The following is a 57,219-nucleotide window of genomic DNA, read 5'->3' as shown; positions in this document are numbered from 1 at the left end:
TAACCAATTGGAAAGCGCTGGGTGGGCCCGACCAAGCCATTAGTGTATTTGCCCGCGACGATCAGTCGGGTACCTGGGACACCTTTAAAAATTTGGTACTGGCTAAAACCTACGCGCTCACGGCGAGCGCCGAACGCTTTGAGTCTAACGATCAGTTATCGCGCCGCGTGGCGAACCTGCCTGGCGCCATCGGGTTCGTTGGCCTAGCCTCGGTCAATACCGCTAAGGCGCTGGCCATCTACGACGAAGGCACCGAGCCGCTTGCGCCCACAGCCGGCACGGTGGCCACCGAAGACTATGTTCTATCGCGCCGGCTGTTTATGTACCTGAGCCCTCGCCACAGCAACCCGGTTGTGCAGGAGTTTATCGCATTCGCACAAAGCGCCGCCGGCCAGCAGCGTGTGCAGCAAGTGGGCTACATATCGCAAAACCCCACCATAGTAGAACCCGATCTCACCGATCTAGATCACCCGGAATACCTGGCACTGGTGGCCGACGCCAAACGACTGACCGTCAACATCCGCTTCAAAGAGGGCAGTGCCGAACTGGACAACAAAGCCCAACAGGATATCCAGCGCTTGGCGGCGCTAATGCAAATGCCTGAATACAACGATTCTACGCTCCTGTTGGTCGGCTTTGGCGATGCCAAAAGCAGCAGCAGCCGCGCAAAAGTGCTGTCAAAGTTGCGCGCCACGCGGGTGAAAGCGGCACTTTACGAGCGGGGTATCGGCAGCGCGCCGGTGCAAGGGTTTGGCGCCATTATGCCGGTGGCCAGCGGCGACAAGGTACGCAATCAACGAGTGGAAATCTGGCTGCGGAAATAAATCGCCTGCCCGCCTAACCCCGGGGTTAGCGGCAAGCGAGCCCCGAATGCGCGCAACCCTAAGAGCTGGTGCCCGCGCGCGGGAGGTCATGTGAAGGTAATCAAGAATTACTAAGCCAAGCGCCGCTGAGTAGGTACGCAAGCCTGCGCCGAAGCGTTCTAAACCATTGCGCTAATAGGCGCTGGCCTGTAATTGGCGCGCCTGATTAAGCCGCGCTATGGTGTCGCGGGCCTCTTTCTCCGGTAGCACTTCACAACTTGTAGTCCAATAGCTTTCACCATCGCGCTGCGACGCTTCAAGCGAAATGAGGTAGTGCTCGCCGGGGCGCATTAACGCCAGACAGCCACCGGGGGTCAAAACCTGTAACGGTGATTCGGGCAACTTTGCCAAGTGCCACGCATCCTGTACGGCTAATTGGTAACGCACATTGCCGACCCCCAGGGCACCTGGCTCAGAGAGGCCGACACTGTACAAGAATTCGCGCTTGACGATCGTCGCCAGCACTTGAGGGTGATCTTCCGCCACTGGCGCGCCAGCCTCGCGGGCCTGCGCCGGCAAAGTCGCACTGAGCAGTAACAACGCTAAAACATTCACCCTCATCCGATCACCCCCCGTGACCAAGTTGAACGCGCGGGGCTACCCGCGCGACATTTATTTAAGTGGTACCAGTTCGAGCTCAACCCGGCGATTTTGCTCGCGACCCGCCGCAGTATCATTGCTGGCAATGGGGTAGCGCTCGCCATAACCCACCGCCTGAATGCGTCCTGCCAAAATTTGCTGACCCTGCAAGTACTGGGCAACGCTGTTGGCACGCTGTTCGCTCAAGGTTTGATTGCTGCTGTCGCTGCCCACTGAGTCTGTGTGACCCGCTACTTTTATCGCAGTTTCATTAAATTTCATTAACACTTTTGCGACACTGTTCAGCGTGGGATAGAAATCGCCACGAATTTCATAGCGACCGGTGGCAAAGGTAATATTGCCGGGCATAATCAAATACAGCTTGTCGCCCTCGCGACGTACCTGGACACCCGTACCCTGCAGCTCGGCGCGCAACTCGGCCTCCTGCTTGTCCATGTAGGCACCCACGCCAACGCCGGCGATACCGCCAATTGCCGCACCCTTAGCCGCTGCACTGCCGCGGTCTTTACCCTTGGCAGTTGCCGCGCCCAGTACCGCGCCGGCCACGGCGCCAATCGCTGCACCTTTAGTGGCATTACTGGTCTTTTGCTCGCCAGTGTACGGGTCGACGGTTTGACAGGCCGCCAGGGCCAAGGCCGCTACAATCACAACGAAAATACGCATGACAACTCCTTCAGATTGATTAATACGGCCCCGCAACGAAGGTGCGGGCGCCTGCGAAAACGTGCAGCAGTATACTCCGCTTATCGGCGTGTTATAAGGGTCACAATGTCAGGCCCTTCGCAAAAAAGCGTAAAGCTTCGCTGGCAGATAAAAATACCAGCCTTTATGCTGGTTTGTAGGAATACTTACAGGGTAGAAGACTATGCGATTGATACGCCCCGGCAACGCCACCCCCCTCGCTCTCACCTGCTGCGGCTTACTGCTCGGGGCCTGCGCGGGATATGAAGTTACGGTAAACGAGCGCACGGTTTATACGCCGGCACCGCTATTTACGCAATTTTCCGTGGCTGACGCCAATTTGCAGGGGTGTTTAGATCAGACGATCGTAGACGGTAAGATCACAGCCGCCAGTCAACTGGAAAGCCTGAACTGCAGTAGCGCGGGTATTCAATCTCTGGTGGGACTCGCTCAGTTCAGCGAAATAAAGCATTTGCATCTGGCCGACAACCAGATTAGCGAAGCGGCCGACCTGGCCATGCTTAGCAAACTGCAACGGGTGAGCTTACGAAATAACAGGCTGCAGCAATTGCCAGAGGCCTTGGCCTGGCTGGCACTCGAATCCCTGGATGTAAGCGGCAACCCAGACCTGGCTTGCGCGGACTTGGCGCAGCTGCAACAAAGTCAACCGGTGACCTTAACGCCACCGGCACACTGTCAACCCGCCGGAAAACCCGGGCGCTAATCTCTCGGGCAGAACATGAGCCCCAGAGTGCTTTTTTGTTGGTGCATTACTTTCATGGGCACAGGCTCCTGATTTACCTGGCCGGCAATCTTTCTGAACACCACGTGCACCAAGGTGCCCGCCGGCGGCACCAGCTCTGTCTCAAGCTGCACCGAGGCGCCGCCGTCTGAAATATCGCGGGTGTAGCCCACCAGTGTGCCAAACGCAGGATGCGTCATTTCTACTCGGATCGACGTTGCCTGGCGTGCGTATCTGCGGCGGTCTGCCTCCACGAATGTCTCCTTAAACCCACAAAGGTTACTGCAATAAAAAGTGAGAATTGCCGTTCCGTTCGGCACCTGTTGACACAGTATAGGCAGTCCCCTCCCCGGCCTCTGTGTTTTTTTCATGCCGCTCAACCTCAAAACCATACAAAGGTACCACCTTCTGCGAAAGCGGCCCCCGCCAACCTGTGCACAAGTCGAATAATCCACAATTTCTGTGGATAAGTCTGTGCATGGGATCTGAGAAACTGCCGCAATTGCCCATCCCACGGGGCACCCCTACAGATTGTTCAAAAAATAAACACAGATAAAAATAGCTATATTTTTCAACAAGTTAGATATGTCAATACAATGTGTTGGCATATTTTCCGACACCTGTCTGACGGCTGCTCGCACGGGCACTGCAGGGTGTGGAAATTTATGACAGGTTAGACAGGTTTAAAATTCAAGAGGCGTTTAGGAACTACTAACTTGAATGAATATTTGGCTATTTTTACTACTTCAGCGCATATTAAAAGCCGATTTGCATGAAAAACTGATCTTATGTGCTTGCAGAAGTGTCATACAGCCCGCCTATACTCCGCCCGCTTTAGCGAGCGCCCATAAAAAAACCGCGCAGTGCGCGGTTTTTCGTGGACCGAGTTTAAGCTTACAGCTTGTCGGCATTCTCTTTCAGGTAAGCGGCAACACCTTCAGGCGATGCGGTCATACCCTTGTCACCATCCTTCCATCCAGCTGGACACACTTCGCCGTGCTCCTGGTGGAAGGCCAGCGCGTCGACCATGCGCAGCATTTCATCGACATTGCGACCCAGCGGTAAATCGTTAACTACCTGGTGGCGCACCAGGCCATCTTCGTCGATCAGGAAAGAACCGCGGAAGGCAACGCCACCCTCTGACTCAACATCGTAATCTTTACAGATGCTGTGCGTAATGTCCGCCACCAAGGTGTAGCCAACAGGGCCAATGCCGCCTTGATCCACGGGGGTGTTACGCCAGGCGTTGTGGCTGAAGTGTGAGTCGATAGATACGCCGATCACTTCTACATTGCGCTTTTTGAATTCGGCAATGCGGTGATCAAATGCCAGCAACTCGGAGGGGCACACAAAGGTGAAGTCCAGTGGGTAGAAAAATACCACGGCTTTCTTGCCTTTGATGGCGGCAGACAGCGTGTAGTCTTCGACGATCTCGCCTGACGCCAACACTGCAGCTGCTTTAAAGTCTGGGGCCTGCTTACCTACTAATACGCCCATGTCGTTCTCCTTTATTCCGTTGAATGTACGAGGTTTATGAAGTCTGGTGTCCACCTGAGTGCGAAACACCCCGGCGGCAATAGTGCAACGACCGTCGCGCACGGCGGCCGCGTAAATTCGGAGCACAATAATACCGACACCATTGGCGGACTGTCATTGAATCTGTATATGGCACCAATAGCAGCGGTTTCAATGGGCGCCTTCAAAATAGTTATAAATAAGAACTATTCCCAATAGGTATTGACAACAATTCTCATTAGCGTAAACTTCTTACCTATCAACAAGTATTGACAGGTTTACCATGTACGTCTGCATCTGCAAGGGCATCACCGATTCGCAAATTACCGACGCCGTGGCCGATGGCGCCACCAATCTGCGCCAGGTGCGCAAGGCGCTGGGCGTTGCCAGCCAGTGTGGTAAATGCGGCGTTTTGGCCCAGGAAATCATTGATGAAACCCTGCAAATGCACAGCGCCGGCGCTAGCGCTCTGTTTTATACGGCCGCTTAAAGTAACTGTAAATCGCTTCCATTAACTTTTAGCTTGTTGTTTCAAATCCTTATAACCTCTTAAAATTCAGTCACTTAGCTCACTTTTTCTTGACAGCACTGGCCGTCGGGCACACACTTATGCGCATAATTCACTGCGCGTAAATGGAGCCCTCATGAAAGGCGACCCCAAGGTACTTACCCACCTTAATAAAGCTCTCGGCAACGAACTGGTTGCCATCAATCAATACTTTCTGCACGCCAGAATGTACAAGGATTGGGGCCTTAAGGAGCTGGCCGACAAGGAATATCACGAATCCATCGATGAGATGAAACACGCCGATCAGCTGATTGAGCGTATTTTGTTTTTAGAGGGCATCCCAAACTTGCAGGACTTGGGCAAGCTGTTGATCGGCGAAAACGTGGAAGAAATGCTGAAATGCGATCTGAAACTGGAACTGAAGGCCATTCCCGATTTAAAAGAAGGCATCAAGTATTGCGAATCAGTCCAGGACTATATCAGCAGAGACCTGTTGAAAAATATCCTGGAGTCTGAAGAAGAGCATGTCGACTGGCTAGAAACGCAGCTCGGGCTCATCGATCGCGTGGGTCTGCAGAACTACCAGCAATCCCAAATGGAATCCTGATTCAGCGCTCACTGGCGGGCGTAAAGCCTTCGCCCACCAGTGCACTCAACAATTTGGCCCTGCGCTTTTGCAGGGCTTCCTCCCCATAGGCAACCGCCGCAACCGCTCCCCAAACTGGGCCGGGCCAGGCCGGATCACTTTCAAAGCGCGCCACGTGATGAATATGCAATTGCGGCACCCGATTGCCGAGCGCTCCTATGTTGATTTTTTTGGGGTCAAATAAACTCACCATTACCTCCGCCAGCCGGCAGGACTCGTCCATCAACTGGTGCCGATCCTGCTCTGACAGGTGGTGAATTTCGCTAACTGCTTCGCGCTCTGGCACTAGCAAGCACCAGGGGTAATTGGCATCCAGGCTCAGGCGCACCTGGCACAAGGGCATGTGCCCCAAGAGCACGGAATCCTGCGCCAGCTGAGGATGTAGGGAAAACATAGGCAACCTCATTGTACCCATCAGCATATGCCCCTTAGAATAGCCGGTTTGAACTCACCGAGCTAATTAAAGAGAGCAACATGCGCGCAAGCCGTTTTCTAATTGCCACACTCAAAGAAACACCCAATGATGCCGAAGTCATCAGCCACAAGCTGATGTTGCGGGCGGGCATGATCCGCAAGCTGGCATCCGGCCTCTACACCTGGCTGCCCATGGGCTTGCGCGTCTTGCGCAAGGTTGAGGCCATCGTGCGCGAAGAGATGAATAATGCCGGCGCCCAGGAGCTGCTCATGCCCGTGGTGCAGCCCGCCGAACTGTGGCAGGAGTCGGGCCGCTGGCAACAGTACGGCCCCGAGCTGTTGCGCATTGCCGATCGCCACGAGCGCGCATTTTGCTTGGGCCCGACCCACGAGGAGGTCATCACCGATATGGTGCGCAACGAGGTGAGCTCCTACAAGCAGCTGCCCGCCAGTTACTACCAGATCCAGACCAAATTTCGCGATGAAATTCGGCCGCGCTTTGGCGTGATGCGCTCGCGTGAGTTCATTATGAAAGATGCCTCCTCCTTTCACGCCAGCGACGCCTGCCTGCAGGCCACCTACCAGGTCATGCACCAAGCCTATTGCAATATTTTTGACCGCATCGGCCTCGAGTACCGCCCGGTACTGGCCGATACCGGCTCTATAGGCGGCGCCTTCTCGCACGAATTTCACGTACTGGCCGCCAGTGGCGAAGACGCTATCGTCTTCAGCGATGGCTCCGATTACGCCGCCAACATGGAAAAAGCTGAAGCGCTGGCGCCCGCCGGTGAGCGCCCTGCCCCGGCCCAACCACTCAACAAGGTCGCCACACCTGGCATGGGCACCATTGAAGAAGTGGCCGCCCACCTCCAGGTGCCCGCCAATGCCACCGTAAAAACCCTCATTGTGCTGGGCCAAGCACCGGAGGAAGGCGCCCCTCAGCCCTTGGTCGCTCTGGTGTTACGCGGCGATCACGCGCTCAATGAAATCAAGGCCGAAAAACTTGAAGGCGTCGCGGCACCGCTAACCTTCGCGCCCGAGGAGCGCATAAAAGCCGACCTGGGCGCGAGTGTAGGCTCGCTGGGGCCAATTGGTTTGAACATTGAAGTGATCGTGGATCGCAGCGCCGCCCTGCTCGCCGATTTCGCCTGCGGCGCCAATGAAGATGGCTTCCACTTCACCGGCGCCAACTGGAATCGCGATGCCAAGCTCGGCCGCGTAGAGGACATCCGCAATGTGGTGGCCGGCGACCCAAGTCCAGACGGCAAGGGCAAGCTCGATATTAAGCGCGGCATTGAAGTGGGCCATATTTTCCAACTGGGCACCAAGTACTCCAAGGCTCTAAATGCCACGGTGTTGAACGAAAACGGCAAGGCCGAAGTCATGACCATGGGCTGCTATGGCATTGGCATCACCCGCGTGGTGGCCGCCGCCATCGAACAAAATAACGACGACAACGGCATTATCTGGCCCAACGCCATCGCACCTTTCCAGGTGGCCTTGATTCCCATCAATATCAATAAGTCAGACGCCGTGCGCCTGGCTTGCGAACAGCTCTATGCCGATCTGCTCAACGCCGGTATCGATGTGCTGTTCATGGATGAAGACAAGGCGCGCCTGGGCGTAATGCTGGCAAATACAGAGCTAATGGGCATTCCACACCGTTTGGTGGTGGGCGACCGCGGCCTGGAAAATGGCGAAGTGGAGTACAAAGGCCGACGCGATCCAGAGAGCCGCCAGTTGCCGCTCGCCGGTGCCATTACCTATCTGCAAAGCGTGCTGGCACACTAGCTACCGTGCGCGTACTTAGCTGCCTGATCCTGCTGTGTCTGAGCCTACCAAGCTGGGCTCAGGCACACGCAGAAGTCGACGACGAACTGCGCCAGCTATTGCTTAACGCCGTGCAGTCGGCCGATAGCTTCACCGATCGCTTTGACGCAGAGGCCTGGTTGATGCTGCAATCGGGCAAGCTCAAACGCTTTGTCAAAGAGCCGGAAAAGCGCCTGAATATTCTGCGCGCGGTGCACAGCGAAGCCAAGCGTGCAGGCTTGCAACCCGAGTTGGTGCTGGCCGTCATCGAAGTGGAAAGCGCCTTTGATCGCTACGCCGTATCGCGCGTCGGCGCGCAGGGCATGATGCAGGTTATGCCCTTCTGGAAATTGGAAATCGGACGGCCAGAAGACAATTTAATCGACATGCACACTAACCTGCGCTACGGCTGCACCATTCTTAAACACTACCTAAAACGCTCGGACGGCCACTGGGCCGATGCTCTGGCCCGCTATAACGGTTCCTATGGGCGTTACTGGTATCCCGAACGGGTCATGAATGCCTGGGATCGCTGGCGTTAACTGGCCAGCTAGCCGCGCGTCATTGGCTTGGGCTACTGCCGGAAAATCGAATTTCGGGATGAGCAATTAAGCGCTTCACCCAGCGCGCCACTTCCTGGCCATTGGGTCTTTCATTGGTTAAATAGGCATCCCGAAAGTGGTATAAGTCTTCACTTCTCAGCTCGGGCTTGGCATCCAACATAAAAATGTCCATGTTCCAGTCGTCAAATGAGCGCGCCGCAATGGGCTCTTCGATAATGATGGTGACATTGCTATGCCGGGTATCTTGTTGAATAGCCGTCATCAGCTCGCGGAGGTTTTCGTCAGTACCTTCGAGAACCTGGACAAAATGCCCCTGATCAACCAGTAGCACGCCAGTGACATTCAAGATTCGGTTGCGTTGCTTAGCTGTGCGCTCGATATCCAGCAACCCCTCAATCATTAAGCGCGTGTCGCGCACCATAAGCGGGCAGGTATCGCTGACATACATCAAAAGCTTTAGCACAGATCAGATCCTCAAGGGGGGGCAGACTTCACCAAGAATAGCAAAGCCTGCCCAGCGCCGATGAAATCAGTGCAATTTCAATTTGGGTCGCACCACCCGACCAATTTTCTCACTTACCGATAACAACCCCGTCCTCAGCCAACCGTGCAGAGCCACCTGGTGCATGCGGTACAAGGAGATATACATCATGCGCGCCAAGCGCCCTTCGATCATCATGCTGCCCTTTGACAAATTGCCCATTAAACTGCCCACCGTCGAAAAACGGCTCAAAGACACCAGCGAGCCGTGATCTTTATACTCAAAAGCCTTGAGTGGGCGACTGGCAATAATGGCCATGAGATTCCGGTAAATGCTGTCGGCCATCTGATGGGCCGATTGTGCCCTGGGCGGCACATTGCGGCCATCGGCCATGGCGCAGGCGGCGCAATCACCCAGCGCGAAAATTCGGTAGTCCTCGGTCGTCTGCAATGTGGGTTTGACCACCAGTTGGTTAATGCGGTTAGTTTCCAGCCCAGCTAGGTTGCTCAAAAAATCTGGCGCTTTAATGCCTGCGGCCCAGACCATCAAATCGGCCGCCAACAACTCGCCTTCGCTGGTGCGAAGACCGCCGACCTCGGCCGCGGCCACGCGGGTGTTTAAGCGCACATTGACTCCAAGCTTGGCCAGTTCAGCGTGGGCCTTACCCGACAGCCTTTCCGGCAGCGCTGGCAATATACGTGGACCGGCCTCCACCAGCGTCACCTGTAGCCGCTCGCGGCTAATGTTGGGCAGGCCATACACCGACAGCCATTGGGCAGCATTGTGCAATTCTGCCGATAATTCCACCCCAGTGGCGCCTGCCCCCACAATAGCAATGCGCAAACAGGCAGCGTCACCACGACTGGCATCCATCCGGATAAACCCATTTAACATGCGCTGGTGAAATCGCTCTGCCTGCGCAGGAGCATCTAAAAAGATGCAGTGTTCACTGACGCCCGGCGTGCCAAAATCATTGGTCGACGAGCCCAGTGCCAACACCAAGTAGTCGTAGTCAATACTGCGCTCGCCCACGACTTCGCAGCCGCGATCATCGGTGATGGGCGCAAGCCGAATGCTACGCGCCTGCCGATCGATGCCCGCCAAAGAACCCTGTTGGAATTGAAAGCCGTGGCGCCTTGCGTGGGCGCGATAACTCACGGCATCGATGCCAGCATCCAATACCCCAGTGGCCACTTCGTGCAGCAGGGGCTTCCAGATGTGGGTGGCGTTTTTATCCACCAGGGTGATTTTCGCGCGCTCAGGGCGGCCCAATTTGCGGCCAAGGCGTGTGGCGAGTTCCAGCCCGCCCGCGCCACCGCCAACGATGACAAAATGCATAGGATAATGCTCCAAAGGTTAAAAAATCGGTACAGCGCCCGGATATCCCCAGCGCTTGAAATAAGTGACTGCCGTACTTAACCATGCTGGTAGGCGCGCTTAACTTCTTCGCCGATAATGGCAAAGCCGCGACGTACAGTGTCGGCGTCTTGGGCGTAGTTCACGCGAAGGCACTCTTGCTGATGGCGCCATTCGCCGCTCAAACCCGGGAAGAAATGGTGCCCGGAAACCACCAGTACTCCGCGCGCCTTCAGACGGCGGTAGAGCGTATCGCTGCTGATGGGCAGGTCGGGAAACCACAGCCATAAAAATAGCGCGCCTTCAGGTTTGTGAATTCTGAAAGGCGTACCCGCTAACGCGGCGCGGCAGCAGGCGAGCGCATCCGACATTTGCTGCCGGTAATGCGGCGCTACATGCTGATTGCACAGCCGAATTAATTCGCCGTTGTCGAGCAGCGGCTGCACGATGGCCGGCCCCATATTGCCGGAAGCAAGATTTAGCACGGCATTGGCATTGCTAAACGCTTTGATCACCGCTTCACTGGCCACCACTATGCCGGTGCGGGTGCCGGGCAAGCCGAGCTTGGAAAGGCTCAGCAGTAAAATTGTATTGTCATTCCACAGGGGCTTGGCATCGGTAAATAGAATATTGGGAAATGGGGTGCCGTAGGCGTTGTCGATGATCAACGGCACACCTTGCGCCCGCGCCAAACTGTCCAGGCGCGCCAATTCGTCGTCGCTCACTACGTTGCCAGTGGGATTGGTGGGGCGGGAAACACACACAGCTGCCGTAGCCTCCGATAGCTCCAGCGCAGCAAAATCCACATGGTATTTAAACTGGTTGCCGTCCAGCATTTCGATAGTAGGTTTAGTCGCGCGAAAAAAATCGTCGCTTAAACCGCTGTCGGTATATCCCAAATACTCCGGTGCCAGCGGCAATTGGATGTGGCGCTGGGAACCGTCTGGCATGCGCCCGGCAAACAAATTAAACAGCACAAAAAACGCCGACTGACTGCCATTGGAGATCGCCAAGTTGCGCTCGGTTAACGGCCAGCCACAGGCCTTGGCCAGCATGGCGGCCATGGCTTTGAGAAACCCGCGATCGCCCTGGGGCGATTTATACACGCCCAGTGCGCCAAACAATTGCCCAGTATCCTCTGCCAACGCCGCCAAACGGGCGGCAAAAATAGCCTCCATCGCGGGAATTCGGCTGGGATTGCCGCCGCCCATAAACAACATGTCGGGATTATCGTTAAGCGCGCTACCCAAGTCGTCCATGAGCGAAGACGCGCCGCTTTCACCGGCAAATTTTTGGCCAAAGGCTGATAACTTCATGGTATTCCTTTTCGGGTTACTAGGCGCCTTGCGTCAAAGCGATACACCATGGCGCACTTTCTAACGAGAGCAGCCAACCGCTAGCTAAGCGCCCGGCCCCGGGTATTTAGTGCAGATTGGAACAGTAGCTCGCGCAGCCACTGACTACTGGCACTGTCCTGACTGCGACGGTGCCAAATTAAATGCAATTGCAGTGGCGATAACTCAAACGGCAGCGGCCGCAGCGCCAGCCCAAATCGCTCGCCCAGCGCCGCGGGCAATGTCCACACCAGATCGGTGTCGCGCACGATATCGGGCGCCACCAGATAGTGCTGCACCCGCAACTGAATATTGCGCACCTGCCCCATAAGATTCAACGTGTGGTCTACATGGCCAAATCCAGTGCGACGACTAGAAACATGAATATGCCGCAGTGCCAGGTATTGCGGCAAGCCCCACTCGGCGGCAAGTGCGGGGTGGTCGGGGCGCATGGCACACACGTAGGGCTCGTCCATCAACGCCTGGTGGCACAGGTCGGCCATGGGCAGCGCTGGCACATCCACGGCAAAATCGAGCCGACCACTGGCGAGTTCAATCGCCACTTCCCGCCGGGCCAGGTTAAAACTGGTGATAGTCATCTTGGGCGCCAGGCGACTGACCTGCTGCAGTAAAGGTCCCAGCACCAGCGATTCGGCCAGGTCGTTCATGGCAAAAGCGACAGTTTTGGCGCTCTCGGCGGGGTTGAACAACGCCGGGCTTTCAATACTGGCCAGTAACTGGCCCAAGCCTTCGCGCACACCGGCAATCATACTCTCCGCCACCGGCGTGGGCACCATGCGTTGGTGCGCCCGTTCAAATAAGGGATCGTTTAGGCGGTCGCGCAAACGATTCAGTGCATTACTGACCGCAGGCTGTGTAATATTGAGCTGCTCGGCCACGCGCGTTAGGTTTCGCTCGCGGTAAATGGCCTCAAACACCACCAGTAAATTGAGATCCAGCTGCTGCAGCCGCACGGCCAGTCCTTTTTGCTACGGGAAAGCGGGCATTATAGCGGCCAGGCCCGCCATCAAACAAAAGAATTGGCTCACACAGGGCAAGCAGGACATGACTGAAATTCTACTGATACGGCACGGCCAGGCCAGCTTGGGCGGCGATAATTACGATCAGCTATCCGAACTGGGCTACCAACAAGCCAGCTGGCTGGCAGAGCACCTGGTAGCCTCCGGCTTGAGGGACCGCCAACCACTGGCGCTGCGTGTGGGCGCCATGGCGCGTCAACACCAAACCGCGGCTGCGCTGCTGGACGCACTGGCGCTACCGCCCGCCGTGGAAGATCCGGGCTTTAACGAATTTGACTTTGAGTCGGTCGTGCTGGCGTTTCTCGGCCAAAACCCACAGTACCCGCTGCCGGATAAACCCAGCTCCGATGAACTCTACGCGCTACTAAAAATTGCCATGCAACACTGGGCAGAAAACAAACTACCGCTGGCAGACAACCAGGAAAGTTGGCAGGCATTTCACCTGCGCGTGGAGGCGGCCTGGGCGCGGCTGATCACAGGGCTCGAGCAGTCGGCACAGCAAACCGCCAGCACTTTAGTGGTCACCTCGGGCGGGGTTATCGCGTCCATTGTGCGACTAATCGAACAACTGGACGATGCCGCCACCATCGACTTGAACCTAAAGATACGCAATGCCAGCGTCACTCGCATAGCCAAAGAGGGCGAACGCTTTAAAATTAGCGGGTTTAATTTAGTGCCGCATCTGGAGCGCCAAGATCGCGCCCACGCTGTCACTTTTGCGTGAGAATCCGCACTGGCACTGGTTCGCAACTTGAGAATTGAAACGGATTACTGCGCCAGTATCTGGTCCAGCAACTCCAGTAACGGCTGGTTTAAGGTTTCTGGAAACAACAGCAATAAATCGCACTTGAAGGGGCTGTCTTCCAGGCAATAACTGATTTCAACACTGGTGACAAAGTCGAGCGATACCAGATCGTCCAGGTGTAACTGCGCCAGCGGTTGGTGCATCCCAGCCACAAACAAGGGCTCGTAGCTGAAGGCCCGCCCGCTCAAGTCCGTCAGCATGGACAGACAGGTTTCCGTAATGGTGGCGGTTAGGGATTTCACCAAATCGCGCTCTGCCTCTTCGTCCGCCAAGATCAACCCACGTCGCGCGGCCAGATCTTGCAGGCTGGCATCGTCCACCACCACCATGGCATAGGCCGCCCCGTGCTCGCCGGCAAAGGATTGCACCGCCGCCGACACCTGACACTCGCCGCGCTGTGCCACCAGGCCTTCGTAAATAAGACTGGGCTCCACATAGTGAATCACCGGAATCGGCAACTCGACGAAGCCACCGGTGTAGGCAGCCAACTCTTCCGCCGCCGCGCCCATGGCAATGTTGACGACTTCCTGCAGGCAGTCGCGGTGGGTTTCGGAAAATGGCAATGGGTGGCTCATAGTAATCCGTACCGGTGCAACACTTCGGCGAGCTTGTCTTTATTAATTGGCTTTTTAATAAAGTCCAGTGCGCCCAGCGCCATCACCCGATCGCGAGCCTGTGGTTGAATGTCGCCAGAAATGACAATGACAATGGCTTTGTGCCGCTCGCTCTTCACCAGTTCGAGCACTTCATAGCCATCCATTTCCGGCATGGTCAAATCCAGAAATACCATTTCAGCCTTGCCCGCGCGAATGGCCTCGATGCCCTCAACTCCATTGGTCGCGTAGGTGATGTCTACGTCCCACCCCTCAGGCAGAGCGCGTGTCACCTGCTTGCGGGCCATATTGGAGTCATCACAAATTAGCAGTGGAATTGGCATGGGCGGACATTTCTCGGCTCTAAAACAGTTCCCACTTATTATAGACAGGCATACGAAGCCTGCCGGTCAGAATCCCACTTCTATTAGCAACGCAGTAATAGTGTCCGCGGTCTGCGGACCCCGCAGGGTTTCTACCAGCCTCCCACTGGGGTCTAGCAGGTAGCTGGTGGGCAAGAGGTTTGGCGTCTGCAATCCGAGCGCGGCGGGATCACTCAACAACAGCGGAAAGCCAATAGCGAGCTTTTCGGCTTGCTGCTGCAGCAGCGGCAAGGGCGGGCGATCAAAATTAACACCCACAATATGAAGTTCAGGGTATGCCGCCTGCAGCGCGTTGAGTTCCGGAATTTCTTTAATGCAGGGTGTGCACCAAATCGCCCAATAGTTCACCAATAGCCAGCGCCCCTGTACAGGCAGCTGCTGTTGCTGCCCTTGGTACAGCAACGTCAGCGTCGACGCACGCTCGGCCTCAGGTGCTTGTTCACAACCCCACACTAGCCACAGCAACAGTGGCGCCAGCAGCCGGGGCAGCGTCACGGCTTGACCTCGGCACCCGCTTGCCAGCTCTCTGAACCCGCTGCACTGGGCAGGGCTGTGTCGGTGTCTGACAATTCACTGCGCAACATTTCTAAGCCCTCGCCTTCGTCTGGGTAGGCTTCGCGGGCCACCTGGGTGTTAAACACCTCGCTCAAGGGAATATCTAACTGCTGCTCTGTGTGCTGATCAATACTGAGCAGGCGCGGCGCGACGGCGCTGAACCAATCAAACTGCTGCAGGTAGTCGGAGACGCCCGGTAGGTAGGCCTCAACGGCCACGATATCGGCCAAATGGCGAAGGGTCAGTCCACTGAGATCTCGACACAACACATAGTCCCCCTGAGCGGTGACGGCAATCACTTGGTGCTCCAATAACGCATCGCGCAAGCGTTGCCATTGCTCAGAGCCCACGCCCACGGCAAGCAGGTCGCCATCTGCCAGACTGGCACCGGTGTTTAACCGCAGCCGAAATTCCCACAGCACTATCAATGCCGCCACTAAGTCGGGGTATTTCACGCTCAACGTCACGCGATTGTCAGTGCTCAAAACCCGAACCAGAATCGCGCCACCCAGTACCAGCATCCAGGTTATGTTGACCCAAATTAAAAACAGAGGCAGAAACGCAAAGGCACCGTAGATAACCGCAAAAGAGGATTTCGCCATGATGGCGCCAAAGGCGCGCTTTAGCAGCTCAAACAGTATTGCCACGATCACACCACCCACCGCCGCCTTGCGCAGGGGCACGCGGCAATTGGGTACGGCGGCAAACAATAGGGTAAAGGCCAAGGCCGTGAGCAATAGTGGCAAATAGCTATAGAGCGGCACCAAAAAGCCCAGCGTCGTCGTGCCATCGGTAAAAAAGCGCAGCGACAAAAGATAGGTGCTCATGACCAACCCAGCCCCCAATAGCAGTGGACCAAGGCTTAAAATCGCCCAGTACAGCAAAAAATTGGACAATCCGCGCCGGCCGCGCTTGACCCCCCAGATTCGGTTAAAGGTTTTTTCAATATTTTTGAGCATTAGGTAGGCGGTCACAATCAGCAGCGGAACACTGGCTAAATTGAGCTTGCGCGCCTGCTTAGAAAAATCGGCGAGGTATTGCGACACCTCCGAGCCAGTTTCCGGCAACATATTCGAAAATATCAGCGCATTGAGCTGCTCATCCAAGCCCTGAAAGGCGGGAAACAGCGAGAACATGGAATAGGCAACAGTCATCATCGGCACCAGCGCGAACAACGTCATAAACGTCAATGCGCCCGCGCTCATTTGGCAGTGCTTATCCTGAAACTGATGGTAGAGTTCCGGCAACAGGCGCCGAAAGGTCGTCAAAAGGTTTCCTAGCATGTGATTTCCCCAAGCTTTGCGGCCTTTAGTTTATCGTGATTCTTGGGCCAGCGTTGCGATGGGTTTACAATAGCGCCTTTTTAATGCGAATCCTAACGGACCGGTCGCCGGGCCGTTTACTATCACAGAGCTGAGTTCTCCTATGACCACGATTTACCACAATCCGCGCTGCTCCAAGTCGCGCCAGACCCTGGCGCTGCTCGAAGAAAAAGGCATCGCACCGAACATTGTTCTCTACCTGGAAACTCCGCCCACCGCCGACGAGCTCGCCGTCCTGCTAAAAAAGCTGAAGCTGTCGGCCCGTCAACTCCTGCGCAAAGGTGAAGAAGCCTACAAGACCCTCAACCTGGCCGACGACTCGCACGCCGAGCAAGCACTGATCGAGGCCATGGTCAGCCACCCAAAACTGATTGAACGGCCCATCGTGGTACACGGCCGCAAAGCGGCACTTGGGCGACCACCAGAAGCCGTATTGGAGCTGTTTTAATGGCCTCAGATTACGTTCTGGTGCTGTATTACTCTCGCTCTGGAAGTACCTACGCTATGGCGCAACAGATTGCCCGGGGTGTCGAAGCCGGGGGACTGGAAGCACGCCTGCGCACGGTACCGCCGGTCTCGCCCGACACCGAAGCCAGCCTGCCCGCTGTGCCGGAACAAGGCGCCGTGTATTGCAGCCCCGAAGATTTGGCCAACTGCGCCGGCTTAGCCCTCGGCAGCCCAACGCGGTTTGGCAATATGGCCGCCCCTCTTAAATACTTTTTGGATGGCACCTCAGACCTTTGGCTAAGTGGTGCACTGATCGACAAGCCAGCGGCCGCATTTACCTCCACCAGCAGCCTGCACGGTGGCCAGGAAAGCACCCTGCTAACAATGATGTTGCCGCTGTTGCACCACGGCATGGTCTTTGCCGGGCTGCCTTACAGCGAAAGCCTGCTACATACGACACACGCCGGCGGCACCCCCTATGGCGCCAGCCACTGGGCCGGCGCCCAACACAACCCCCTGTCTGACGATGAAGCAGCCCTGTGCCGGGCGCTCGGTAAACGTTTGGCGTATTTGGCGAAAAAACTGCTATGACACACTCTCCCGACGTCGCGGCTATTGCCCGCAAGGCCAAATGGGGCCAGGCCTGCGCGGCTATTGCCATCGCCAGCTTGATACTGAGCGCCCTAGTGCAACAATTAGAACCACAGGCGCGCCTGGCCAGCTTGCTCGTGCAAGTATTGCCACTCGCCTTATTTATCCCTGGAATGGTCGCCAAACACTACCGCACCTACAGCTGGCTCTGTTTTGTGGTGTTGTTTTACTTTATCGTGGGGGTTACCAATGTTATGTCGCCGCTGGCAGACATTTATAGCTGGATCATGCTAGTGGCCAGCGTATTACTATTTAATGCCGCCATGATGACCAGCCGCTGGCTCCAATACCTGTCGGCCAACCCCACTCAGGAACAATGACCTAAGGAAGCGTTTCATGTCTCACGATCGACCCGGTTTACTACGCCGCATCTTTGGCGGCTTTTGGCGCGCGGTTACCTGGCTGCGGGTGTCGCTGGCAAACCTGATTTTTATTGTCTTGGTGCTGGTGATTATCAGTGTCATTACCAGTCACGAACCCTTTGTGGTACCCAATAAAACTGCTGTGCTAGTGGCCCCACAGGGTTTTTTGGTCGACCAACTGACCTATGTGGACCCGATGTCCAAAATTCTCAGCGACGACAAGGGTCCCACTGAAACCCGCGTAAAAGTGCTGGTAGACGCCATCAACCGCGCCGCCAAAGACGACCGAGTGACCAGTTTAGTAATGGATTTAAACTACCTCTTGGGTGGCGGTATTAGCAAAATGGAAGAAGTGGGCGAGGCGTTGGAAAATTTTCGCGCCCATGAAAAACCCATCATCGCCTTTGCCGACAGCTACAGCCAAGACAACTACTACTTGGCCAGCTACGCCGATGAAATATATATCAATCCCTTGGGCGCCGTATTTCTCACAGGCTATGGCAGCTACCGCAACTACTTCAAAGAAGCGCTCGACAAATTAGAAATAGATTTTCACGTATTTCGCGTGGGCGAGTACAAAGATTTTGTGGAGCCCTACACGCGCAACAGCATGTCTGCCGCCTCGCGCGAGCACAACAGCCAATGGCTGCACGAGCTGTGGAGCACTTACACCAGCCACGTCGAAGAGCGCCGCAAATTGCCCATTGGCGCCATCAATAACTATATCAACAACGCCGATGAGCTGATGACCGATGCCGGCGGCAACAGTGCAGACCTAGCCGTGTCCAGCGGGCTGGTCGACAAGAAGATGACCCGTATTGCGCTGAAAACCATGCTCATTGAACGCTTTGGCTACGATGAAGAGCTCAAAGATTACAGCGCAATCGAAGCCAGCCACTACCTGGCGGTCACTGAAAAAGAGCACCTGCCCTTTAACGATCAAGTGGGCCTGGTAGTCGCCAGCGGCACCATCATGGACGGCGACCAACCCGCCGGTAATATTGGCGGTGACTCCACCGCCAGCCTGCTGGAAATGGCGCGCCACGACGATGCCATTAAAGCGGTGGTACTGCGCGTAGACAGCGGCGGCGGCAGCGCCTTCGCCTCTGAGGTTATTCGCCAGCAGGTGGTAGCACTGCGCGACGCGGGCAAGCCCGTGGTGATTTCTATGGGCTCGGTGGCAGCCTCGGGCGGCTACTGGATTACCGCCGGTGCCGACCAAGTGTGGGCCACCCCCACCACCATTACCGGTTCCATCGGTGTGTTTGGCGCTTTCCCTACGCTGCAGAAATCGCTGGCTAAACTAGGCGTGCACACCGACGGTGTGGGCACCACGGAGCTTGCCGGCGCTATTCGCTTAGACCGTGCACTGCCTGAGAAGGCTTCGCAAATTATTCAAATGAGCGTCGACCATATCTATCAGGAGTTTCTGGCACTGGTGGCCAAAGCCCGCGGCACCACGCCCGAGGCCATCCACCAAATTGCGCAGGGACGGGTCTGGACCGGTGCCACCGCGCAGGAGATTGGCCTGGTTGACCAACTGGGCCACTTAGACGACGCCATCGCCGCCGCCGCTGAACTGGCCGGCCTCAGCGATTACGGAGTACAGGAGGTGGTACACCCACTGAGCCCGGGCGAACAATTCATGCAGGAAATTCTACAAGACGTGCGCCTAGCACCCAGCCAGTTGAGCAACAGCCTGGTGCCCTCTTCGCTGCGCGCCAGTCTGGCGCCGCTCGTGCAACCCTTCGCGCTCATGTCCGAAATGAATGACCCGCGCGGCCTGTATATTCGCTGTACCGAGTGCACTGCGCCTTAGAGCGCACCCCCTCGCAGCTGCCCCAACCTCTTGAATGCCGGGCTGCGCAATGCACCCGGCACAAATTCTCCCCAGCGTACACGCAAAAAAAACCCGCCTGTCGGCGGGTTGATAATTGAGCAGAAGGCTTTTACCTATCTCCGTGGGGGTCGACCACGGCACTTGACCACCTTCGGTCAAAGATCACTAAGAAAACCAAGTCCATCTAAAGGAGACACATGAACAGCATTAACACCAGCTGCCGTTAGGCAAACCTGACGTTAACCTGACTTTATTTATAGCACTCTGGACCACAACTACCAGCAATTTCCCCCATTGGTATGAATCCTGTGACTGATTAGCCACTTTTTGCGATTGCAACCTACCTACCAGTAGGTTAATTTGGTGCCAACTTACCAACTAGATGGTTAGCTTTATGGTCCAAACCCGCTCGCGCAACCGCAAAGACGAAATTTTGCAAGTCGCCATAAACCTGTTGCAAACCAAGGGCTTTGAAAGCTTTAGCTACCAAGATCTGGCCGCCGCACTGGGTATAACCAAGGCCAGCATTCACCACCATTTTCCTCGCAAAGAAGATTTAGGTGTTGCCCTGTGCCAGCTCATAAAAGATTGGCACGAGCGTCGCTTCAGCGAAGCCCGACGAAACTTTCCCGACCCATGGCAGCGGCTGGACAGCTACCTGCAATCGTCGCTGGCCTATGCACGCGGCGACAATAAAATCTGCCCGCTCAGCTCGTTGCAAGCCGATATCAATGTCTTGCCCGGTAGCATGTGCGACGCCATTGCACAGCTCGACGAACACGAAATTCAGTTTATTGCCGAATTATTGGAGCAGGGCCGGGCCGCTGGCGTGATGGCTTTTAAGGGCGAAGCACGCCACCAAGCACTGCTGTTAATACTCGCCTGCAAGGGTGCCCTGCAATATTCCCGCATTCACGGTTTAGCGCTGTTTGATCAAGTGATGAACCAATACAAACACACGATTAACGCATAGTTTCCCCCCGAATCAGAGGTAGTCATGAGTCAACTCGATGCATTGTTCAAGCCCTTTACCCTGGGCCCATTGTCACTGGCCAACCGGATCGTTATGGCCCCAATGACCCGTCAATTTTCACCCGGCAATGTGCCAAATGACCTGGTGGTGAACTACTACCAGCGTCGCGCTGAAGGTGGTGTCGGATTAATCATTACCGAGGGCACTTGCATCGGCCACAAAGCCGCCAGCGGCTACGATAACGTGCCCTACTTCTACGGCGAAAAGGCCCTAGCAGGCTGGAAAAAGGTGGTGGACGCCGTGCACGACGCCGGCGGTAAAATTATGCCCCAGCTGTGGCACGTGGGCGCTGTGCGCCGCGAGGGTATGGAGCCAGACCCCTCGGTACCAGGATTTGGCCCGTCAGGCTTAGTGGCCCCGGGCAAGAAAAAATGCCACGAAATGACCCAGGCCGATATTGACGAGGTCATCGCCGCTTACGCACAAGCGGCCAAAGACGCCATGGCGCTCGGCTTTGACGGTGTTGAAATTCACGGGGCGCACGGTTACCTGATCGACCAGTTTTTCTGGGCCGGCCTCAACGAACGCACCGACAGCTACGGCGGCGATCTGGTCGCCCGCACGCGCTTTGCACAAGAGATCATTCGAGCGGTTCGCGCCGCCACCGCGCCGGACTTCCCCATCGTATTCCGTTTTTCTCAGTGGAAAATGCAGGATTACACCGCGCGCCTGGCCGAAACCCCCGAAGAACTGGCCGCCTTTTTGGCCCCTTTATCGGATGCCGGTGTGGATATCTTCCACTGCTCCACACGCCGCTTTTGGGAAACTGAATTCGAAGGCTCAGAACTCAACCTGGCCGGTTGGACTCGCAAGCTGACTGGCAAGCCCGCCATTACCGTGGGCAGCGTCGGACTAGACAAGGCCTTTGTGGACGAGGAAAAGAAAGGTTTCTCCGGGGGACAACCCGCGTCGCTCGACAGGTTACTAGAAAAACTGAATAACAATGAATTTGATTTAGTGGCCGTAGGGCGCGCATTAATTTCGAATCCTGACTGGCCTATACGATTGCAGGAAGGCCAAAATATGGCAGCCTATGATCTCGAGCAATTGCAACAACTGGTTTAATCTGCCAAGAAGATAAGCCCCGCAGCGCGGGGCTTTTTCATAACAACGCTATCCCACCTTTCAAACGGTTATACTGAAACCTGACTCACCTGACACTTCCCCTCGAAAGTGCACACCTTGTTTAAAAACATAACAAAATATTCTTGGCATGAAAAATTCCTGTAGGTGAAACTTATTGCCACATTTTGTGTTGCACGGTATTCAGTTAATGGAAACGTAAACATCCTTACCTGCAATGAAGGACTCATCAGATAGCGAACAAGGACAACCTTATGCGGGTTAAGTCAATCTATATAGCGACCCTTACCCTAGGGCTATTCGGTGCAACGACTTCCATTCACGCTCAAGAAAAATCGGAACTGCATGAATGCACGCAACGGGTATTGCACCAACAGCTGTCAATCGACACCGACAAACACGACGCAATTAGCAATGCGCTAGCTGCATGCCACCATTCACAAGCAATCTATTCGCAACAGTGGATCGCACAATTACAGCGCATGGGGTTTTCAGCCACCGAACACATACAAACTTTGGCCTGGGTGCACAGTTACGACACGGCATTAAAACTACTCAACCACTCGTTTCCGAAATCCAATCGCGTGCGAGACGAAAACCCCAGCGCCCGAATGACCGCCCAAGAATAAAACTCAAAGGAACTATACCTATTAGCTTATGTAAAAACTGCCCCGACGAAGCAGGGCAATTTGGCAAAATAATACCCCTGGCTACTGAGCGACAATTTCTACGCGGCGATTGAGCTCTCTACCGGCTTCTGATGTATTCGGCGCAACTGGCGATAACATGGCAACGCCCTTGGGAGCCAGACGGTGTGATGCGACCCCATAACTATTTATCAGCTCAGCCACTACAGCCTCCGCTCGCCGCTCTGACAGTGACAAATTAGCCTCGATTGCTCCTACGTTGTCAGTATGGCCTACCACATAAACCTTCTGTTTTGGATTAACTGTTAAGTAGTCAGCAATGGTTTTTAGCGTTTGCTCAGACTCTGGTTTAACACGGGCGCTATTAAACTCGAAGGTAATCCCGTAGAGAGCCACCCGCCCTTGTGTTGCCAATTTGTCATTAAGATCGGTCACAGTCACCTGCGATAAATCTAGCTCTGTGGACTCAATGACATCGATTCGATAAACAAGACCGGCAGACGGCGATCCCTCGTTGTAACCCACCATCACAACAACAGTGGTCATTTTATTCCCCTCCACTTTTTCAGCTGCCAAATATGAGGAGGTCGTCATAATATGCGCATTGGAATTAGCCAGCTTTGGAATATGGCCGCCCGTGGACAACATGCGCGGTACTGATTCAGCTCCAACTGCACAGGACTTCCTATAGCAACCAAACAATAGGCTGTAGCCCTTTGCTTTTAATGCATTCTCATAATTTTTATAAACTTGACGTTGCGACCCGCCTTTTGGCAGTCGGTAATCAATGGACGTTCTTATACCCTCAATAACCTTAAATTTTTCAGTAAGAAAGGCGTACTTCTTTGGCTCTGGGTGGCGTTTGGCATTGAGCGCCACCACATATTTATCGTAATCACTGCTTGAATATTTGATAATCCAAGAACCGGGATAGCGAGAGACAATGGGGCTATCCTTACTATTGCGAACATCGGTCCCTGCAGACGCAGCGAACGATGTATTTCCAATAAAAAACGTCGCCAAAAAAATTGCGAAAATGTGTTTCATGCTAGATTTCCTATCTCAATCAATTCCTTCAAAGTCATCCTAAGATGCACGGGAGGGGCATACTAACCAAAATAGAAGTCAATTATTGAGTGACACCTAGCAAAACTGCGTAAGAAACTCCAACCTCCGAATTGCGGGCAAAAAAAAGCCCGGCGGGTTAGCGCCGGGCTTGAAATCCCATACAAATTGCAAGGGAGAGTCACAGGAGGAAAAACATATAACGAGGAATCTTACCTTATCCCTCAATGCTAATCTGACCTATCGGCCAAGATTGCAATTTATGCTTTCATAAAGCGTTCTTCGGCAATTTTATTTGCCACAATCCCGGTTGGACTTTGTGTTTGTGCTGCTCGATCGAAGATCTGAACAAGGGTGTCACCAATAGACTCAACGTGGGTTTTCAGGGCCTCGGCACTGCCGCCGGTGCGCTGATAGTACACATCGATAATGCCACCGGCGTTAATAACGTAGTCGGGTGCGTATAGAATTTCGCGGCTTTGCAGCATCTCGCCATGGCGTTCTTCGGCCAATTGATTGTTAGCTGCACCGGCGATCACAGCGGCCTTAAGCCTGCCAATGGTGTCATCGTTAATGATGGCACCCAGCGCACAGGGCGCAAAAACATCGACGTCCTGGTCAAAAATGGCGTCGCCCTCCACAATTTTTGCACCCAATTCACGCGCGGCGCGCTCGGTGTTATCGGCAAAAATATCGGAAACAACCAATTCGGCGCCGGCATCGTGCAGGTGTTTAGCCAAACGGAAGCCCACATTGCCCACCCCTTGAATGGCCACTCTCAAGCCGTTCAAGTCCGTGCGCCCCAAGCGATATTGAGCGGCTGCCTTTAGCCCCACGAAAGTACCATAGGCAGTGGTTGGGCTGGGGTCGCCACCGTGTTCAGAGCCTTCCACCACGCCGCCGGCGTAAGCGGTGCGCTCGCCAATCTTTTTCATGTCGGCCACGCTGGTACCCGAATCCTCGGCGGTGATGTAACGGCCACCTAAACTCTCAACAAAATCGCCCATGGCGTGCAGCAGAGCGTCGGTTTTCTGGGTGCGGTGATTGCCTATAATGACCGCCTTGCCACCGCCCAACTTCAAGTTAGCCATGGCTGATTTGTAGGTCATACCGCGCGACAAACGCAGCACATCGCGCAGGGCCTCTTCATCACTGGCATAGGGCCACATGCGGCAGCCACCGAGCGCAGGACCTAGGTTGGTGTTATGGATGGCGATAATCGCCTTTAAGCCGGATTTGGCGTCGTGATAAAAAGCGACATGCACATGGCCATCAAAGGCCGAATGGGAAAAAACCGACATAACTGCAACCTTGTTTATTCTGCGCGCTTTCTGGGCGCTGGCTAATACATAAATTGGCCTTGTGGGCTGACAAAATTCTAGCGCTGCCAGAAAAAATTAAGGTTGCAAAGAGAAAGGCCGCCAGGCGCCCTGGCGGCAGAAGTCGCTAGATTTAGCAGGCAAATTAGCAAAACTCGCCAATGACCAAAGATTCACAGGCAGTTCTGTTAATTTTAGCCCCTTAGCTGTAGTTCACGCCCGGCAGTACACAGAGCATTTCGTATAACAGATTGGCACCCACTACGGAGGTGTTTTTGGTGGTGTCGTAGGGCGGCGACACCTCCACCAGGTCGCAACCGATCACATCCAGCCCCTTACACCCGCGCACTATCTCCAGCCCCTGGTGTACGGTTAGCCCGCCCACTTCGGCAGTGCCCGTACCCGGCGCATAAGCCGGGTCCAGCCCATCAATATCAAAGCTAATGTACACAGGGCCGCCTTGCACCTTGGCGCGTACCTCGGCCATCAGCGGTGCCAGGGACTTGTACCAGCACTCCTCCGCCTGCACCACGCGAAAGCCCTGGTCGCGCGACCACTGGTATTCATCCGGCGAGTAGCCGGTACCGCGCAAACCAATCTGCACCACGCGATTGCCGTCCAATAACCCCTCCTCCATCGCGCGCCGGAAGGGTGTGCCGTGGGCAATACGCTCGCCAAACATGTGATCATTCACGTCGGCGTGGGCGTCCACATGCACCACACCCACCGGGCCATATTTCTTCTTTAAGGCTCGCAGAATGGGCAGCACAATGGTGTGGTCGCCGCCAATCGACACCGGGGTAATGCCCGCCGCCACCACCTTGTCGTAGTGTTTCTCAATGATTTCAACACTTTTCTGGAGATTGAACGTATTGATAGGCACGTCGCCGATGTCGGCAATGGACAAGCTGTTAAAAGGGTCGGCGCCGGTGGACACATTAAAAGGCCTCAGCATACGCGACTCATCACGTACTTCGCGCGGTCCAAAGCGCGCGCCCGGACGGTTGGAGGCGCCGATATCGAGCGGCACACCGATAATGCCCACATCTAATGGATCATCGATGGTTTTGGCCGGCAGCCGCATAAAGGTGGCGGGCCCGCCGAAACGCGGCATTTCGTTGCCGCCTAAGGGCTGATGTAATTCTTTTTTGGCGTCGGTCATTGTGGGCTCCCCTGCATTCCCGGCCAGAAGTAGCCGGGTTAACAAGCCTCAGTATGAACCAATTCCGTCGCCTTGACGGCAGGGTGCCTCCGACCGAAAGTTTGAGCGCGTCAAACTAACGCACTGAGACACGCAGCGCCGGGTGCGAATCAGGGCAACTGACTCAACAACTGCTCAATAACTGCAGCCTGATTGTTGCCGTCGCACTCAATGACGATGTCCGCATACTGGCGGTACAGGCGATTGCGCTCGGTAAACACGTCGTCAAAGCTTTGGTCTGGCCGGCGCGCGATACCGCGCGAGGCATAGTTGTGAATGCGGCGCTGCAACTCGTCGAGCGACACACTCAAAAACACCACTGGCCCATAGCGCTTAAGGTGTTGCATACCGGCATCGCCGTAAACAGCACTGCCGCCGGTGGCGATGACATGGTTGCGTAAATCTGTGGCCAGGATCACCTCTTCTTCTATGCGGCGTAGATTTAGATAGTCTGAGGCATCCATGATCTCCTGCAGGGTTTGCTGCTCGCGTACCTGAATTAGGACGTCGGTATCCACAAAGTCCTTGGCCAATTCTTTGGCGAGCAAAACGCCTATGGTACTTTTGCCGGCGCCCGGCATGCCGATGAGCGTAATGCTCTGAGGGGTTTTCATCTTGTGACTTCCACTTGCGGTTTTTTATGGGTTGTCGGCAGACAACTTATTGGTGGCGGGCATTAAACCGCACCACTTGGGCTGTCACAAGTGGCGGCAGTTAAAGTAAGATACAGCCAACCTTTACCTACTTAGATCAATAAATAATGAAGCAAACCGGCGACCAAGATCCGCGCCTGCTGCGCCTGTTCATGGCTGTGGCTGAGTGCGGCGGCCTGAGTGCCGCCGAACAGCGCCTGGGACTGTCGCGCTCCACCATCAGCACGCACCTGTCGGAGCTGGAAAACCGGCTGGGGTTCAGCCTGTGCCGGCGCGGACGCCGGGGCTTTGCGCTCACGCCCGAAGGTGAAGCCACCTACCAGGCGGCCAAGGGCTGGATGCAGGCGGGCGATACGTTTCAACAACAGATTGCCCAGCTACAGCATCAGCAACTGCAAGGCGAACTGGTCATTGCCATCAGCGACGATAGCCTGAATCACCCGAACTTCAGCTTCTCTGAGGTGGTGCGCCGCTTCCGGGCCCAGGCTCCCAAGGCCCGGCTGCAGGTAAGTAGCCAGAACCCCGCCGCCATCGCCGAGGCCATTCGCGCGGGCCAGGCACACATTGGCCTGGCCCCCCAATCCACGCTCACCGACAAATTTTTTAGCAAGGTGCTGTACCGCGAAGTTTGCTATTTGTACTGCAGCCACTGCCACCCGCTGTTTAGCGTGCACGTGACGGAGGCCACGCAGCTACACGGTCAGGACTTCGTAGGTGCAGGCTACGCCTGGCACCAAGCGCTAACCGCGCAGGAGGCACCCTTTCACGCCTGCGCCATAGCGCCGGAATTGGAGGCGCGACTATCGCTGATATTGTCCGGCACCTACCTGGGATTTTTACCCGAGCATGTGGCGCAGGACTGGGTCGATCAAGGCAAACTGCGGGCGCTACTGCCCCAGCAACTGCAATTCAGTACCGATATGGCCGCCCACTGCCTTAACCACCAACGCAACAATAAGTTACTGCACTTATTTTTTGCCCTGCTCAACGATGTGCACTATGTCAATGCTCAGAAAAGTTAACGATATCGACCTTAAACTACTCCGGATTTTCCAAACGGTGGCCGACTGCGGCGGCTTTAGCGCAGCCGAATCGCAGCTAAATATCGCCCGCTCAACCATCTCTACCCACATGGCCGATCTGGAGGGCCGCCTAGGCCTCACTCTGTGCCAGCGCGGCCGCGCGGGTTTCGCATTAACCGAAGAGGGTAAAACCGTATACGAGGCGGTAGCCGGACTATTTGGTGCGCTAGATCAGTTTCGCCAGCAAGTGAACGGCTTGCACGACCAGGTTACCGGCGAGCTCAATATCATTTGCTCCGATGCCATCGTCAGCGACCCGCGCTTTAAACTAACCGAAACACTGGAGGCCTTTTGCAAGCAGGCGCCCGAGGTTGTCATCAATATCTCCACCAACAGCTTGCCCGAAATGGAGCAAGCCTTAATCGATGGCCGCGCAGATATTTGCTTTGCACCTCGCCACCGCGATCTGTCGTCGTTGCGCTACCAGCCGTTGTACACCGAGGACTACTTTCTGTATTGCCACCGTAAGCACCCGCTGTTTGACGCCGATGAAGCCACCCTCAACAACGAGCAATTAACCCAATACGCCTTTATTCACCCAGGCATTCAAACCGTCGGCCAGGCCTCGCTCGCCATGCAGGGGCTGCGCAGGAGCGCCAATGCCTACATCTATGAGGTACGCATGGCGCTGGTTGCCACCGGGCGCTACATTGGATTTTTCCCCAGCCACTACGTCCAACCCTGGCTGTCCCGCGGCGACATGCGCGCGCTGGCGCCGGGGGAGCGCCATTACGCCGTCGACATAGCGGCGCTAACCCGGCGCACCGGCACTCAAGACAAGGTATTGGGGTTATTTCAAGCTCAGCTCGCGCAGGTGTACAAGTGATTCCAAGGACAACGCCGGCGCGAGTTCTGCTGTTCACTAGCGCCAGAAAGGCGCCAGATGTAGGGCTGTAGGCACTGGGGGAGTGGTCGATCCGTTAGCGGGCCGCGACCACTGGGCGCGCAGGCTCGCTGCCCAAAGCACTGATCACCTTGCCGACACCGGCGTCGGCCACGAGCTTCGCGTAGGCTTTGCCCAAATCGCGCGATGCGCCCAGAGACACCTTGGCGTGCAGCTGTTCTAGAAAGTCCGGATCTGACAATTTGAGCGCCACATCAAAATCGCGCTTAATAATGACAATACACTCGCGCGCATGGCGAATCGCCAGAGGATGCAACATCCAGGATTTGTCGGCCATTTCCTTACCTCGAACAAGATTTATACAACGTCTATTGAGACTAGTAGACACTCCGTCGGGTTAGCAAAGCGAAAGTGGGCTTCGGAACCAATTGTTCCGAAAAGGGTGATCCAGTAGCCAAAAGGGGTATTAAAAGGCCCACATACCGGTCTCTAAACGCCGACAATCCATGCTTTCAGCTATATGCCGCCCCCCTTGCCGCCCCCACCAAGGCAGTATTTTGCGAAAAAAGGTGCATTCACGGGTGGTAAATCCGACTGTTTTAGCGCTCAATAGCGCCCTCTAACGATAAAACCCCATAAATCGTTAAAATTTTCCTTTAAATCCACTAATAAACTGGCGCGAAATTCTGTATGCTATCGCGCAATTTTCGCCCTAGCTTATCGAGTACCGTAATGACAGACTTAGCTAAATATAGAAACATTGGTATTTTCGCGCACGTAGATGCCGGCAAGACCACCACCACTGAACGTATCCTAAAGCTGACCGGTAAGATCCATAAGACCGGTGAAGTACACGATGGTGCAGCCACCACCGACTTCATGGAACAGGAACAAGAGCGCGGTATTACCATTCAGTCCGCTGCGACCACCTGTTTTTGGAACGACCACCGTTTCAACATCATCGATACCCCCGGACACGTTGATTTCACCGTGGAAGTGTATCGTTCACTGAAAGTGCTGGATGGCGGTATTGGTGTTTTCTGTGGTTCTGGCGGTGTTGAGCCTCAGTCTGAAACCAACTGGCGCTACGCTAACGAATCCGAAGTTGCCCGCGTAATTTTCGTCAACAAGTTGGACCGCATGGGCGCCGACTTCTACCGCGTTGTAGGCCAAGTTAAGAAAGTACTGGGTGCGCGTCCACTGGTAATGGTGCTGCCGATCGGTATCGAAGACGAATTTAAAGGCGTAGTAGACCTGCTAACCCGCAAGGCTTACATCTGGGATGACTCCGGCCTGCCAGAAAACTACACCGTTGAAGACGTGCCTGCCGACATGGCCGACGACGTGGAAACCTACCGCCAGGAGCTGATCGAAACAGCACTGGAACAGGACGACGACCTGCTGATGGCCTACATGGAAGGCGAAGAGCCCTCTGTAGACGACATCAAGCGCTGCATTCGTCAGGGCACCATCAAGCTGGACTGGTTCCCCACCTACTGTGGTTCTGCGTTCAAGAACAAAGGTATTCAGCTGGTACTGGACGCCGTTGTTGACTTCCTGCCTGACCCGACAGAAGCCACCAAGCAGCCACTGACCGACGAAGAAGGTAACGAAACAGGCGAGTTCGCCACCGTTGCTGTCGAAGAGCCGCTGAAAGCTTTGGCGTTTAAGATCATGGACGACCGTTTTGGCGCCCTGACCTTTATCCGCATCTACTCTGGCGTGATGAAAAAAGGCGACACCATCCTCAACTCGGCCACCGGCAAAACCGAGCGTATCGGCCGCATGGTTGAGATGCACGCCAACGACCGAAACGAAATTGAATCGGCGCAGGCTGGCGACATTCTGGCCGTTGTGGGCATGAAGAACGTGCAGACCGGTCACACCCTGTGCGATCCCAAGCACCCCTGCACACTGGAAGCCATGGTGTTCCCAGACCCAGTTATCTCTATCGCCGTTGCGCCAAAAGACAAGGCCGGCATGGAGAAAATGGGTATCGCCATCGGTAAAATGGTTGCGGAAGATCCCTCGTTCCGCGTTGAAACCGATGAAGATTCCGGCGAAACCATTCTGAAAGGCATGGGCGAACTGCACCTGGATATTAAAGTAGATATCCTGAAGCGCACCTACGGTATCGAACTGGTTGTTGGTAAGCCTCAGGTGGCCTACCGCGAAACCATCACCCGCGAAGTGGACGACAGCTACACCCACAAGAAGCAGTCTGGTGGTTCAGGTCAATACGGTAAGATCGACTACCGCATCAAGCCCGGTGAGCCAAACTCTGGCTTCAAGTTCACCTCCTCTGTTGTGGGCGGTAACGTACCTAAGGAATTCTTCCCGGCCATCGAAAAGGGCTTTAAGTCCATGATGAACACCGGTCCGTTGGCGGGCTTCCCAGTGCTGGACGTTGAAGTTGAGCTGTATGACGGTGGTTTCCACGCCGTTGACTCCTCGGCCATCGCCTTCGAAATCGCTGCTAAAGGCGCTTTCCGTCAAACCATGCCTAAAGCCGGTGCCCAATTGCTGGAGCCGGTGATGAAGGTTGACGTGTTTACCCCCGATGACCACGTAGGTGATGTTATCGGTGACCTGAACCGTCGCCGCGGCATGATCAAAGACCAGGAAAAAGGTGTAACCGGCGTACGCGTTAAGGCAGACGTACCATTGGCTGAAATGTTTGGCTACATCGGCACCCTGCGCACCATGACCTCTGGTCGCGGTCAGTTCTCTATGGAATTCTCTCACTACGCGGCTTGCCCACAAAACGTAGCTGATGAAGTAATTGCTGCCGAGAAAGAAAAGAAAGCGAAGAAGTAATTCTCTTTCGCCTAAAAAAGCCCGGCTTGCCGGGCTTTTTTATGCCTGAAATACACTGAATTTCAGACAAAAAAATACCCGGCGCACCGGGTATTATCTACATCAATGCTCAGGCTAATCGGCTAGGCTGGCACTGTGATAGACATTTTGCACGTCGTCCACATCGTTCAACATCTCCATCATCTTGTCGAACATTTCCCGGTCCTCTCCTTCGACGGGCGTTGTATCGCGGGGTAAAAACTGGATTTCATCTAAATCAAAATCGATACCGTCAAATGCGTCCTGCAGCGCAGTTTTAGCCTTGAAGTAATCCGTATGCGGGGTAATGACCGTAACCTTATCGGCCTCGGACTCGATGTCGATGACATCCACATCGGCTTCCATCAGCGCCTCTAGCACCGCCTCTTCGTCGCCGCTGAACACAAAAATGGCACCGTGATCGAACATGTGGCTCACAGACCCCAAAGTGCCAATTTTGCTTTTCGTTTTCACGAAACACTGGCGTACATCGCCAAAGGTTCTGTTTGGGTTGTCCGTTAGGCACTCCACAATCACCATGCAATTACCCGGGCCAAAGCCTTCGTAGCGCGCCGGCGAGAAATCTTCGCCACCGCCGCCCTTGGCTTTTTGGAGCGCTTTGTCGATCACGTGTGCGGGCACCTGGTCTTTTTTCGCCTTCTCAATGAGATTGCGCAGGCTTAGATTGCCCTCGGGTTCAACCCCACCGGATTTGGCGCACACATATATTTCGCGGCCGTACTTGCTGTACACCTTGGATTTGGCATCCGCCGTTTTCGCCATGGATTCTTTGCGGTTCTGGTAGGCCCTGCCCATAGTAGTGTCCTGCACTTTGTCAAAAGATTAATTTTACCGCGCGCCCAGGCCAAGGCCAAGGCGAGCCCCTAAACGTATTGTCCGGCACAGTAACCGCTGGCCCAGGCCCACTGGAAGTTATAGCCACCCAACCAGCCAGTCACATCCAGCACTTCGCCCACAAAAAACAGGCCCGGCACTTTTTTCGCCTCAAAAGTTTTAGAGGACACCTCGTCGGTATCCACACCTCCCAAGGTGACCTCTGCGGTGCGATAACCCTCGGTGCCAGAAGGGGTAAACACCCACTGGTGAAACTGGCTCTGCAACGTTTTTAGTTCAGCATCCGTGTATTGCTGCACTTGCTTACTGCCCACCGATTCTGCCAACCAGGTTTGTACAAATCGCTTGGGTAGCAAGTTGCCCAACAAGTTTTTCAACTCACTCTTCTGCCCCTGCGCACGCCATTGCTCCACCAGTGCTAACAGGTTCTGACCGGGTAAGAAATTCACTGTGACCGATTCGCCCGGCTGCCAATAATTCGAAATCTGTAAGATGGCCGGGCCACTCAGGCCCCGGTGGGTAAATAATAACGGGTCGGCAAACGCCTGCTTGCCTGCGCTTACCACAACGTCTAATGCAACGCCCGCCAAGCTTTCGACAACTGCCGCCCACTTGTCGGTTATCGTAAAGGGGACGAGCGAGGCCCGCCTGGGCAAACACTGGATGCCAAACTGGCCAGCCACTTCGTAGCCAAAGCCGGTGGCACCCATGGTGGGAATGGACAGGCCGCCGCTGGCGATGACTAGCGACTGACAGCGATACACTCCCTGGCTGGTCGTTAACTGAAACCCCGCGTCCAATTTCTCGATTTTCTGGACACTGCAATGGGTCTTGATCGTCGCGCCGGCATAATCGCACTCGGTGAGCAGCAAGTTCAAAATGTCGCTCGATTTATTATCGCAGAACAACTGGCCCTTGGTTTTCTCGTGAAAACTGACGCCGTGGCGCTCAACCAGCTCGATAAAGTCCTGGGAGCTGTAGCGGCTAAGCGCCGACTTGCAAAAATGCGGGTTGCGCGACAGATAGTGCTTGGGCTCCACAGAAAAATTAGTGAAGTTACAGCGCCCACCACCCGACATCAGAATTTTCTTGCCGACTTTGTTAGCGTGATCCAGTACCGCTACCGACCGGCCTCGATAGCCCGCCGTGGCGGCGCACATCAACCCAGCGGCACCGCCACCAATAACCAGGCAATCAAATTCCATAACAGTATTCACGTATCGCGCTCGCAATTTAAGAGCTGCGCATTATGCCACAGGCGCCGGCGCACAGCCGGGCACCCGTGGCTGGGATTTAGTTGGTAAACACCGGCACCACAAAGCCCTCGTCGGTGAGCTGCCCCAAGCGCGTCAGGGGCAGCAGCTTAGCCGCCGTCAATGTCACCACCTGATCGGCCCTGGCCGCCGGCTGGCCCAGCCCAATCGCCAGTTGCCCGCTGGTGTTAAAACCGGCGACCGGCTGGCCGCTATCATCCAGTACAGCGATGCACAGGCCCGGCAGTGGCATGCCAGCCGAGCGCTTGTCGCAACCGCGCTGTATCCGCCAATAGCTGGTGTCCAGGGCATCGGGTACATTCAAAGCCGCCACTGGCACCCAGGGGGCGCCGCCAAGGCCCAGGTATACGGGCTGGTTATAGCGCTGCTCAAAACGTTGCGCCTGTATCAGCGAGCCCTCATCGCATTCACCGATGACCATGCGCACGCTGGCCAACATCAACGGCTCGATGGTTTCGTCATCGGGCAATTGCTTTAACAGCGCAGGCGACAAACACAAGAGCGTCACATTGCGGCGCGCTACCTGTTTTGCCACCGACAGCAGCGAGTCGTCCACAATCTGATGTACCACGGGCAAGCCCTCAAACAGCGGCATAATGGTGCAGAACATTAATTCAAAGGCGCTCTGGCGATCGATAAAGCCACCCACCACATCGTCCGCCCGGGTGTTGATAACGTCGCTGATCTGCCGGCTATTTAATTGCAACTGGCGATGACTGATCGCCAGTTGCGCATCGTTCACCTGCAGGGCGGGTGCGTCCAGATCGGCACGCACGCCATACCAGCTAGCCAGCCAGCGGGCCGGCAAGCGGCACACCCAGAGCGCTGCCAGCGGTGTTTTACCAACCGGCGGCACTGCCACGTCACCTGACGCCAACGCCTCTGTGGCGCTGACCAGCCGCGGCAACTGTGGGCCGTCCAGATGCACCACGGCACCGGCAATCCAGGCCGCTAAATGGGCCACAAAATGATCGCGACCGCCATCTGTGGCAATGCGCAACGGCCGCCCCGCTAAGCGCTGCTGTTTCAGTCGCTTTGCCAGTTGCAGCGCATCCCAGAGTAGCGACCGATAGCTGATGACCTGGCCCCGCCCGCCCAATACCGCGGCCTGAGCGCCCTGGCGCTGCGCGCTTTGAATCAATGCGCTGGCGGTGTCTAGGTAGTTGTCGCTGTGCGCCTGCCAGGCGTGGGCGGCGAGTTCAAACACTTTGAGTTTTAGTGTTTTGGCATCGGTTTGAATATTCAGAGGGGCACCAAAGGCCACGATAAGGTCGCGCCGACGCCCCTCTGGCGCGCGGCTCTCGCGCAACCGCTCACTGGAGCGAGAAAATTTGCTGCCCCACAAACCGTGCAGATAAAAAGGCACTATCACACCCGACTCCAATCCCTCGGTGGCGCGCTGATAGCCCGTGTGAAATTTACCCAGTTGGCCGTTGCGGCTAATGGCCCCCTCGGGGAATAGGCACACCACCTCGCCCGCCTGCAGGTGCGCCTTAACCTCGCGCAAGGCCTCGTTGCTATGGCCCTTCGCGATGGGAATAACACCGAACAGCTTCACGAACGGCTTGATCAAGGGATGGTGGTAAATTTCTCGCTGCATCACAAAGCGCACGGGCCGCGGGCAGGCGATCTGCACCAGCGCCCAGTCAATCCAGCTGATGTGGTTGCCCAGCAGCAACACAGGGCCCTGGGCCGGCAGGTGATTGAAGTCCACCACATTGATGCGGTAACGGCCCCTAAACAGCAAACTCACCGACAGCCGCACAAAGGCGTGCGGTAGTTTATACAGGGTGTAGCCCGCGCCAATGATAGCCACAAAACCCATGGCGCCCAGCAACCAGGCAGCACTTAGATTCAGGGTAGCCACCCACACTGTCAGCCCCAAAAACGACAGCATGGTGATATTTTGCACCCAGTTATTGCCCGCCAACACGGTGCCCAATTGTTTGGGCAAGGCGTGAAATTGAATCAAGGCATTGAGCGGCACAATAAATAATCCGCCCATGGTGCCAATCGCTAAAAAGCAGAGCGCGAGGGCCAGCGGCGATTGCAGGCTGGGCAATAAAAACAGCGCCAGTGTCAGCCCCAGGGCGCCGATTGGGATCAAGCCGGTTTCTATGTAATTGCGCGACAGGCGGCCCGCCCCAATCGAACCCAGCACAATACCGATACCTGTGCATGCCAATATGCCCTGAATTACCAGGGTATTGGTTTCACCCAGTGTCTCTTTGGCAAAAGCGGGAAACGCGGCCAACACCACCTGTGCAATGGCCCAGAAGGTCGAGAGCCCCACAATGGATAACCAGATGGCCGGGCGGCGCTGCAAAATGGCGAGGTTGCGACGCAAATACTGCAATTTGGCATATTGCGATAACTCAAAGCGCTTGTCGGGCCGGCCCTCGGAGCGCTGTGTTAACCGGTAGGTGAGCGATACTTCGATCACTGCCAGCGCCACTAAAAGCCAACCCAAGGGCGCCACTTGCTGCACAATATCGTCGCTGGTTTGCACGGTACTGCCCAACAACAACCATTCAAACAGCGCGGAAAAAACAAAGGTACCCAGCAAAATGCCCAGAATACTCACGGCATTCACCACGCCGTTGGCGCGCGCCAGCGGCTCATTGCCCACCAGTTCCTTGATGTAACCGTACTTGGCCGGGCTATAGATGGCACTCTGAATGGCCAGCAGCAGGGTCAAGCCAAAGGCGCTCCAAAACCACCCCTGGTAGTAACACCAGGTAATCAAAGCCGTGGCAGCCACCACCACCCAGGCACTGACGCGCATCACCTTGTGCTTGGGGAAGCGGTCCGACAAAAAACCGGCCGGAGAAAACAGCAGAATAAACGGCAGCAGTATTAGCGCGTTCACTAACGCCGTTAGCACCACCTGCTCGTTGCCGTCGTACATTTTAAACACCGTGTTTTGCACGATGATTTTGTGGCCTAGATCCACAAAAGCATTCAGAAAAACAACGCTGATGTAGGGGATAAATCCTTTAAAGCCCGTGAGCTTTTGCATGGTGACTCCTGTGTGTAGCAATGCGTATGCGACTGCCGACCGGCTAAGGCCAAGCGCGAACCTGGGCCAATTTGCCTAAAAGTATCTTTATTTACCACCAAAATTTAAAAAGGCGTAAATTTTCACCCTAAAAGTATCAATATTTGATACTTTTAGGGCTTTTGAGGCAGGCGAAACAGGACCGGCCCAACACATATATCCCTGCGGGCAGTGTCCCGCAGGCCAGCAGGGCCAGGTTATGGCGCAAGTAAATGCAATTATCGACACCCTAAAGCTCAGCCTGAAGGCCCACGGCCTACGCTATGCCGACGTGGCCCAGGTGCTCCAACTATCCGAGGCGAGCGTCAAACGCCTGTTCCGCACCCAGGCCTTTGATCTGCCGCAGCTGCAGCGCATTTGCCAGTGTATGGACATGGAAATTTCCGATCTCATTCAAGCCATGAATCAGAAAAATGCAGGTCTCACCCAGCTGACGCTGGCGCAGGAGCGCGAGATCGTTAAAGATGCCGCCACCCTGCTGATCACTGTGTGCGTATTGAATCGCTGGTCGATGACCGATATTGCCAACTTCTACCAGTTTACTGAAACCGAGATCATTCAAAAGCTTGCGCTTTTAGACAGGCTTAAAATTATTGAACTGCTGCCCAACAATCGTATAAAGCTGAAAGTTGCGCCAAATTTTCATTGGCATGCAGGTGGTCCAATTGCAACCTTTTTTAAACGCACCATCGAACGCGAACTGTTTAATGCGGATTTTTCGCAATCCGCCAATCAACTGGTCATATTAAACGGCATGCTATCGCCCCAATCCGTTCAGGCCTTCCAGCTAAAGCTCGATAAACTGGCCCGCGAATTCGACCAACTTAACAATGCCGATGCAGGTCTGGATATCGCGGCACGTAACGGTGTCACCCTGGTACTGGCCATGCGCGATTGGCAGTACCAGGCGTTTAAGCCCTACCTTCGTCCACAAAAAAGCCGCGCATAGCGCGGCTCAATTTTAGACGGAAATATAATCAGGGCGTTGCCTGAATATTCACCGTCACACCCGAAGCTGCAGAATAACCGCGCACATCGATGTGCCAAGTACCCGCCGCTGGCGCATTAAACGTGCAGGTTTCATTGTTACCGTTTTTGTAGGGCCGGCAATCGTAGCTGCTGGTGGTGGACTTAGCGCCGTGGCGCACGTACAGATCCGCATCGCCCGACCCGCCACTCATGGTCACCACCAGGCTGGAATAACCAGCATTAAGTACCTGAGTGTAGTTGGCCCACTGGCCGCGGCTGACATTGATTCCCGAAATGCTTCTGTTGATGGGCTCGTTGATGTCGCCACCTTCGGTATAACTACCCACTAAGCTCACGCCGCTGAAGGCACTGTAGGCCTTGACCCGCACATAGTAGATACCGCCACTGCTGCTACCGCTGCAGGTTTCGTTATTGCCGTTTTTATAGGGCCGGCAATCGTAGCTGCTATCGGTGGGCGCCGACCCAAATTTCACATACAAATCGGCATCGCCACTGCCACCACTCATGGCAAAGTTAATATTGGTAGCGCCGGCAGGTACCGCCATTGTGTACACCAAATCGTTGCCCGTACTGGCGCCAAGATTGGTTTTAGGCACTCCGTTTTCCAGCACATTTGGCGGCGGTGGTGGCGGTGGAGGCGTACTGCCATCGCCACCTTTGGCCAACTCGGCCACAAAAGCACCAGCCAGGCGTGCAAACTTAATGGAGTGACCCGCATCAAACGTGTTGTCGTAAGCGGTGTGAATGCTGCTGTTGTAGTCGCTCATGTTGGATTCGAATGGCATAGAGGCGGGATACCCCTGCGCATGCCAGGAGGCGTGATCCGAGCAGCCGTAACCGCACTGATCAAAGCCGTACACCACGCCTTGGAGGTAAGTATCCACCAGCTGAGCCATGAACTGATTTTGTGCATTATTGGTGTAGTCGGTCATAAACACGATATCGCGATTACCCGTTCCCTTGTAGCCGCTCATATCAAATTGCGCGACACCCACAACGTTTACACCCTGCGCTTTATAGTCTTCGGCAATAGCCTTAGAACCGCGTAACCCCACCTCTTCTGCGGCATAACCCATGATTTTTACCGTGCGCGCGGGTTTGAATCCACTGGCCACCATGGCCCGCAGGGTTTCCGTCACTACCGCAATGCCCGAGGCGTTGTCGTCGGAACCGGGCGCGCGTCCCCCGGAAGGATTGCTGCCGTTGATGGAGTCCAGGTGTCCGCCAATAACGACCACTTCGTTGGGATAGGTGGTACCAGTAATGGTGGCCACAACTGAGGATTGCAGCCAACTGTGGCTGTAGAGCGATACGCTAATATCGCTTCGGCCACTGGCAATACTGGCCCAGTGGCTGCGAATCCAGCTCGCGGCGTCCGCGCCCGTTTGCTGGGTGTAATACCGATTGTGGTAAGCGCTCAAGGTGTTGACCGTAGTGGTCAAATTATTGGACACCATTTCATCCAACAACATGCTCACGCCTGCTGGGTTATCGATGCTATAGCTAACCGCCAGCTGAGCGGGTTGTGGCGCCGCGGCGCGCACCGCAAACTGCTGAGCCTCGGCCTGTGACTCGTGAAATACAAAGCCCCCGCAGCGATGAAATTCATCATGCATCAACTGGCTTAACAGCGTAATTTGATTTTCAGGAATGGTGGCAACGGTGATATCTGTGCCCGAAATGGCCTGCATTGGTTGCAGATCGACACCGCGGAACCGCTGTTGCTTAATTCTTTCTACGGCATCACTGCCGATGGAGATCCACTGGCGCTCAGGTTCAGACAGCGCCTGTGTAGACCACAGGCCCGCCAACATCAGCGCAGCAATCAGACGTGAAAACTGTTTCATAGGAACACCCTGTCGTTAGACAATGCGTTAGAAATGCAGGAGAAAAAAGAGGAGCCGAAGCTCCTCTCAATCCATTGAATAGTTCTCGCTGAACTATTTAGGTGTTGCGGTGTAGCGCAAGGTCACACCCGAGGCCGCCGAGTAACCGCGAATACCAATGTGCCACGTAGTGCTGGCCGGGTTGGTAAAGTTGCAGCTCTCATTATTGCCATTCAGGTAGGGACGGCAGTTGTACGACGACGTCGTTGGCTGCGCGCCTTGACGCACATACAGATCCGCATCGCCAGAGCCACCGCTGATAGACACGTTCAGATCGCTGTACTCGCCATCCAAGGTCACGGTGTAATATTTCCAGGCCCGTCGAGCCACAGAGATATTAGATACCGTTTCGTCGATGGGGTCGGCGCCGTCACCGGGTTCGTCGTAGCTTCCCACTAGGGTCACACCCGAGAAGGTGCTGTAAGCCTTAACGCGCACATAGTAGGTGCCATTGGTGGACGAGCCGGTACAGGTTTCATTGTTGCCCGATGAGTAGGGCCGGCAGTCGTAAGCACTGTCGGTTGGCTCGGCACCAAAACGCGTGTACAGATCCGCATCACCAGAACCACCGCTCATCACAAACTTGATGTTGGTGGCGCCCGCGGGCACGTTCATGGAATACATCAGGTCGTTGCCAGTGGTCGCACTAAGGCCAGTCACCGGCACGCCGTTTTGGAGCACACCTGGTGGTGGTGGTGGCGGAGGTGGGGTACCACCACAGTCGGGGTTGGTGGCCGATGACGTGATACCAACAGCGACCAATGATGCGTTCACGTCGTCGATGTTGTAACCCAAATCACAAGCGGCATCTAAAACGCCGTTACCCGCCACGTCCCAGTTGGTATTAGCCGTCCAGTAGTTTTGGTTTGCCAGCGCGTAAACTTTAAAGGCCTTTTCAGTATTCCAGCCGCTGGTGTTCGCCAGCAGATAGAAGGCCTTGTTGTACACGCCCGAGCTGTAGTGCACATCCATACCCGAGTAGTAATCGGATTGATGGCCAATGGACTTACCGTCTTTAGTAGGATCGTCCATATAGCGCAGAGCACCGTTGCCCTTAAAGATCTGCGCGCCAACCATCCAGTCGTTGGTGCCGTGCATATAATACTCGGCCGCTTCACCGGACATATCGGAGAAGGCTTCGTTCAAACCACCCGATTTGCCCGAGTACACCAGACCGGAATTTTGCTCGGTAAAACCATGGCTCACTTCGTGGGCCGACACATCCAGACTTACCAGCGGGTAAAAGGTGTTGGCACCGTCGCCGAAGGTCATGGCGCTGCCATTCCAGAAGGCATTCTCGTAGTTGTTCGAGTAATGCACGCGCATTTGTAGCTGGAAATTCAGTGGTGGCGATCCCACATAGGTGTTAAACATGTCGAATACAACACCGCCAAAGAAGTGCGCATCGTTTAGCGGCGAATAGGCGCCGTTGATGGTCTTCACGGTATTTTCCGGACAGGTGAAGCTGAACGCAGTGCTGCCTGTGGTGCCGTGATTAAGGTTCACGGTCTTCACATTGGCGTTTTGCATGGTACAGGTGCTACCCGACTGCGAAACGTTCATATAACCAAAGTCAGTGCCGTAGTGGTACTGGCCAGTTTTCTGGTTGCCGCCGGGGCCCGAGGCATTGGCAGTCTGCAGATTGTCGCGCTCCAGCAGCACCGCACCGGTTAAGGCATCCACTATCACGTAGGGACGCGAGGGGGTATCGCCGTGCTGCATGTAAGAAATTTCGTAAACCAAACGCGCTCGACCGTTCTGGTCTTGCCAGATGCCCAGACGGGAGGTTTCATTTTCGTAGGCCACGGGGTTGCTGCCCGGCAGGATGCTGGCGCCGGCCATGGTATGCGACTTGGCCGTTTGCATGGCGGCGGCCGCAGTTACCCGCGCCGTGGTGTTAATCACATCGGCCGCAACGCCAGTTAGCATGGCCCCGTGTGCAGCGCGCAGGGTACCGGTACTGTGACGGCTGATGATAACATCGTCGCCGATCACCGGAATGCCCTTGTACATTTGGGTGTAGCGCGTGGTGGTGGAACCATCAGCATGGGTGTACTGCTTGCGCACTTGCAATGATTCAGCGGCACTTAGGCCGAGCATTTGTGCGGTAGCAGACTGCTGCGTCAACGCCGGGCCGGCGGCCAAATTGCTGACGATATCGGGACGTTCCTGCAGAAACACGCGATCGGCGGCCTGGACTGACATACAGCCAGCAATCCCCAACGCCAATGCGGTTAGCTTCATATTATTTTTGTTCGTCATCTCGCTATTTCCTAGTAGTGGAGGTAAACCTGGAAAATAGACAGCTGGATTATTTTCCCTGATCCATGCGAGATAACCGGCCATCCCGAGCACTCATTACAAGGCATTAGACTGCCCTCTCGCACGAGCAATCAGGCTAGCGCAGATCAAAATTTCCTTGTGATTAATGCCCAAAAAAATGCTACAAAAATCACAAAGGCAAATAACTAAGAAATAAAAAATATTTTATCGAATTAATTTTAACTTTTTATGCCAACTGTTAATGTACGGTAGTTCCAGCTAATTGATGTCAGCAAGACTAATGACACGCCAATTAACTGGCAGATATAGCCTCGCAGATGGAGCGAGCCGCGCGACACCTAAGCTGGTTGATTGAGAGCAGCGTTTAATCTTCCATACTTTGTACTCAAGCACCGCAATCGGATATTTAAGCAATAACGCTGAATCCCGACCGCGTGCTCTGCAGGCCGCAACAACCGGAATTGCATGCGACAATTGATACAGCAAAGAACACCCAGTTAGGACAGCACACTATGCCCTCTAAATTGCCCGCCGGTGGCGGCCTGAAAAAAGTCCTCTACACATTGGCAACCGCCAAGCGCATTGGACTTAAAGCCTCCGCCAAGGCGCTGACCAGTCACAATGCCTGTAAAGCCTGCGGCTTGGGCATGGGCGGCCAACGGGGCGGCATGACCAACGAGCTGGGCGAATTCCCCGCCGTGTGCAACAAAAGTGTGCAGGCTCAATCGACAGACAATCAGGCGGCTATCCCCAGAGAGGTGTTCGACCATCCCTTGGCTGAACTGCAGGCTCTGACCGGTCGCGAGGTCGAGCATTTAGGGCGTCTGAACACGCCGCTATACAAGGCTGCCGGGGCAGAAAAATTCAGCTGTATTAGTTGGAATGCAGCCTTAGCAAAGGCCGCCGAACGCCTGCGCCACGCTGATCCAGCGCGCAGTTTTTTCTACGCCTCGGGCCGCTCATCCAATGAAGCGGGCTACTTGTTGCAACTATTGGCGCGCGCAAAGGGCACCAATAACGTCAACAATTGCTCCTACTTTTGTCACCAGGCCACCGGTGTTGCGCTGCAAAATACACTGGGTACCGGCACCGCCACAGTGCAATTGCAGGATTTGCAATTAGCCGACTGTATTTTTGTGATTGGCGCTAACCCGGCATCCAATCACCCGCGCTTGCTACACGCACTCAAGGCCTGCCGCGATCGCGGTGGCGAGGTCATTGTGATCAATCCCGTCAAGGAACCGGGTCTCTTACGTTTTGCACTTCCCAAAAATGCTCGGTCGCTCATTATCGGCGGCCATGAAATTGCCTCTATGTACCTGCAGCCCAAGGTGGGCAGCGACGCCACCCTTTTCGCCGCTCTTGCGAAATGCATCATTGACAGCGGTCGCCAGGACAACGCGTTTATTGCGAAATTTTCCGAAGGCTATGATGCCTTTGCCGACAGCCTGTCAGCTTTACGCTGGGACGTCATAGAAGCCGAAACCGGACTCGCGCAGGCACAAATTCAGCTACTTGCCGATCGCTACGCACAAAGCCAAGCAACAGTTTTTTGCTGGGGTATGGGCCTCACCCACCACCGCCACGGTGTCGACACACTGGAAACTTTGGTGGGCCTTGCCTTACTGCGCGGTCACGTGGGCAAGCCCGGAGCCGGCTTGTTGCCCCTGCGCGGCCACAGCAATGTGCAAGGCATGGGTACCGTCGGCGTCAAGCCAATGCTCGCCAGTGAATTGGTGGCCCGCATGGGGCAAGAATTGGGCATACACGCCCCGGAAACACCCGGCCTGGATACCATGGCCTGCCTGCGCGCCGCCCATGAACACTCGATAGACTTCGCCTTAATGCTGGGTGGTAATTTGCTGGAGGCGGCACCCGATACAACCTGGACTAAAGCGGCGCTAGAGCGCATCGCTTGCAAGGTGTACTTAACCACCACCTTAAACCGCGGCCACCTGCACAGCTGCGATCAAGCCGAGTGCATCATTCTACCGGTGGCGGCACGCGACGAAGAGTGGCAAGCCACCACACAAGAGTCCATGTTCAGTTATGTGCGACTAAGTGATGGCGGCATACACCGACTGGATAATGTGCACTCGGAAGTGGCGATTTTATCGGACTTAGGGAAAAATACGCTGCCCCATCACGCTGCATTATTTGAACGGTTGCGCTCCCATGAAGCCATCCGTCAAACCATGGCTAAGTGTTTACACAATTTACAGCCACTCGCGGACATCGATCAGACCCGCGAGGAATTTCATATCGCCGAGCGCCACCTAACGACGCCCCACTTCTTTACCTCGTCGGGTAAAGCGCAGTTTCGGCCCTTGTCGAGGCATCCACAAACGCGCAATAAAAACTATCCCCTACACCTGATCAGCGCGCGCAGCGAGGGCCAATTTAATACTATCGTGTATGAGGAGTTCGACAGTTATCGCGGTGTAAAGGATCGCTATACCATCCTTATGCACCCTGAAGATATGCGCGAACTGTCTCTGTCGGCCGGCGACCCAGTTGAGCTGCGCTCAACCACCGGCCAGGTCACCGGCTTCACGGTCCAACCCTTCGATATTCAGCGCGGCGCCGTCTTGGGCTACTACCCAGAAACAAATCCGCTGATTGGGCTGTCACTCGATCCACGCAGTCACACACCCGCTTACAAATCCACACCTATCAGCGTGCGCAAAACCACATCTGCCTAACCCATGAACCCATCGGACCACGTTTCGCGGGTCTTCGACATTTACAACACTGCTTGCGTTTAACATGACCCAGTTGTACCATTAGTACAAATGGTACAAGATAATCGGCAGAACCCATGCGCATCATCATAAAGCCTGACGCTCAAGAACCGCTGTTTGCCCAATTGATTGGACAAATAAAGCAAGGCGTAGCGGAGGGGCAGTTAAAACCCGGCGACGCACTACCCTCTATTCGCCAGCTCGCCAATGACCTGATGCTAAACAATAAAACTGTTGCCAAGGCCTATCAATTGCTGGAGCGCGACGGGGTTATTCAAACTCGCGGTTATCGAGGAACGGTTATCCATCCCGATGCGCGCGCCAATTGCCAATTAGATTTACACGCTGTCATCGCTCAACAGCTGGCAGAGACGCTTCACAAACTGCGCGCACTGGGCGCAACAGACTCAGAACTTCGCATCGCCTTCAATCACGCGATTAATCAGCCCAAGGAAGAGAGCATCATATGAACGAACAATTAATTTTTTGCCTGGTGTTTGGCCTTCAAATCTTTTGTATTTCTTATTACCTGCCCGCGCGACTAGCGCACCGAGCAGAAACTATTTTTACACAGTACCCGCCAGAACATTACCCAAAACTCTACCCCAAACCGCTGCGCGAACTGCAGCGGGCACTGCGTATTTTCAAGCGCATCAATGGTGCCAATCTATGCATTGGCATAGTTCTACTGCTGGGTTTGGTTTTTCTTGGGCCACTCGCACAAGGGCGCGAACAGAGTGAATGGACCGCTAGATTGTTCGATGAAATGATGCCCTTTGGTTACTATATGTTACAAATAGTGCCTTTCCTGCTCGTAGAAGTGTTCGAGTTCAAACTGACAAAGTTAATGCGAAAGCAGGGCGAAAAAAGTTCGCGCAGTGCCGAACTAAAGCCACGCAGACTAACCGAATTTGCGAATATGAAACTGCTCTACGGTGCGCTGGCGTGCTTCATTTTACTGATTATTTTCGTCGTGCTACTCTACAGTCAAGTCACCCAAGATCTGACAAAAGCTATCAGTTTTTTTGTGTTGCTACTGGCAGGCAATACATTTTTTGGGGCAATCATTTTCTGGAATATCTACAGCGCAAACAGAGATCCCTTCGCCAACCCAGACGATCGCGACTATCGAATACGCGCCACCGTCAATGGACTGCTTCGCTTGAGCATTGCCAGTAGCCTCTATTGCAGTATTGTCGCCTTGGTGGATGTGTCTTTTCAGGACTGGGGTGCAGCCGTCCTAGTCAGTGTCTTTTTACAGATCACCATGATCATTGGGTTCAGCAGCTTGGTGGCCGCCCTGGGTCTCAAGAACACCCACTACGAGGCCTACCGCTAACCAATTGCACCAGCGGCTCGCCGGCTGTGCCGGCGGTCTGGTTCAATGAGTTGTTTACCGTGGAGCCATGGCTTTGAATATCGCGCTTTATATAATTTTCAGGTGATTGGCGACAGGTAAGGCCCGCACTCTAGGGCCACCAGCCGCCACTATGGCATTGGTTAAGCTCGGCGCTATGGGTGGTACACCCGGCTCGCCCACACCGCCGTGTTTGTCGCCACTGGGCATTAACGACACCACAATTTTTGGCGATTGGTGCAAGCGCAACAGCGGATAGTCGTCAAAATTGGATTGCTCTACCTCGCCCTTGGCAAAACTGATTTCGCCAAATAACGCCAGCGACAAACCAAAGATAACCGCACCCTCCATTTGTGCGTGTACGCGATCGGGATTCACCATCTGACCGCAGTCCAAGGCAATGTGTACCTCTTGCACTTGCAACTTACCCTGGGTGACCGCCACCTTGGTGGCCACCGCCACATAGCTTAAAAAACTGTGGTGCACGGCAATACCCCAGCCTTCGCCAGCGGCTGTTTTTGCCGGCCAGCCAACGCTGGTTTTGACGGCTTGCAGCACCTTTTTCATGCGCGCCGTACGGTAGGGGTAGTCGGCATTAAAGCCGGCCTTAAAGCCCTCTTCGCGGGTGTCTACCGTGCGATCGGCGCCCAGCATGTCTAGGTGATAGGCCAGTGGATCTTTGCCCGCCAAACGCGCCGCCTCATCGATAAAGCTGTTTACCCCAAAGGCGTGATTGATGTTGTACACCGATCTCAGCCATCCAATGCGCGTGTGCGCGGGCGTTTCATGCACGGCGGCCTGAATGTTGGGGATATCGTAAGGTATGTTCGCAAACCCCTGCCCCACTTCAAAATCTTGCAGGTAGGCTTGATTCGGTTGAAACGTCGACATAATCGTGGGTGACGCTACTTGCGCTTTCAGCGCGCTGAGTCGCCCCGACTGATCCAGCCCGCCTGTAAAATGCTGCACGCTAAACGCGTGGTAATAGCCGTGGCGCACTGCATCCTCTCGACTCCAAATGACTTTAACCGGTCGCCGTGTCGCCTTTGCCAAAAATGCCGCCTCGGCTGCAAAATCCGGCTTGGACTTACGACCAAAGGCACTGCCCAACAGTGTTACGTGGACTTTCACCTGCTCGGGCTTTAGGCCCACAGCGCCGGCCACCACTTGCTGAGTGCGTTGCGGCGCCTGCACACAGGCCCAAACCTCACAACCGTCTTTCGTCATACGCGCCACTGCGGCCGGGGGCTCCATCGTGGCGTGCTCCAAGTGCGGCACGGTATACACCGCCGACAAAGTTTGGTGGGCACTCGCTAATCCTTTGGCAATGTCGCCGCGGTTGCGCACAATCTGGGATTTTTCGGGCAACTGCTGTGCCAAGGCTTTCAATGAGGCTGCAGAATCAAAATTCTGATGATCGGAAGTTGTCCAGGTGATATTGAGTTTTTTGCGCGCCTGCTGAGCTGACCAGGTATTGGTGGCGAGTACGGCAACGCCGGCCAGCGGATGGAAGGCCGGCGGCTCAGTGCCACCGTCCAAGCGAATAATATCCACCACGCCGGCAACTTTTCTGGCGGCTTTATCATCGAAACTTTTGATACTTCCACCGAGCCAGGGGCAGCGCTCGATACTCGCATGCAACATATCGGGTAGCGCCACATCAACGCCATAGGTGGTATTGCCGCGCACAATATCGGCCAAATCCACCATGGGCACAGGCTTGCCAATGTATTTGAAATTTTCGGGTGATTTATAGGTGAGCGACTTCGGGTCCGGCAGCGGTAACTTAGCGGCGCGCTCGGCCAACTCACCGTAGCGCAATGATCGCTGACTGGTGGGGTGGGTCACCTTGTGGTCTGCGGCGACGCAGGTCTCGGGCGCCACGCCCCAGCTTTGAGCAGCAGCCTGTACCAACATGGCTTTCGCCGAGGCGCCCATTTCGCGCATGGTGTGATAAAAACCCACGACACTGCGCGAGCCATCGGTATTTTGATCGCCGTACTGCTTGTCGCCCAGTGCCTGCACGATATCGACTTTATCCCAGTTAGCATCCAGCTCGTCGGCCACAATTTGCGGCAAGCTGGTGCGAATGCCCTGCCCCATTTCCGATCGGTGGGCGACGATAGTCACGCGATCGTCGGGTGCGATGTGCACAAACATATTCAGCGACAGCGCCGATCCCTGTCCGCCTGACCACTCGGCGTGCACGGGCACACTGCCCTGCAATACAAACCCTCCGGCCGCCACCGCCGTAGCACTGAGGCCGGTTAATTTAAAAAATTCCCGTCGATTGAGTACCGTCAAGGTCGCCATGACTATTTATCTCCCTGTGCTGGCTGATACTGCACGCCGGCGGCCGATTGAATGGCGGCCTCGATACGTGGGTAAGTGCCACAACGACAGATATTACCGGACATGGCCGCGCGAATTTGGGCGCGACTGGGTTTGGGCGTGCTGGCCAGGAGCGCTGCAGCGCTCATCAACTGGCCGGACTGACAATAGCCACACTGCGGCACCTTGAGCTCGGTCCAAGCCTTTTGTAAGGGGTGATCGCCGGACTCGGACAAACCTTCAATGGTGGTGATCTCGCTTCCCACTGCTGCGGCGACCGGCAAACTGCAGGCGCGCACCGCAGCGCCGTTAAGATGCACAGTGCAGGCGCCACATAAGCCCTTGCCGCAACCATACTTCGTTCCGGTCATCTGCAGGAAATCGCGAAGCACCCACAACAAGGGCATTTGGGGATCGGCCTCAACTCGGTGTTCTTTGCCGTTAATAGTCAATGTTTGCACGGTCAATCTCCCTGTGAGTTTCAAATTGGAGTAAATCGGTTTGGGTATCGATATCAATCGCTGCCGCCGGCAGTGGCACGCTCACTGTCTCATCGCGACGCAACAATGATTTTGCTCCCTGCTCGCCTTGCAGCCGGCGCAATTGGGGAAAGAAATGCGCGGAAAACAAAGCGGGAACACCGCGCACGCCATCGTAAAAAGCACAGGTAATGGCCGCGCCAGATCGCCCTGCATGCACGCTTTGTAAGTGGGCAAGTGCCTGTTCAGTGACCGCCAGCTGATCGGCTAACAACAGCAGCACACAGCTGGCATCCTCCGGCAGAGCGGCCACGCCAAAGGCGATGGAGCTGCCTAAGCCATCCGACCACTGCTGATGAATTAGCGCGTGCGAATGGGTCACCAAGGGCAGCAACTGCTGTGCATAGGCGCCTAATACCACCCATGTACGACCGGGCGCCAACGCTTCTGCGCGCGTTGCCATCTGCGTCAGGATTGGCTGCTGCTGCCACAGGGCCGCCTGTTTGGGTGTCGCGCCAAAACGCCGACTGGCACCTGCGGCGAGCAACACTACATACATGCTCATGGGCACCGCCGCTCTAAAGGCGTGGATAACAACTGCTCAGGCGCTCGATTCGCACCACCGGCGAGCACTTGATGACATTTCGCCAAGGCCGACAGCGCCACCGATTCTGGCAATTCGCCGCCCAGGTCGAGCCCCATGGGGCCATCCAATGGCACGGGCAGGCGCGATTCGTCGAGTTGGGCCTCGGCGAGAACCCGCTGCTTGCGGTGCTCAGGCCCCAACAGCCCCAAATAGACCAGCGGCTTACCCACCAACTGAATCAATGCCTGCCCATCCAATGCAATGTTGTGTGTCATTACCATGGCCGCATCGGCGTTTGCCAATACCTGGGCCACCTTGGGATCGTCGGGCTCGCAGCACAGCCACTGTACACTCGCGGGAAAGGCCGCCGCTTTCGCCGCACTCACCCGGTGATCGATTAAAGTGAGCTGCCAACCCAGAGCTGTGGCCATTTGCACCAGCGGCACAACGTCGACACCGGCACCGAAAATCACCAGGTGGCGCTGCGGTGTTAGGGGCACCCACAGACAATCGCCCTGACGTTGCGAATAGCCTGGATCTATTGGGCGGAGGGGTTGCCAGGGCGTCTGCGCGCTCACATCGCCCAGCGGCACGCCATAGCGCACGGCTTGACGGCCCTGAAGCTGGCGTAGGATCTGATCCAGTTGCAGGTAGTGATTGGCGGCCGATACCGGCAATAGACGCACGCTGACTCGGCCACCGCAGCCAAGCCCCCAGGCCCAGGCCAGCTCGCTTTCCTGGGTGGCATCGAAGGTAATGTCGCGCGGCCGATTAAAAGCCAGTACGCGTTTAACTTCAGCCAGCAAGGCGCGCTCCAGGCAACCGCCACTCAACAGCCCCAGGCATTGGCCCAGGTCGTTCAGCAACATCATGGCGCCCGCTTTGCGGTAGCTCGAACCCTCTGTGTGAGTGACTACGCCCAACACCCATTGACGGGTATCGCGCACAGGCCACCACTGGGTCAGCACCGTTTGAATGTGATTGCTCATTATTATTCCTGCTGCGACGGCGCCCCCAGCTTAGCCCAAACTGGGATATGCGGGGGGCAATAAGCGTCCCTGCGGCCCCTGTTCGCGACGACGTGCACAGCTCTTGCGCCTAGTCGCCGTCGGATGCGGTCACCTCTGCGGCCAATGGCCGCAGCATACCCACTTCGTAGGCCATACCGTATTCTGCCAAGATGGCGCCATAGACGCCGGATGCGCGCAGTTGGGCCATCCCCAAATTGATGGCGCGCACTTTTGCCTGTGCGTCCCGGGCGCTTTTTGCAACACCTACGTACATGCCCTGCACAGCCAATGGCGTAGCCGCTTGAACGATGTCGTGATCAGTTAAGGTGTACTGGCGCTCGATCATCGCTCGCACCACAAACTCTTCGCCCACAATGGCGTCCACTCGACCCGCCATAAGCATGCGCACCTGCTGCTCGTAACTGGTGACATCCACCCGTACCATTCCGCTGTACGTATCGAATTGGTCGCTGACACGGCCTCCGCGCATCACCGCAACCTTTAGCCCTTCGAGATCTGCCAAGGTGCGAAAGTGCACCGGTTTAGAGCGACGAAAGAACAACGCCGTGTTGGAGTACCCCAACGGCTCGGAAAACCACAAAAACTGTTCGCGCGCGGCGCTTTTGTACAGGGGCGCAATGGCCTCGGCCTGGCCCAGCTGCGCCAATGAGAGGGCCCTGCGAAAAGGCATAAAGGCGATTTTCGGCTCGTAACCACGGTCTTTGAGCGCCAGTGCCAATACCCGAGGCACCCAACCCTGCTGCGGTAGCAGCTGTCCCGCATGGGGCGCAAGCTCTGCCGCAACTACCTGTATTTCGGCTGCGCCCACCCGCGCACTCAGGCAAAATAACAGACAAACTATCCAATAGACCTTCATGCCTATTGTACCGGTCGCTTAAAATATCAGCATAGCGCAGCGAGACGGGTTGCGTAGGCGTTAGCCGAACCCCGGGAGCGCCAAAAGTTTACTCCGCATGAATTAGCCCCAGGGTGCGCGCCCGGGCCACGGCCTGAGTGCGATTTTTCACATCCAGTTCCTTGAGAATGGCCGCCACATGCACTTTCACCGTGCTGGGTGACATATCCAGCGCACGGGCAATCTCTTTATTGGCGAGTCCCCGGCCCATTTGGCCTAGCACATCGCGCTGCCGTTCGGTCAGCTTAACGCGGGTTTGCGCCTTGGGCTCTTTCACCGGGCTTTGTTGCACGGCGTGTGGCTGCCCCTGGGCCAGCATGACGGGCGGCACGTAAACCCCGCCCGATAGCACTAACTTAATCGCGCTCAGCATCACTTTTGCAGAAGAAGTTTTCGTGATAAACCCGCTGGCGCCCTCTTGAAGCGCTTGCATAACTAGCGCGGGGTTCTCTTCTGCCGACAGTAAAATTACCGGCAGCTCGGGGAATTCCACCTTGATATCGGCCAATACCAGTAGGCCGTTTTGATCTGGCAAATGAAAATCAAGCAAGACAATATCAAACTCCGTCGGGCGCTCTAACTCGGCCAAAGCGGCGGCCCCGCTACCTACCTCGGTCACCTGCACAGCGGGCGCCAACTGCTGTAACAGTACATTCAACCCATCGCGAAATAGCGCATGGTCATCAATGATCAGTATTTCCACAAACTCCCCCATGTAATGGCGCCGAGCGCACCGGTCTAACTGCCTAACTATAGAACAGAATCCCCCAGGCTTGTGCCCCTTTGCCGCAGTGGCCTAGGCCATTTTCTAGCCTATCTGGCCAATGTTGCCTGTTGCATCACCTGCATACACTGAGCTCATCGAACATTTAAAGCGGCCATAGCCATGACAACGACAGCATCATTGCCTCATTCAAAACCCCGCAACGTCAGCCACCTAGCGCAGTCAAACAGCGCGCAGTCTCGACAAATTCAGGCCCTGACACACAGCAACGACGCCTTGCGCGAGCAAAACACGCACCTGAGCGAACAGCTGACATTGGCGGAATATTTTATGGAAGACAAAAATGCGCACATTGCACGACTCGAAGCGCAGTTGAAAAAACGCAGCGAGCAGTATGTTGCAGAACGCAACGAAAAAATGCGCCTACAAGCCGCGTTATCCGATAGCAAACTCGCCATTATTCGCGTGCGCCACAGCAATCAACAGCTCGCGCGACAGCTCCGCGAACAAACGGCGTTAAACCAGCAATTACAAACCATGCTGGACCAACTGATCAGTGAAAAGCTACGCGATCACAGCCTTGCGCGCATGGCCAAAACCGTCGGCAATCAACTGACCCGGTGTATTCACCAGCTCAAAAACGGCCGTCGTCATCTGGCCTTGTACCTGCAAGCGCTGCAAGCACGCCAGGAAACAGCGCGGCGTGCCGCCAGAGGCTAAGCATCCTTTTTAGCAACTGACGCCCAGCACCCGACCAATTTGCGACCACTACAATTTCGAGAAATAGGTAACACCATGAAACAAACCAACATCACTCAACTGGCCAGTTCTCTGGCGCTGGCTCTTGTGTTAAGTGCGTGCGGCGGCGGTGGCTCCTCAGCGCCAGCACAGAACGACGCCAACGCCGATGCCGGCGCCACTCAATCACCCGACGTTACAAATACAGCTGGCGGCGCAAACAATCAGCCGGCGGGTAACGGTGCTGACAACACTGCACCTACGAACGACAACGGCTCGGCTAGCAGCCCAGACACTAACGCCGCGACACCGGCAGATAACGGCGCTGAAACATCGACCGAAAGCAGTGCAATCGAAGGCGGCATGTCCGGGGGCACGCCACAAGCAGACCAACCCGCGGCAAACTACCCCGCCTGGCAGACGAGTGCCATCTACACCGGTGGCGACAAGGTCAGCGCAGGTGGAAACAACTACGAAGCAAAATGGTGGACCCAGGGCGACGACCCGGCAGATAACCATGGCGACGGTCAGGTATGGAAGCTGATTGGCGCCAATACTCCCGCCCCTGGCTCCCCGACCGACGCAGATAACACTGATGGCAACACCGACAGCAATACCGGCGAAACAGAGTCAAATACCGACACCCAACCCACAGATGGTGCCCACAGCCGCCCCGACGGCCAAGTCATCGGCAGCTATTTCGTGGAGTGGGGCGTGTACGGACGCAACTACCACGTCATGGATATGCCAGCCGAAAAACTGACGCACGTGCTGTACGGCTTTATTCCCGTATGTGGACCAAATAAGTCGCTGCAAGAGGCAAACCCCTCGGGCTACAGCGCACTGGTCAGTCAATGTCAGGGCAAACAGGATTTTGAGGTGACCGTTCACGACAAATACGCGGCGCTGGAAAAATCCTATCCCGGCGATCAATGGGACGACCCCATACGCGGAAACTTTGGCCAACTCATTAAACTGAAGCAGCAATACCCGCACCTGAAAGTCCTGCCATCAGTGGGTGGCTGGACGCTGTCAGACCCCTTCTACACGCTCGCCAACGATGCCAACAAGCGCGCTATTTTTGTCAACTCGGTGGCGGATTTTTTACGCAGCTATACATTTTTTGATGGCGTCGATATCGACTGGGAATTTCCCGGCGGCCGGGGCGCAAATGCCAACCTCGGCTCGCAGGCCGACTTTGAAGGCTACGCCGATCTAATGCGCGAGTTGCGCGTCATGCTCGATGGACTAGAAGTCGAACTGGGTAAAACCCTGGAGCTAACCTCGGCCATCGGCGCCAGCCCCACCATGGTGGCCGCGGCAAACTATCAACGCGCGCATCAGTACATGGATTACATTTTCGCCATGACGTACGACTACCACGGCGCATGGAGTGGCGTACTTGGGCACCACACCGCATTGAATAACTATACCTACAATACCCAAGCTGGTTTCTATGCCAGCTCGGTACTCGACAGCCTGCTCGCACACAACGTGCCCGCCTCAAAAATTGTCCTGGGCGCCGCCATGTACGGTCGCGGCTGGACACAAATCAGTGGTGCGCAACCAGACTGGCCTTTCAGTGGCGTTGGCCAAGCCAAGGCAAAAGGTAGCTGGGAGGCCGGTGTACTGGATTACAAAGACATTGTTGAAAATTATCTGGGAGGCAGTCAGGGCAGCGGCATCAACGGCTTTACCTACTACTACGACGCCGATGCCGAAGCACCCTATCTCTGGAACTACAATACCGGCACCCTGATCACCTACGACAACCCCCGGTCAGTTAAAGCCAAGGCCGAGTTTGTCAAGGCCCATGGTTTGGCGGGACTGTTCGCCTGGGAAATCGATGCCGACAACGGCGACATCATCAACGCGATGACCGACGGTTTAAGCGAGTAGCCACATCTTCATCTACCGGTGTTTGCCTGTGGTGCACCTACTGCACCGCAGGCCTACAGACACGCGCGGTCTAGGCCATTCGGGCAATAGGTTGCCCGCAGAGAATTGCACACAATACATCACACATTTTCATCCACGAACGATGCCAAAAGGCAGGACTTCCCATGCAACGCACCCCGACAATAAACGCCGTCTCAGCCGCGACTATCACACTGCTACTCAGCGCCTGTGGCGCCGGCGGCTCGCAGCCAAGTTTGCAAGAAGCCGCGCAATTCGTTGCCGATACAATTAGCGATACTAGCGATATGTCTGCTAGTCCCGATAACGTAACGCCAACCACTGGCGGCGACACGAACGAAAGCAGCTCGCCAGGTGATGAGGTGCCGTCGCCCGCCGCAGGCACACCACCGGCAACTGAATCGTCCACCACGGCCGGCGACTCGTCTCCCGGGTCTAGCGATTCGACGCCAACTAGCGAGGACGACGACGCCGTGCAAGCTCCTGTCGGTCAAACTGACCAAGCACCCGCCACAGACGGCGCGTTAATCAGTCGGGCTGACTTACTTGCGGTCGAAACACGATTAACCAGTACCGAATTAATGCAGCAGGTAAAAGCCTCAATCGCCACCCGCGACAACGCCCTTGTGGAAGCCGTTGCACCATTGGCGGCCGATAACCCCGACAATGTTCAGCGCGTTGAGGCAATTATCAGCGAGGCCGATTGGAACTACCTATTCGCAAAGCGCGCTGCTGAATACTCCTACAACAACTTTTTAAAAGCCGTGGCAAAATTTCCGGCCTTTTGCGGAAACTATAGCGACGGCCGTGATGCGCGCGGCATTTGCCAGAAATCACTGGCAGTTATGTTTGCGCATATGACCCAGGAAACCGGCGGCCATACCGCCCACTGGGATGTGGAAGAGTGGCGCCAAGGTTTGGTGCACCTGCGCGAAATGGGCTGGGATGAAACCATGCGCGGAGGCTACAACGGCGAGTGCAATCCCGCCACTTGGCAGGGTGAAACTTGGCCCTGTGGTACCTTTGCCAATGGCGACTATAAAAGCTATTTTGGACGCGGTGCCAAACAACTGAGTTACAACTACAACTACGGCCCTTTTTCTGAAGCCATGTACGGTGATGTGCGAGTATTGCTCGACAATCCCGAGCGAGTGGCCGACACCTGGCTGAACTTAGCCAGTGCGATTTTCTTTTTTGTATACCCCCAGCCGCCAAAGCCCAGCATGTTGCATGTCATCGACGGAAGCTGGCAACCGAATGCCAACGACCTGGCCAATGGGCTGACACCTGGCTTTGGGATAACCACGCAAATTATCAATGGCGGCGTCGAGTGCGGTGGCAGCAATGAGATTGCGCAATCGAAAAATCGCATTAATTACTACCAAAACTTCAGCCGCCAATTGGGTGTGAGTATTGACGCCGATGAAAAACTGGGTTGCGCCAACATGAAACAATTCGCCAACGAAGGCGCCGGTGCGCTGAATATCTATTGGGAGCAAGATTGGTCGTTCAGTGCGCATACCGCCGACGGAAAAAGCTACGCCTGCCAACTAGTGGGCTACCAAACGCCGTTTTCCGCCTTCAAACAAGGCGATTACGTAAAATGTGTAGAACACTATTTTAACGTCACCGCCGTCGACACGGTGCCCGACGACAACACCAATAGCCAGGGTGGCAGCAGCAGTACGCCGCCCGCAGCCGGGAGCGCCGACACCCATTCATGGCAGCCAAATTCCGTGTATCAAGCGGGCGATAGCGTCGAATGGCTGGGTGCCATCTATGTCGCTAAATGGTGGACCCAAGGAGATGCGCCCGACACCCACCATGGTGCCGGAATGCCTTGGGCCTTAGACGACTAATCGCTCTGGCCTTGCAGGGAATATCCCGTGCTACATCCTGTGACAATGCCCCAGCTCACAGCCAGCGCACTGATGTGCCTGATGCTGTGGGCCGCACCGATCAGCGCAGATGCCCACTGTGGCCGTTCAGTTATCGCCGCTTGCCAAGCGGCTCAGCCGCCCGCTGCGCACGCGAACCGACCGAATTGGCCAGAATCTAAGCGCGCCTGTATCGAGCTGCGGTGCCACTTGTACCTCGCAAACCAGCGCTGGATACTGGGCCCAGGTCGCACTCTGTACCAGGATGCCAGCCTACCCGCCTTTGTCCGTTACAACCGAAACACCCTCGGTTACCAAGAAAGCCTGGCGCAAGAATGGCTGCGTTTTGAAATGCCCTTTTAAACGCCCCTTGTGCCAAGACGGCGCCCCGGCAATGGCCTAGCCCATCGACTAGCCCGACTGGCCAATGGTTTGCAAATCGCAAAGCCTTAAACTGGTCACAGTTCGTCAGCTACTGTATTTGCAACCCAATGAGGCACACCCAATGAAAGCCCACTCAAGCAACGTGTTAGTTAACAGCATGGCTTCACACACCTTGGCCCTAAGGGCCAACCCAGTAAATAGCACACGCAAAGGACCCGGCCTGGATGCTCGCTTACACAGCGCGCTTACCGATATGCGCAGCCGAATGGCAAATTTGGAACACACACTGGGCCAAACGGCGCACGAAAAATACGAAGTACAACAGCTTCTGGAGACTGTTCGCGGCCAGTTGGCCGATGCCAAAATGGAAATCCGCCATCTAACCGCCCGCCTAACAGAGGCACAACAAAAACAGCGCGATACCGAAGCTACACTGGCTGTATACCGACGCAAAGCACAGCAAGATGATAAAGAAATCCAAATGCTAAAAGATCAGTTGTTCGCCTGATTAGGGCGACACTCCCCACGCCAAACGCGCGCG

The 57,219-nt window shown here is 55.4% G+C and carries 55 protein-coding genes (1 of these 55 only partly in view); 26 read left to right on the top strand and 29 right to left on the bottom strand.

Features of this window, described 5'->3' with window-relative positions:
• Positions 1–824: the 3' portion of a substrate-binding domain-containing protein gene (locus ACW8F6_RS06540; protein ID WP_491575053.1), read on the top strand. It extends 538 nt beyond the left edge of the window; the window shows 824 of its 1,362 coding nt (coding positions 539–1,362); its start codon lies off the left edge, out of view; the stop codon is at positions 822–824.
• A gap of 171 nt (positions 825–995) precedes the next feature.
• On the opposite strand, the gene ACW8F6_RS06535 is transcribed toward ACW8F6_RS06540, so the two are convergent.
• Together ACW8F6_RS06535 and ACW8F6_RS06530 are read right to left on the bottom strand one after the other, a co-directional pair.
• Complete coding sequence (locus ACW8F6_RS06535) at positions 996–1,424, bottom strand: hypothetical protein (protein WP_491575052.1); 429 nt, start codon at positions 1,422–1,424, stop codon at positions 996–998.
• Between the two features lie 51 nt (positions 1,425–1,475).
• On the bottom strand, positions 1,476–2,126 hold the full coding sequence (locus ACW8F6_RS06530) for a YiaD family glycine zipper/OmpA-like lipoprotein (RefSeq protein ID WP_491575051.1): 651 nt from the start codon (positions 2,124–2,126) through the stop codon (positions 1,476–1,478).
• A gap of 202 nt (positions 2,127–2,328) precedes the next feature.
• Between ACW8F6_RS06530 and ACW8F6_RS06525 the strand changes: the two genes are divergently transcribed.
• Complete coding sequence (locus tag ACW8F6_RS06525; RefSeq protein WP_491575050.1) at positions 2,329–2,868, top strand: leucine-rich repeat domain-containing protein; 540 nt, start codon at positions 2,329–2,331, stop codon at positions 2,866–2,868.
• Here ACW8F6_RS06525 and ACW8F6_RS06520 read toward each other — a convergent pair.
• Both ACW8F6_RS06520 and ACW8F6_RS06515 read right to left on the bottom strand, forming a co-directional pair.
• Positions 2,865–3,140, bottom strand: coding sequence for a PilZ domain-containing protein (locus ACW8F6_RS06520; RefSeq protein WP_491575049.1), 276 nt, complete (start codon positions 3,138–3,140; stop codon positions 2,865–2,867). The two genes, ACW8F6_RS06525 and ACW8F6_RS06520, sit on opposite strands and share 4 nt — an antisense overlap.
• A 640-nt stretch (positions 3,141–3,780) precedes the next feature.
• A complete protein-coding gene (locus tag ACW8F6_RS06515; RefSeq protein ID WP_491575048.1) occupies positions 3,781–4,383 on the bottom strand; it encodes a peroxiredoxin in 603 nt (200 codons plus the stop codon).
• A gap of 301 nt (positions 4,384–4,684) precedes the next feature.
• Here ACW8F6_RS06515 and ACW8F6_RS06510 point away from each other — a divergent pair, with 301 nt between their 5' ends.
• Together ACW8F6_RS06510 and bfr are read left to right on the top strand one after the other, a co-directional pair.
• Complete coding sequence (locus ACW8F6_RS06510) at positions 4,685–4,891, top strand: bacterioferritin-associated ferredoxin (protein ID WP_491575047.1); 207 nt, start codon at positions 4,685–4,687, stop codon at positions 4,889–4,891.
• 154 nt (positions 4,892–5,045) lie between these two features.
• Complete coding sequence (bfr, locus tag ACW8F6_RS06505; protein WP_491575046.1) at positions 5,046–5,516, top strand: bacterioferritin; 471 nt, start codon at positions 5,046–5,048, stop codon at positions 5,514–5,516.
• Between the two features lies 1 nt (position 5,517).
• Here the strand turns inward: bfr and ACW8F6_RS06500 are convergent, their stop codons facing one another.
• Complete coding sequence (locus ACW8F6_RS06500; protein ID WP_491575045.1) at positions 5,518–5,949, bottom strand: HIT domain-containing protein; 432 nt, start codon at positions 5,947–5,949, stop codon at positions 5,518–5,520.
• Positions 5,950–6,029: 80 nt separating this feature from the next.
• Here ACW8F6_RS06500 and ACW8F6_RS06495 point away from each other — a divergent pair, with 80 nt between their 5' ends.
• Together ACW8F6_RS06495 and ACW8F6_RS06490 are read left to right on the top strand one after the other, a co-directional pair.
• Positions 6,030–7,760 (top strand): proline--tRNA ligase, encoded by a 1,731-nt coding sequence (locus ACW8F6_RS06495; protein ID WP_491575044.1) that lies wholly within the window; start codon positions 6,030–6,032, stop codon positions 7,758–7,760.
• A 5-nt stretch (positions 7,761–7,765) separates the two neighbouring features.
• Positions 7,766–8,320 carry a lytic transglycosylase domain-containing protein gene (locus tag ACW8F6_RS06490; RefSeq protein ID WP_491575043.1) on the top strand — a complete coding sequence of 185 codons (555 nt, stop codon included), beginning with the start codon at positions 7,766–7,768 and terminating at the stop codon, positions 8,318–8,320.
• A 19-nt stretch (positions 8,321–8,339) separates the two neighbouring features.
• Here ACW8F6_RS06490 and ACW8F6_RS06485 read toward each other — a convergent pair whose 3' ends face one another.
• The 4 genes from ACW8F6_RS06485 to ACW8F6_RS06470 form a co-directional block, all read right to left on the bottom strand.
• Positions 8,340–8,804, bottom strand: a complete 465-nt coding sequence (locus ACW8F6_RS06485; protein WP_491575042.1) for a BLUF domain-containing protein — start codon at positions 8,802–8,804, stop codon at positions 8,340–8,342.
• Positions 8,805–8,870: 66 nt separating this feature from the next.
• Positions 8,871–10,160 carry an NAD(P)/FAD-dependent oxidoreductase gene (locus tag ACW8F6_RS06480; RefSeq protein ID WP_491575041.1) on the bottom strand — a complete coding sequence of 430 codons (1,290 nt, stop codon included), beginning with the start codon at positions 10,158–10,160 and terminating at the stop codon, positions 8,871–8,873.
• A 77-nt stretch (positions 10,161–10,237) separates the two neighbouring features.
• Positions 10,238–11,494: a valine--pyruvate transaminase gene (locus tag ACW8F6_RS06475; RefSeq protein WP_491575040.1), complete on the bottom strand. Its 1,257-nt coding sequence runs from the start codon at positions 11,492–11,494 to the stop codon at positions 10,238–10,240.
• An 80-nt stretch (positions 11,495–11,574) separates the two neighbouring features.
• Positions 11,575–12,486, bottom strand: coding sequence for a LysR family transcriptional regulator (locus tag ACW8F6_RS06470; RefSeq protein ID WP_491575039.1), 912 nt, complete (start codon positions 12,484–12,486; stop codon positions 11,575–11,577).
• Positions 12,487–12,577: 91 nt separating this feature from the next.
• On the opposite strand from ACW8F6_RS06470, the gene ACW8F6_RS06465 reads away from it, so the two are divergent.
• Positions 12,578–13,276, top strand: a complete 699-nt coding sequence (locus ACW8F6_RS06465) for a histidine phosphatase family protein (protein WP_491575038.1) — start codon at positions 12,578–12,580, stop codon at positions 13,274–13,276.
• A gap of 44 nt (positions 13,277–13,320) precedes the next feature.
• Here the strand turns inward: ACW8F6_RS06465 and ACW8F6_RS06460 are convergent, their stop codons facing one another.
• From ACW8F6_RS06460 to ACW8F6_RS06445, 4 genes are all read right to left on the bottom strand, one after another.
• Positions 13,321–13,932 (bottom strand): hypothetical protein, encoded by a 612-nt coding sequence (locus tag ACW8F6_RS06460; protein ID WP_491575037.1) that lies wholly within the window; start codon positions 13,930–13,932, stop codon positions 13,321–13,323.
• On the bottom strand, positions 13,929–14,294 hold the full coding sequence (locus ACW8F6_RS06455; protein ID WP_491575036.1) for a response regulator: 366 nt from the start codon (positions 14,292–14,294) through the stop codon (positions 13,929–13,931). The genes ACW8F6_RS06460 and ACW8F6_RS06455 overlap by 4 nt, the downstream gene beginning before the upstream one ends.
• 66 nt (positions 14,295–14,360) lie before the next feature.
• Positions 14,361–14,828, bottom strand: coding sequence for a TlpA family protein disulfide reductase (locus tag ACW8F6_RS06450; protein ID WP_491575035.1), 468 nt, complete (start codon positions 14,826–14,828; stop codon positions 14,361–14,363).
• Complete coding sequence (locus tag ACW8F6_RS06445) at positions 14,825–16,171, bottom strand: YihY family inner membrane protein (protein WP_491575034.1); 1,347 nt, start codon at positions 16,169–16,171, stop codon at positions 14,825–14,827. The genes ACW8F6_RS06450 and ACW8F6_RS06445 overlap by 4 nt, the downstream gene beginning before the upstream one ends.
• 142 nt (positions 16,172–16,313) lie before the next feature.
• On the opposite strand from ACW8F6_RS06445, the gene arsC reads away from it, so the two are divergent.
• The 7 genes from arsC to ACW8F6_RS06410 all read left to right on the top strand — a co-directional run bounded on the left by arsC (position 16,314) and on the right by ACW8F6_RS06410 (position 22,255).
• Positions 16,314–16,658, top strand: coding sequence for an arsenate reductase (glutaredoxin) (arsC, locus tag ACW8F6_RS06440; RefSeq protein ID WP_491575033.1), 345 nt, complete (start codon positions 16,314–16,316; stop codon positions 16,656–16,658).
• Positions 16,658–17,248, top strand: coding sequence for an NAD(P)H:quinone oxidoreductase (gene wrbA / locus ACW8F6_RS06435; RefSeq protein ID WP_491575032.1), 591 nt, complete (start codon positions 16,658–16,660; stop codon positions 17,246–17,248). The genes arsC and wrbA overlap by 1 nt, the downstream gene beginning before the upstream one ends.
• Positions 17,245–17,628, top strand: coding sequence for a DUF2069 domain-containing protein (locus ACW8F6_RS06430; RefSeq protein WP_491575031.1), 384 nt, complete (start codon positions 17,245–17,247; stop codon positions 17,626–17,628). The genes wrbA and ACW8F6_RS06430 overlap by 4 nt, the downstream gene beginning before the upstream one ends.
• Positions 17,629–17,644: 16 nt before the next feature.
• Positions 17,645–19,489 carry a signal peptide peptidase SppA gene (gene sppA / locus ACW8F6_RS06425; protein ID WP_491575030.1) on the top strand — a complete coding sequence of 615 codons (1,845 nt, stop codon included), beginning with the start codon at positions 17,645–17,647 and terminating at the stop codon, positions 19,487–19,489.
• A gap of 415 nt (positions 19,490–19,904) precedes the next feature.
• Positions 19,905–20,483 carry a TetR/AcrR family transcriptional regulator gene (locus ACW8F6_RS06420; RefSeq protein ID WP_491575029.1) on the top strand — a complete coding sequence of 193 codons (579 nt, stop codon included), beginning with the start codon at positions 19,905–19,907 and terminating at the stop codon, positions 20,481–20,483.
• A gap of 24 nt (positions 20,484–20,507) precedes the next feature.
• Positions 20,508–21,608, top strand: a complete 1,101-nt coding sequence (locus ACW8F6_RS06415) for an NADH:flavin oxidoreductase (protein ID WP_491575028.1) — start codon at positions 20,508–20,510, stop codon at positions 21,606–21,608.
• A gap of 272 nt (positions 21,609–21,880) precedes the next feature.
• Entirely contained in the window at positions 21,881–22,255 is a 375-nt protein-coding gene (locus tag ACW8F6_RS06410; RefSeq protein WP_491575027.1) for a hypothetical protein, read from the top strand.
• Between the two features lie 81 nt (positions 22,256–22,336).
• On the opposite strand, the gene ACW8F6_RS06405 is transcribed toward ACW8F6_RS06410, so the two are convergent.
• The 4 genes from ACW8F6_RS06405 to ACW8F6_RS06390 all read right to left on the bottom strand — a co-directional run bounded on the left by ACW8F6_RS06405 (position 22,337) and on the right by ACW8F6_RS06390 (position 26,472).
• Positions 22,337–23,320 carry an OmpA family protein gene (locus ACW8F6_RS06405; protein WP_491575026.1) on the bottom strand — a complete coding sequence of 328 codons (984 nt, stop codon included), beginning with the start codon at positions 23,318–23,320 and terminating at the stop codon, positions 22,337–22,339.
• Positions 23,321–23,598: 278 nt separating this feature from the next.
• Positions 23,599–24,639: a Glu/Leu/Phe/Val dehydrogenase dimerization domain-containing protein gene (locus ACW8F6_RS06400; RefSeq protein WP_491575025.1), complete on the bottom strand. Its 1,041-nt coding sequence runs from the start codon at positions 24,637–24,639 to the stop codon at positions 23,599–23,601.
• A gap of 220 nt (positions 24,640–24,859) precedes the next feature.
• Positions 24,860–25,819: an agmatinase gene (speB, locus tag ACW8F6_RS06395; protein ID WP_491575024.1), complete on the bottom strand. Its 960-nt coding sequence runs from the start codon at positions 25,817–25,819 to the stop codon at positions 24,860–24,862.
• 149 nt (positions 25,820–25,968) lie between these two features.
• Positions 25,969–26,472, bottom strand: a complete 504-nt coding sequence (locus tag ACW8F6_RS06390; protein ID WP_491575023.1) for a shikimate kinase — start codon at positions 26,470–26,472, stop codon at positions 25,969–25,971.
• 146 nt (positions 26,473–26,618) lie between these two features.
• Between ACW8F6_RS06390 and ACW8F6_RS06385 the strand changes: the two genes are divergently transcribed.
• Together ACW8F6_RS06385 and ACW8F6_RS06380 are read left to right on the top strand one after the other, a co-directional pair.
• Entirely contained in the window at positions 26,619–27,533 is a 915-nt protein-coding gene (locus tag ACW8F6_RS06385) for a LysR family transcriptional regulator (RefSeq protein ID WP_491575022.1), read from the top strand.
• Positions 27,511–28,419 (top strand): LysR family transcriptional regulator, encoded by a 909-nt coding sequence (locus ACW8F6_RS06380; protein WP_491575021.1) that lies wholly within the window; start codon positions 27,511–27,513, stop codon positions 28,417–28,419. Before ACW8F6_RS06385 ends, ACW8F6_RS06380 begins: the two co-directional genes overlap by 23 nt.
• 94 nt (positions 28,420–28,513) lie before the next feature.
• Here ACW8F6_RS06380 and ACW8F6_RS06375 read toward each other — a convergent pair whose 3' ends face one another.
• Positions 28,514–28,774, bottom strand: coding sequence for a hypothetical protein (locus tag ACW8F6_RS06375; RefSeq protein WP_491575020.1), 261 nt, complete (start codon positions 28,772–28,774; stop codon positions 28,514–28,516).
• A 395-nt stretch (positions 28,775–29,169) separates the two neighbouring features.
• Here ACW8F6_RS06375 and fusA point away from each other — a divergent pair, with 395 nt between their 5' ends.
• Positions 29,170–31,254 (top strand): elongation factor G, encoded by a 2,085-nt coding sequence (gene fusA, locus ACW8F6_RS06370; protein ID WP_491575019.1) that lies wholly within the window; start codon positions 29,170–29,172, stop codon positions 31,252–31,254.
• Positions 31,255–31,368: 114 nt separating this feature from the next.
• Here the strand turns inward: fusA and ACW8F6_RS06365 are convergent, their stop codons facing one another.
• From ACW8F6_RS06365 to ACW8F6_RS06355, 3 genes are all read right to left on the bottom strand, one after another.
• Positions 31,369–32,088: a YebC/PmpR family DNA-binding transcriptional regulator gene (locus tag ACW8F6_RS06365; RefSeq protein ID WP_491575018.1), complete on the bottom strand. Its 720-nt coding sequence runs from the start codon at positions 32,086–32,088 to the stop codon at positions 31,369–31,371.
• Between the two features lie 68 nt (positions 32,089–32,156).
• Positions 32,157–33,332, bottom strand: coding sequence for a BaiN/RdsA family NAD(P)/FAD-dependent oxidoreductase (locus tag ACW8F6_RS06360; RefSeq protein ID WP_491575017.1), 1,176 nt, complete (start codon positions 33,330–33,332; stop codon positions 32,157–32,159).
• A gap of 88 nt (positions 33,333–33,420) precedes the next feature.
• Positions 33,421–36,420, bottom strand: a complete 3,000-nt coding sequence (locus ACW8F6_RS06355; RefSeq protein ID WP_491575016.1) for an MFS transporter — start codon at positions 36,418–36,420, stop codon at positions 33,421–33,423.
• Between the two features lie 238 nt (positions 36,421–36,658).
• Between ACW8F6_RS06355 and ACW8F6_RS06350 the strand changes: the two genes are divergently transcribed.
• Positions 36,659–37,408 carry a helix-turn-helix domain-containing protein gene (locus ACW8F6_RS06350; RefSeq protein WP_491575015.1) on the top strand — a complete coding sequence of 250 codons (750 nt, stop codon included), beginning with the start codon at positions 36,659–36,661 and terminating at the stop codon, positions 37,406–37,408.
• Positions 37,409–37,436: 28 nt separating this feature from the next.
• On the opposite strand, the gene ACW8F6_RS06345 is transcribed toward ACW8F6_RS06350, so the two are convergent.
• Together ACW8F6_RS06345 and ACW8F6_RS06340 are read right to left on the bottom strand one after the other, a co-directional pair.
• Entirely contained in the window at positions 37,437–39,296 is a 1,860-nt protein-coding gene (locus tag ACW8F6_RS06345) for a M20/M25/M40 family metallo-hydrolase (RefSeq protein ID WP_491575014.1), read from the bottom strand.
• 93 nt (positions 39,297–39,389) lie between these two features.
• On the bottom strand, positions 39,390–41,597 hold the full coding sequence (locus ACW8F6_RS06340; RefSeq protein ID WP_491575013.1) for a M4 family metallopeptidase: 2,208 nt from the start codon (positions 41,595–41,597) through the stop codon (positions 39,390–39,392).
• 533 nt (positions 41,598–42,130) lie between these two features.
• Here ACW8F6_RS06340 and ACW8F6_RS06335 point away from each other — a divergent pair.
• The 3 genes from ACW8F6_RS06335 to ACW8F6_RS06325 all read left to right on the top strand — a co-directional run bounded on the left by ACW8F6_RS06335 (position 42,131) and on the right by ACW8F6_RS06325 (position 45,698).
• Entirely contained in the window at positions 42,131–44,320 is a 2,190-nt protein-coding gene (locus tag ACW8F6_RS06335; protein ID WP_491575012.1) for an FdhF/YdeP family oxidoreductase, read from the top strand.
• A gap of 116 nt (positions 44,321–44,436) precedes the next feature.
• The gene (locus ACW8F6_RS06330) at positions 44,437–44,829 is read left to right on the top strand and encodes a GntR family transcriptional regulator (protein ID WP_491575011.1); all 393 of its coding nucleotides are present in this window, start codon (positions 44,437–44,439) and stop codon (positions 44,827–44,829) included.
• Positions 44,826–45,698, top strand: coding sequence for a hypothetical protein (locus ACW8F6_RS06325; protein ID WP_491575010.1), 873 nt, complete (start codon positions 44,826–44,828; stop codon positions 45,696–45,698). Before ACW8F6_RS06330 ends, ACW8F6_RS06325 begins: the two co-directional genes overlap by 4 nt.
• An 87-nt stretch (positions 45,699–45,785) precedes the next feature.
• Here the strand turns inward: ACW8F6_RS06325 and ACW8F6_RS06320 are convergent, their stop codons facing one another.
• The 6 genes from ACW8F6_RS06320 to ACW8F6_RS06295 form a co-directional block, all read right to left on the bottom strand.
• Positions 45,786–48,029, bottom strand: a complete 2,244-nt coding sequence (locus ACW8F6_RS06320) for a xanthine dehydrogenase family protein molybdopterin-binding subunit (protein ID WP_491575009.1) — start codon at positions 48,027–48,029, stop codon at positions 45,786–45,788.
• A gap of 2 nt (positions 48,030–48,031) precedes the next feature.
• A complete protein-coding gene (locus ACW8F6_RS06315; protein WP_491575008.1) occupies positions 48,032–48,508 on the bottom strand; it encodes a (2Fe-2S)-binding protein in 477 nt (158 codons plus the stop codon).
• Entirely contained in the window at positions 48,489–49,091 is a 603-nt protein-coding gene (locus ACW8F6_RS06310; RefSeq protein WP_491575007.1) for a nucleotidyltransferase family protein, read from the bottom strand. The genes ACW8F6_RS06315 and ACW8F6_RS06310 overlap by 20 nt, the downstream gene beginning before the upstream one ends.
• Entirely contained in the window at positions 49,088–50,101 is a 1,014-nt protein-coding gene (locus ACW8F6_RS06305; protein WP_491575006.1) for an XdhC family protein, read from the bottom strand. Before ACW8F6_RS06305 ends, ACW8F6_RS06310 begins: the two co-directional genes overlap by 4 nt.
• Positions 50,102–50,210: 109 nt before the next feature.
• Complete coding sequence (locus tag ACW8F6_RS06300) at positions 50,211–50,999, bottom strand: substrate-binding periplasmic protein (RefSeq protein ID WP_491575005.1); 789 nt, start codon at positions 50,997–50,999, stop codon at positions 50,211–50,213.
• An 88-nt stretch (positions 51,000–51,087) separates the two neighbouring features.
• Positions 51,088–51,741, bottom strand: a complete 654-nt coding sequence (locus ACW8F6_RS06295; protein WP_491575004.1) for a response regulator — start codon at positions 51,739–51,741, stop codon at positions 51,088–51,090.
• A gap of 183 nt (positions 51,742–51,924) precedes the next feature.
• On the opposite strand from ACW8F6_RS06295, the gene ACW8F6_RS06290 reads away from it, so the two are divergent.
• The 5 genes from ACW8F6_RS06290 (at position 51,925) to ACW8F6_RS06270 (ending at position 57,186) form a co-directional block, all read left to right on the top strand.
• Positions 51,925–52,482 carry a hypothetical protein gene (locus ACW8F6_RS06290; protein ID WP_491575003.1) on the top strand — a complete coding sequence of 186 codons (558 nt, stop codon included), beginning with the start codon at positions 51,925–51,927 and terminating at the stop codon, positions 52,480–52,482.
• A 75-nt stretch (positions 52,483–52,557) separates the two neighbouring features.
• Positions 52,558–54,399, top strand: a complete 1,842-nt coding sequence (locus tag ACW8F6_RS06285) for a glycosyl hydrolase family 18 protein (protein ID WP_491575002.1) — start codon at positions 52,558–52,560, stop codon at positions 54,397–54,399.
• 164 nt (positions 54,400–54,563) lie between these two features.
• The gene (locus ACW8F6_RS06280) at positions 54,564–56,276 is read left to right on the top strand and encodes a chitinase (protein WP_491575001.1); all 1,713 of its coding nucleotides are present in this window, start codon (positions 54,564–54,566) and stop codon (positions 56,274–56,276) included.
• A 27-nt stretch (positions 56,277–56,303) separates the two neighbouring features.
• Positions 56,304–56,657 (top strand): hypothetical protein, encoded by a 354-nt coding sequence (locus ACW8F6_RS06275; protein ID WP_491575000.1) that lies wholly within the window; start codon positions 56,304–56,306, stop codon positions 56,655–56,657.
• 142 nt (positions 56,658–56,799) lie between these two features.
• The gene (locus ACW8F6_RS06270; RefSeq protein WP_491574999.1) at positions 56,800–57,186 is read left to right on the top strand and encodes a hypothetical protein; all 387 of its coding nucleotides are present in this window, start codon (positions 56,800–56,802) and stop codon (positions 57,184–57,186) included.
• The last annotated feature ends 33 nt before the right edge of the window (positions 57,187–57,219 follow it).

This window comes from Simiduia sp., from assembly GCF_058345725.1.
Note: the sequence above shows the minus strand (reverse complement) of the source record. Positions and strands in the feature narration are given on the sequence as shown.

Coding starts and splice junctions, on each gene's coding strand:
- ACW8F6_RS06535 (WP_491575052.1), bottom strand. CDS start 1,424: ATGAGGGTGAATGTTTTAGCGTTGTTACTGCTCAGTGCGACTTTGCCG.
- ACW8F6_RS06530 (WP_491575051.1), bottom strand. CDS start 2,126: ATGCGTATTTTCGTTGTGATTGTAGCGGCCTTGGCCCTGGCGGCCTGT.
- ACW8F6_RS06525 (WP_491575050.1), top strand. CDS start 2,329: ATGCGATTGATACGCCCCGGCAACGCCACCCCCCTCGCTCTCACCTGC.
- ACW8F6_RS06515 (WP_491575048.1), bottom strand. CDS start 4,383: ATGGGCGTATTAGTAGGTAAGCAGGCCCCAGACTTTAAAGCAGCTGCA.
- ACW8F6_RS06510 (WP_491575047.1), top strand. CDS start 4,685: ATGTACGTCTGCATCTGCAAGGGCATCACCGATTCGCAAATTACCGAC.
- bfr (WP_491575046.1), top strand. CDS start 5,046: ATGAAAGGCGACCCCAAGGTACTTACCCACCTTAATAAAGCTCTCGGC.
- ACW8F6_RS06500 (WP_491575045.1), bottom strand. CDS start 5,949: ATGTTTTCCCTACATCCTCAGCTGGCGCAGGATTCCGTGCTCTTGGGG.
- ACW8F6_RS06495 (WP_491575044.1), top strand. CDS start 6,030: ATGCGCGCAAGCCGTTTTCTAATTGCCACACTCAAAGAAACACCCAAT.
- ACW8F6_RS06480 (WP_491575041.1), bottom strand. CDS start 10,160: ATGCATTTTGTCATCGTTGGCGGTGGCGCGGGCGGGCTGGAACTCGCC.
- ACW8F6_RS06475 (WP_491575040.1), bottom strand. CDS start 11,494: ATGAAGTTATCAGCCTTTGGCCAAAAATTTGCCGGTGAAAGCGGCGCG.
- ACW8F6_RS06465 (WP_491575038.1), top strand. CDS start 12,578: ATGACTGAAATTCTACTGATACGGCACGGCCAGGCCAGCTTGGGCGGC.
- ACW8F6_RS06460 (WP_491575037.1), bottom strand. CDS start 13,932: ATGAGCCACCCATTGCCATTTTCCGAAACCCACCGCGACTGCCTGCAG.
- ACW8F6_RS06455 (WP_491575036.1), bottom strand. CDS start 14,294: ATGCCAATTCCACTGCTAATTTGTGATGACTCCAATATGGCCCGCAAG.
- ACW8F6_RS06445 (WP_491575034.1), bottom strand. CDS start 16,171: ATGCTAGGAAACCTTTTGACGACCTTTCGGCGCCTGTTGCCGGAACTC.
- arsC (WP_491575033.1), top strand. CDS start 16,314: ATGACCACGATTTACCACAATCCGCGCTGCTCCAAGTCGCGCCAGACC.
- wrbA (WP_491575032.1), top strand. CDS start 16,658: ATGGCCTCAGATTACGTTCTGGTGCTGTATTACTCTCGCTCTGGAAGT.
- ACW8F6_RS06430 (WP_491575031.1), top strand. CDS start 17,245: ATGACACACTCTCCCGACGTCGCGGCTATTGCCCGCAAGGCCAAATGG.
- sppA (WP_491575030.1), top strand. CDS start 17,645: ATGTCTCACGATCGACCCGGTTTACTACGCCGCATCTTTGGCGGCTTT.
- ACW8F6_RS06420 (WP_491575029.1), top strand. CDS start 19,905: ATGGTCCAAACCCGCTCGCGCAACCGCAAAGACGAAATTTTGCAAGTC.
- ACW8F6_RS06415 (WP_491575028.1), top strand. CDS start 20,508: ATGAGTCAACTCGATGCATTGTTCAAGCCCTTTACCCTGGGCCCATTG.
- ACW8F6_RS06410 (WP_491575027.1), top strand. CDS start 21,881: ATGCGGGTTAAGTCAATCTATATAGCGACCCTTACCCTAGGGCTATTC.
- ACW8F6_RS06405 (WP_491575026.1), bottom strand. CDS start 23,320: ATGAAACACATTTTCGCAATTTTTTTGGCGACGTTTTTTATTGGAAAT.
- ACW8F6_RS06400 (WP_491575025.1), bottom strand. CDS start 24,639: ATGTCGGTTTTTTCCCATTCGGCCTTTGATGGCCATGTGCATGTCGCT.
- speB (WP_491575024.1), bottom strand. CDS start 25,819: ATGACCGACGCCAAAAAAGAATTACATCAGCCCTTAGGCGGCAACGAA.
- ACW8F6_RS06390 (WP_491575023.1), bottom strand. CDS start 26,472: ATGAAAACCCCTCAGAGCATTACGCTCATCGGCATGCCGGGCGCCGGC.
- ACW8F6_RS06385 (WP_491575022.1), top strand. CDS start 26,619: ATGAAGCAAACCGGCGACCAAGATCCGCGCCTGCTGCGCCTGTTCATG.
- ACW8F6_RS06380 (WP_491575021.1), top strand. CDS start 27,511: ATGTCAATGCTCAGAAAAGTTAACGATATCGACCTTAAACTACTCCGG.
- ACW8F6_RS06375 (WP_491575020.1), bottom strand. CDS start 28,774: ATGGCCGACAAATCCTGGATGTTGCATCCTCTGGCGATTCGCCATGCG.
- fusA (WP_491575019.1), top strand. CDS start 29,170: ATGACAGACTTAGCTAAATATAGAAACATTGGTATTTTCGCGCACGTA.
- ACW8F6_RS06365 (WP_491575018.1), bottom strand. CDS start 32,088: ATGGGCAGGGCCTACCAGAACCGCAAAGAATCCATGGCGAAAACGGCG.
- ACW8F6_RS06360 (WP_491575017.1), bottom strand. CDS start 33,332: ATGGAATTTGATTGCCTGGTTATTGGTGGCGGTGCCGCTGGGTTGATG.
- ACW8F6_RS06355 (WP_491575016.1), bottom strand. CDS start 36,420: ATGCAAAAGCTCACGGGCTTTAAAGGATTTATCCCCTACATCAGCGTT.
- ACW8F6_RS06350 (WP_491575015.1), top strand. CDS start 36,659: ATGGCGCAAGTAAATGCAATTATCGACACCCTAAAGCTCAGCCTGAAG.
- ACW8F6_RS06345 (WP_491575014.1), bottom strand. CDS start 39,296: ATGAAACAGTTTTCACGTCTGATTGCTGCGCTGATGTTGGCGGGCCTG.
- ACW8F6_RS06340 (WP_491575013.1), bottom strand. CDS start 41,597: ATGACGAACAAAAATAATATGAAGCTAACCGCATTGGCGTTGGGGATT.
- ACW8F6_RS06335 (WP_491575012.1), top strand. CDS start 42,131: ATGCCCTCTAAATTGCCCGCCGGTGGCGGCCTGAAAAAAGTCCTCTAC.
- ACW8F6_RS06330 (WP_491575011.1), top strand. CDS start 44,437: ATGCGCATCATCATAAAGCCTGACGCTCAAGAACCGCTGTTTGCCCAA.
- ACW8F6_RS06325 (WP_491575010.1), top strand. CDS start 44,826: ATGAACGAACAATTAATTTTTTGCCTGGTGTTTGGCCTTCAAATCTTT.
- ACW8F6_RS06320 (WP_491575009.1), bottom strand. CDS start 48,029: ATGGCGACCTTGACGGTACTCAATCGACGGGAATTTTTTAAATTAACC.
- ACW8F6_RS06310 (WP_491575007.1), bottom strand. CDS start 49,091: ATGAGCATGTATGTAGTGTTGCTCGCCGCAGGTGCCAGTCGGCGTTTT.
- ACW8F6_RS06305 (WP_491575006.1), bottom strand. CDS start 50,101: ATGAGCAATCACATTCAAACGGTGCTGACCCAGTGGTGGCCTGTGCGC.
- ACW8F6_RS06300 (WP_491575005.1), bottom strand. CDS start 50,999: ATGAAGGTCTATTGGATAGTTTGTCTGTTATTTTGCCTGAGTGCGCGG.
- ACW8F6_RS06290 (WP_491575003.1), top strand. CDS start 51,925: ATGACAACGACAGCATCATTGCCTCATTCAAAACCCCGCAACGTCAGC.
- ACW8F6_RS06285 (WP_491575002.1), top strand. CDS start 52,558: ATGAAACAAACCAACATCACTCAACTGGCCAGTTCTCTGGCGCTGGCT.
- ACW8F6_RS06280 (WP_491575001.1), top strand. CDS start 54,564: ATGCAACGCACCCCGACAATAAACGCCGTCTCAGCCGCGACTATCACA.
- ACW8F6_RS06270 (WP_491574999.1), top strand. CDS start 56,800: ATGAAAGCCCACTCAAGCAACGTGTTAGTTAACAGCATGGCTTCACAC.